This window comes from Kitasatospora sp. NPDC089913 (genome assembly GCF_044748625.1).
In the GTDB taxonomy this organism is placed as follows: domain Bacteria; phylum Actinomycetota; class Actinomycetes; order Streptomycetales; family Streptomycetaceae; genus Kitasatospora.
On sequence record NZ_JBIVGI010000009.1, the window covers coordinates 1 to 57671 of the forward strand.

Below are 57671 nucleotides of genomic sequence, written 5' to 3' on the forward strand. Positions count from 1 at the left end.
GAATGATTACCCGTAATCGGGTCAGCACTCGCGTCGAGCGGCACGGCAACCACCGGAATAGGGCGGCCCCGCGCACTGCGTCCTCGCTAGTGTTTTACTTCAAAAGGAATCTCCAACCCCGGAACAAGTCCGAGGCCGGGGATGTCAACATATCTGGCGTTGACTTTTGGCACGCTGTTGAGTTCTCAAGGAACAGCCACTTCCTTCGGGCGGCTTTCACACCGGCCCTCCGGGCGCTTCGTTCTTTCGTGTTCCCAGCCTATCAGACGTTTTCCACTCCGTTTTCCGGAGTTTCATTCGTTCCGACTTGCCGGTGTCTTCCGCGGCTTGGCGCCCCGTCCGACGTTCCAAACTGTAGCCGATCCCCGCTCCGAAAAGCGAATCCGGCCGCAATCCCCACAAATGGACACGTCAAATAAACCCGAAGCCGGGTGACGATGTTATTTCCAGAGGATTGGCCGCCCCGGGACCGTCCGCGCTGTTGCGTGTCCGGTGCTCCCTGCCAGGCGACTGGGCGACAGTACTCCTCCCGCACGCCCAGAACAAATCGCGTCCGCCCGGACCGGACCGTCGGCCGGCCGCGCCGGTCCGCTGTCACATTCCCGCACCGCCCCGGGTCAAGGCGGCAGGACCGACCGACCGTCCCGAGGAGCGCTCCATGAATCCGTTCGCCCGCGCCGCATCCGTCGCCGCGCTGACCGCCGCCCTGTCCGTCACCGCCACCTCCGTCCCCGTCCCCGCCTCCGCCTCGGCGGCCTCCGCCGCCGGAGCCGCGGCCTCGGCGTACTCGCAGCGCTGGTCGGCCGCGTGGTACGCGCCGATGATGCGGCCCTCCGCGGCGCCGTGGTTCCCGACCTGGGCGGTGCAGGGCTTCGACCACCAGTCGGTGCGGCAGGTGATACGACTCGGCGCGGGCGGCAAGGCCGTCCGGTTCCGGCTGTCCAATCTCTACGGGACGACCCCGCTGCGGCTGAGCGGGGCCACCGTCGGCCGGGCCGCCGACGGCGCGGCCGTCGTTCCCGGGACGGTACTGCCGTTGCGCTTCGGGCACCGGGGCTCCGTCGTCGTCCCCCCGGGCGGAGAAGCCCTCAGCGATCCGGTGCCGCTGCCGGTGGCGGCCCGCGACCGGGTGTCGCTGACCCTCTGGTTCGACGGACCGACCGGCCCGGCCGGCTACCACCAGCTCTCCATGACCACCACCTACCGGGCCGACGGCGACCACCGCGGGGACACCGGCCCGGAAGCGTTCACCGACGCCGTCCGCCCCGGGTTCGGCTCCTGGTACTACCTCGGCGGGGTCGAGGTCACCGGTGGGCGCCCCGTGGGCAGGGCGGTGGTGGCGTTCGGAGAGTCCACCACCGACGGGTTCGGTGCCACCGTCGACGGCGACGACCGCTACCCCGACCTGCTCGCCGAACGGCTCCTCGCCGCCGGCCGCCCGCGACCGGTGCTCAACGCCGGCATCGGCTCCAACAAGATGCTCGCCGATTCCGCCTGCGCCGGGGACAGCGCCCTGAAGCGCTTCCGCCGCGACGTGCTCGACCGTCCCGACGTCGGCACCGTCATCGTCTCCCACGGCATGAACGACATCCTCCGCAGCGGCGACCAGATCTGCGGCGTGGACCGCGACGACCCGCCGGTGACGCTCCAGCGGCTGATCGACGCCCACCGGTCCCTGATCCGGGCCGCCCACGCCCGGGGGGTCAAGGCCGTCGGCGCGACCCTGATGCCTTTCGGCGGCGCACCCTTCTGGACCGCGCAGACCGACCGGCTGCGCCGCGACCTGAACGAGTGGATCCGCACCTCCGGCGCGTACGACGCGGTGGCCGACTTCGACCGGGCCATCGACCCCGAGGGCACCGGAGCGATCCCGGACGGCTACCACGCCGGTGACCACCTCCACCCCGGACCGCTCGGGTACCGCGTCATGGCGGACAGCATCGACCTCGACAGCCTGCGCTGACCCGCCCCGGCCGCGGGGAGCGGGGGCGGCCCCCGCGACCGGAGCGCGTCAGCTCGGACGGAGGGCCTCGGTGAGACGGTCCGCGGCCTCGACGACGGTCTGCGAGAGAAGGGCGCCGGGGTGGCGGGTGAGCCGTTCGATCGGACCGGAGACCGTGACGGCAGCCACCACCCGGTTCCCCGGGCCCCGGACCGGCGCGGAGACGGACGCGACCCCGAGCTCGCGTTCCCCGATCGACTGGGCCCAGCCCCGGCGGCGGACGCCGCTCAGCGCCGTCGCCGTGAAGCGGGCCCCCTGGAGGCCCCGGTGGAGCCGCTCGGGCTCCTCCCAGGCCAGCAGGACCTGCGCGGCGGCGCCGACCTTCATCGGCAGGGTGACCCCCACCGGGACGGTGTCGCGCAGGCCGGAGAGGCGCTCGGCGGCGGCCACGCAGATCCGGACGCCGCCCTGACGGCGGTAGAGCTGTGCGCTCTCCCCGCTGACGTCGCGCAGCCTGGCGAGGACCGGCCCGGCGGCGGCCAGTAGCCGGTCCTCCCCGGCGGCGGCCGAGAGCTCGCCGAGCCGGGGGCCGAGGATGAACCGGCCCTCCACGTCCCGGGCGACCAGCCGGTGCTGTTCGAGTGCGACGGCGAGCCGGTGCGCCGTCGGCCGGGCCAGTCCGGTCACGGCCACGAGTCCGGCCAGGGTGGCCGGACCGGCCTCCAGGGTGCCGAGGATCGAGGTGACCTTGTCGAGCACGCCGACGCCGCTCGTGTTCTCCATGGATGTCTCCGTCTCAGGTCCCGCGAACCGCCGAGGGGCGCGCTCACGGAGGCCCCCCGCGGGGAGCCGGTGGGGGTGGTCAGCGAGGGCGGGCCGCAGAAGTCGGCCGATTGCCTGCGCCGGGCACGAGACGGGTACGCGAAAGGTCCGGGACGGGAAGCGCCCGGGGGAAGGACAGCACAGAGAGCACCGTGTCTCCTCATCTTTCCCGCGCCACATTGGCGACAGGCCGGAGTTGGCACTGATCCCGCCCGGCACGGCGCGTACTTCGGACGCCGGGTCGAACGGGGAGCTGCCGGGGCTTCGTAGGGCCGGTCCCTCCACCCCTCTGGATGATTCGCGAAGAACGATACAAGACTCCGGAGGCCGGCTGCCAAGCCCCCGGTGCCCGAGCTGCGCCCGGACCGGGCCTGCAGCGTCCCGGGGCCGTCGGCGCGGTGGCCTGCAGTCGGGCGAGGCCGGGTACCGGCCGGTGGAAACGTCAGGCCACGGGCCCCGGAACGTCCCCCGCCGGGCGGTACCGCGCCACGATTCCCCCGACCGCCCGCAGCAGCCGCTCCCCCGCCCGGTCGACGCTCCCGTTCTGGACGGCGACCTGGGCGCCCTCGAGCGCGAAGGTGATCTCGGCCGCCGCCTGCTCGGGGTCGGACAGCCCGGCCCGCGCGCAGATGCCGGTCAGCCGCCGGGCCTGCTGTTCCTTGTGCTCCTCGATCACCTGCCGCGCGGGGTCGGAGCGGTCGGGCAGCTCGGCCAGGGAGTTGATGAACGGACAGCCCCGGTACGAGACCGCCGGCAACCCGTCGGCGATGAACCGGGCCAGGCCCAGGATCTGCTCCTCGGGCCGGTCCGGGTGCTCCGCCTCGACCCGGTCGAACGCCGCCCGGTAGTCGGCGGCGACGATCCGCAGCCACTCCGCGACCAGGGCGTCCTTGGTCTCGAAATGACGGTAGATCGCCATTTTGGTGGTCCCGGCCTTCTCGGCGATCGCCTGGACGCCCACCCGCCGGATCCCCTCGCTCTGGAAGAGCTCCTCGGCGGCGTCGAGGATGCGCTCGCGCGGCGGGAGTTTCGCCACCCGGCTCGGCCTTCTGACGGGCGTTGTCATGGCTGTTCGTGGCCTCCGGTCGATTGCGGCCGCTGCGCGTCCCCAGGTTCCTGCTACGGTACCAGTCCGTTCCAGGCGATACCGATCGGTATCGCCAGGGACCAATCGGTACCGTCAAGGACCGAGCGGTACTGTCATCGATTCCGGGAGGGACCATGGACATCACCGAGTACGTCCGCCACGACGCGGTGGGGCTGGCCGAACTCGTCGCCCGGGGGGAGGTGACCCCCGCCGAACTGGAAACGGCCGCGCGGGCGGCCGAGCGGGCCGTCGGCCCGCGGATCAACGCCGTCGCGGAGACCTGGCCGGCCGACGACGCGCCCCGCCCCGGCAGCACCCCGCTGGCCGGGGTCCCGTTCCTGGTCAAGGACCTCGGGGTGACCGCGGCCGGACGCCGGACGGAGCTCGGCAGCCGCCTCGCCGCCGGCCAGGTCGCCGACGGGGACTCCACCCTGATGACGCGTCTGCGCCGGGCCGGCCTGGTGACCTTCGGGCGCACCACCACCCCGGAGATGGCCTACAGCACCACCACCGAACCCGTGCTGTACGGCGCGACCCGCAACCCCTGGGACCTCACCCGCAGCGCCGGCGGCTCCAGCGGCGGCGCGGGCGCGGCCGTCGCCGCCGGGATCGTGCCGGTCGCGCACGCCACCGACGCCGCCGGTTCGATCCGCATCCCCGCGGCCTACAACGGCCTGTTCGGGCTGAAGCCGACCCGCGGCCGGGTGCCGATGGGCCCGGCCGTCGACGAGATCTTCAACGGTCTGGCCGTGCACGGCAGCGTCAGCCGGACGGTGCGCGACAGCGCCGCCCTGCTCGACCTGGTCCGGGGCCCGGAGCCGGGCGACCCCTACGCCGCGCCGGAGCCGCCCCGCCCGTACGCGCAGGAGGTCACCCGGGAGCCGGGCCCGCTGCGGATCGGCGTCCTCACCCGGCCGTGGGGCGGGCGGCCGGTCGCGCCGCCGGTCGCCGGGGCGCTCGCGCGCACCGTGCTCCTGCTGGAGTCGCTCGGCCACCGGGTGACCGAGGCCGAGCCCGGACTCGGTGTCGACTGGGAGGAGTTCGTCCTGGCCAACGCCCGCCTCTGGACGGTGAACCTCACCGCCTGGATCGACGAACTGGCCGCCGCCCTCGGCCGGCCGGTCGACTCCTCGACCCTCGAACCGCCCACGCTCGCCGGCTACCACTACGGGCGGCGGGTGGGCGGCGCCGAGTTCGTGACCGCCCTGGCGGTCCGCAACCGGGTCTCCCGCAGCCTGGCCCGCACCTTCGAGGACCACGACGTCCTGCTCTCCCCGACCGTGCCGGACCTGCCGGTGCCGCTCGGCACCCACGGCCGGGGCGCCGAGGCGCTGGACGGCCTGGGCTGGCTCCGCCGGATCCTCGACCTCTCGCCGTTCACGGCGGCGTTCAACGTGGCGGGCACGCCCGCGATGTCCGTACCACTGACGGTCGACAGCGGCACGGGGCTCCCGATCGGCATGCAGTTCGCGGCCGGGTACGGGCACGAGGGCCGTCTGTTCCGCCTCGCCGGGCAGCTCGAACGGGCGGACCCGTGGTCGGAGCGGACGCCCGCGGTCTGGGCCGGACACCACCGGAGCCGCTGAGGCCCCGGCCGGGAGCCGCCGGGGCCGCCGGGGCGCACGGCGGCCCGGCGGTACCCCGCGGGCTCACTCCGCCAGAACGGTGGCGATGCGGCGGATCAGCTCGCGGCCGCGCGCCCGGTCGGCGACGTCCACGACCGTCAGCACCTCCGGGTTCGCGGCCGCCCACAGCATCGCGACATGGACGAGCAGGGCGAACAGGACCTCGGGCTCGAACCGGGTCGACACCCGGCCCTCGGCCTGCCCCCGGGCGACCTCGGCACTGCGCCTGCGCACCTCGGCGACCGCGAGCTCGTTGAAGGCGTCGCCGCGCTCCAGTCGCTGCCAGGTGATGATCCGGGGCATCTCCGGGTGCTCGGCGTAGAGGTCGCCCAGCCCGGCCGCGAACCCGGGCAGGTCGTCGACGTCGAGCGGCACGCCGACCACGATCTGCTCGACCATCTCGTTCCAGACCGCGTCGAACAGCCCGGCCTTGTTCCCGAAGTAGTGGTAGATCTGCGCCTTGTTGCTCCGCGCGGCAGCGGCGATGCGGTCGACGCGCGCGCCGTTCAGCCCGTGCGCGGCGAACTCTGCCCGGCCGGCCGCGATGAGTCTCCGCTTGGTGGCTTCGGCGTCGCGCTCCATGCACCCTGCTCCTAACTAACCGTTTACTTGACAGGCTCACCAGGACCACAGTGTAATCAACTAACCGTCCAGTTGAATACGGCCGCAGTCGCGCGCCTTCGGGGCAGGGGAGGGAACCGGGCGTGGAACCGGGCACGGTGATGGTCGGCCGGGACGACGAGCGGGCGCGGCTGTCCGCGTTCGTCCGGGCCCCCGACGGACAGACGCTGCTCCTCAGGGGCGAGGCGGGCGTCGGCAAGAGCACCCTGCTCGACCTGGCGGCGCGGCTCGCGGCCGAGGACGGGCACCTGGTCGTCCGCGCCACCGGGGTCGAGGCGGAGAGCGGGCTCCCGCACGCCGGGCTGCACCAGCTGCTCTACCCGCTGCTCCCGGAGGCCGACCACCACTCGACCGCCCGCACCGGGCAGCACCCCGAGGCCCCCCGGCTGGGCGCCACCGCCCGCGCCGCCCTCGACACGGCCTTCGGCCGGTCCGACGGTCCGCCGGTGCCGGTCATGGCGCTCGGCATCGCCGTGCTCGAGCTGCTCTCCTGGACGGCGGCGAAGGGCCGCCCGCTGCTGCTCGTCCTCGACGACGGCCAGTGGCTGGACGGGGCCAGCGCCGAGGTGTGCGGATTCGTCGGCCGTCGGCTGGCCGGCCGCCCCGGCGTCAAGCTCCTGGTCGCCGTCCGGGCCGACACCGCCTCCCCCTTCGACACCGCGGCACTGCCGGAGGTGCCGGTCGGCGCCCTCGCCGACGCCGACGCCACCCGCCTGCTGGACCTGCACCACCCGCAGCTCGGCCGGCAGGTCCGCGGGCTCGTCCTGGAGCAGGCCGGCGGCAACCCGCTCGCCCTGCTCGAGCTGCCCGCCCACCTCGCCGCCGGCCCCGGCGACCGGGCCGGCCAGGACCTCCTGGGCCTGCACGGCGTCCCGCTCCCCCGGCGGATCCAGGAGATCTACGCCGCCCGCCTCGCCCGCCTCGGCGACACCGTCCGCGCGGAACTGCTCCTGGGCGCCCTGGACGGAGCGGCGGCCCGGCCCGGCGACGGCCCGGCGCCGATCGCCCGCTACCGCATGCGCGAGGTCGACGAAGCCGTGGCCTGCGGCCTGTTGGTCGTCGAACCAATGACCGGCGAGCCCGCGTTCCGGCACCCGCTGGTGCGGTCGAGCGTCGTCCAGCTCGCCTCACCCGACCAGCGCCGCTCCGCCCACCGGGTCCTGGCGCAGCTGCACCGGGAGTACCCCGAACGGCGCGCCATCCACCTGGCGGCCGCCACCGTCGACCCCGAGGAGGGCGTGGCCGCCGACCTGGAGGCCGCCGCCCGGTCGGCCACCAGGCGCGGCGGCGCGCGGATGGCCGTCTCCTGGCTGACCCGCGCCGCGGAACTGAGCGAGACCCGGGTCGACCGCTCCAGGCGGCTCGGCGAGGCCGCGTACGTCGCCGGGCAGGCGGACCACCTCGGCCGGGCACGCAGCCTCGCGCTGGCCGCCGCCGCGCCCGGCACGGACGGGAGCCCCGCCGCCGTCCTCGCCGAGTGCTACCTGGCGCTGTACCGGGACGGCGAGGTGAGGGCCACCCACCGCCGGATCGTCGCCGCCGTCGAGCGGCTCCGGGACTCCCCCGACCGCGGCCGCCGCCCCGGCCACAGCACCGACCCCGGCACCGACCCCGGCGCCGGCGGCCCCCGTCCCGGCCCCGACCGCCCCGACGAGGTGCTCGACCGGCTCGTCAGCCTCCTGCTCGCCGTCAGCCAGTACGCGGGAGACCGCGCCACCTGGCGGCGCACCCACGAGGTCCTCACCACCCTCGGCGAGCGCGCCTCCGAACGCGCGTGGATGTACGGCAGCACCTGGAGCGACGTCGTCCGGCACGGCTCCGGCTGGTCCCGGCGGGTGGAGCGGGCCTCGGCCGACCTGGAGGACCAGGACCCCTGGGACGTCACCCGCCTCGCCGTGTCGGCCTACCACCTCGACGTCCTGAGCCCGCTGCGCCCCTACCTGGACCGCGTGGTCGACCGCGAACTCGACACCGGCGCCATGTCCAGCGGCATCGTCATGCTGCACCTGGTCCTGCTCGACCAACTGGCGCTCGGCCAGTGGGACGCCGCCGAACGCACCGGACACCGCGCCCTCGCCCTGGCCACCGAACGCGGCCACGGCCTGTTCGCCCACCAGACCCGGGCCTACCTCGCCCAACTCGCCGCCGTGCGCGGCCGGACGGCGGAGGCCCGCGAGCTGCAGACCGCCGTCGACGCCTGGGCCCGCCCGCGCGGCGTCGGATTCCTGACCCAGATCGCCGACGCCGTCGGCGCCACCACCGCGCTCAGCGCCGGCGACTACGAGACCGCGTTCCTCCACGCCATCGGCATCACGTCGCCGGGAGCGTTCCGGCCCTACGCCTACCAGGCCTCGCGGACCCTGCTCGACCTCGTCGAGGCCGCCCTGCACACCGGCCGCGCCGGGCAGGCCCGGGCCCACGCGCTGGCCGCGCGGGACGCGGGCCTGCCCGACCTGTCCCCCCGACTGGCCCTGATCACCCACGGCGCCCTGGCCATGACCGCCGAGGACGACACCGAGGCCGCGGCCCACTACGCCCGGGCGCAGTCCCACCCGGCCGCCGAGCGCTTCCCGTTCGAACTGGCCCGGATCCGGCTCGCCCACGGCATCGCCGTCCGCCGCCTGCACGGCGCCGCGGCCGCCCGCCTCCCGCTCACCCAGGCCGCCAACGCCTTCGACCGCCTCGACGCCCCCGCCTGGGCCGCCCGCGCCCACGCCGAACTCCGGGCCGCCGGCGTCGCACCCCACTCCCCCGCCCCCGCCCCGCTGCCGCTGACCTGGCAGGAACGCCGCGTCGCCGAACTCGCCGCCGGAGGCCTGACCAACAAGGAGATCGGCGAACAGATGCGCCTCTCCCCCCGCACCGTCAGCGCCCACCTCTACCGCGCCTTCCCCAAGCTGGGCATCACCACCCGCGCCGCCCTCCGCGACGCCCTCACCCGCATCTCCGAACCGGCCCCGGCGCCGTCTCCCTGAGGACAGCGGCGGCCGTCGGCCCGTTCAGCCGAGTTCCTCGGCGAGGCCGACGACGATGCCCTCAGGGCCGCGGACGTAGCAGAGCCGGTAGACGTTCTCGTGCTGGACGTTCTCGTACTGGACGATCTCGCCGACGAGTTCGCCGCCGCGGGTGCCCAGGCGGGTGACGACGTCCTCGATGTCGTCGACGGCGACGAGGACGTTGTCCATGCGCCGGATCGCCATGCGGGGGCCTCCTGGGTCCGGTGAGGTGCAGCCTCCGGCCACGGTAGCCGCCGGGCGGCCGTGACCCCGGTCCGGCCACCCGTTCGGATGCACCGCGCGCCCGGCCGGGGGCGCGGAAGTCCGGGGCAGACCCGAGGCTGGAGTGGGCTCCGGCCCCCACGGTTCCCGTCACGGCTCGACATCGACGCAGGAGGACATACATGACGACCAAGGCCAGCATCGTCTTCGCCCACGGACTCTGGGCCGACGGCTCGTGCTTCAACAAGCTCGTCCCCGCCCTCCAGGCCGAGGGCCACACGGTGTCGTGCTCGCAGCACGGCCTCGACTCGCTGGCGGGCGACGTCGCGTGCGTCACCCGCTCCATCGACCACGTACCGGGCCCGGTGGTGCTGGTGGGGCACTCCTACGGCGGCACCCTGATCACCAAGGCCGGCGTCCACGACCGCGTCGGCGCGCTGGTCTACATCGCCGCGCTCGCCCCCGACGAGGACGAGACCTCGCAGGACCAGCAGAACAAGTTCGACGTCACACCCGTGTTCGGGAAGCTCGACATCAGCCAGGGCCGCATCTGGCTCACCGAGGCCGGCGTCCCCGACTTCTGCGGCGACCTGCCGGAGGAGGAGCAGAAGCTCGTCCTGGCGACGGGCGCCGTGCCCGTCCCGGACCTGTTCGGCCAGCAGGTCCCCGGTACCGCCTGGCGCACGAAGCCCAGCTGGTACATCGTCGCCAACAACGACCGCACCGTGAACCCGGACCTGGAGCGGGCGGCCGCCGAACGCATGGGCGCGAAGACCTACGCCGTCGACAGCAGCCACGTGCCCATGCTGTCCCACCCGGACTTCGTGCTCGACGTCATCCGCGACGCGGCCCGGAGCCTCGCGGCGTAGGCGACGTGCCGAGCCCGGCGGCGCAGCACCCCGCCGCCCGGCCGGCGCGAGTCAGCCCGCCCGGACCCGGCGCTCCGGCCGACCCGCCCCCGGTCATGACGCCCCGCCGATCCGGCGGTCCCCGCCATGAGGCTGTCGGGCGGCGGCCGGTGGGCCCCGGGGTCAGTCGCGGTCGGGGGTGAACGGCCCCTCGTCGAGGAAGCGGCGCAGCAGGCGCGCGAAGGTCCGGGCGTCCTCCGGCGGCCAGCCCGCGAGGGAGGTCTCGATGTCGGCGGCCAGTCGGCGGCGGGTCACCGCGACGACGTCGTGGCCGCCGTCGGTGAGCGCCAGCAGGGTCGCGCGGCGGTCCGCCGGGTCGGGGCGGCGTTCCAGCAGGCCGGTCCGCTCCAGGCGGTCGGCGCGGCGGGTGACGGTGGTGCGGTCGAGGCCGATCTCGCGGCCGAGGTCGGCGGCGCTGAGGGGGCCGGTGCGGGCGAGGCCGCTGAGGACCGGGTAGGTGAGGTCGTCGACCTCCTCGCCGAGTCCCTCGGTCAGCCGGGCGTGGAGGTCGGTGCGGGTGCTGCGCCGGAGGAGCAGCCCGAGGGCCTCGGCGATGTCCTGTCCTGTCGTATCGGTCACCCCCGAAGATTAGCGTGCGCGAGGCACGCTTCTCCTGCTACAGTCATAAGCGTGCTCAAGGCACGCATTTCATCGGGGGTCGCAAGGCCGCCCGTCACCCCACCGGAGGACCTCATGAACGCCACCGCCGCCACCACCCGCACCGACATCCGCACCGCGCTCACCGACCTCCTCCTCACCCCGGGCCTCGACCTCGACGAGGCCGCCGACCGCCACTTCGCCCCCGACTACCGCCAGCGCACCGACGGCAGCTGGGCGGACCGCACCGAGTTCCTCGCCCACATCGCCCACCTGCGCACGGTCGTCGCCGGCGGATCGGTCGAGGTGCACGACGAGCTCGCCGACGGCGACCGCTACGCCGACCGGCACACCATGGAGGTCGTCAAGACCGACGGCTCCACCGTCCGGATGGAGGTCTACCTCTTCGGCGAGTTCGCCCCCGACGGCCGCTTCCTCCGGATCGAGGAGACCACCCTCATGCTGGCGGGCAGCGACGCCGATCGGAACCTCGGCAGCGCCCGCTGAACCCCCTGCCCGCCGAACCCCGCCGGACGAACCCCCCGCCCGCCGAACCCCGCCGGACGACCGGCGCCGCGTCAGCGCCCCCGATCCGCCGGAGGTCCGGACGGCTCGGAGGCCGCCGCTCCCGGCGCCGGTCCCCGCCGGTCGGCGTAGACCGCCCAGAGCACCGAGACCAGCGGCACCGCGACCACGGCACCGATCACCCCGGCCGCGATGCTGCCCGCGAGCACCGCGACGGCGACCACCACCGGGTGCAGGCTGACCGCCCTGCTCATCACCAGCGGGTGCAGCAGATGGCCCTCGATCTGGCCGATCACCACGATCAGCAGCAGCACGACGATCGCGATCACCGGCCCCCGGGCGGCCAGCGCCACCACCGAGGCGACCAGCATCGCGATCGGCGAACCGATCAGCGGCACGAAGGAGGCGAGGAACTCCAGCACCGTCAACGGCACGGCCAGCGGCACGCCGAGGAAGTAGAGCGCGATGCCGACCATCACCGCGTTGGTCGCGGCGACGACGAAGATGCCCCGGGTGTAACCGGCGAAGGTCCGCCAGGCCACCCGGCCGCCCCGGTCGAGGTGCTCCCCGGCCGCGGCCGGGAACTGGGCGGCGGTCCACCGCCACATCCGTCCCCCGGAGTGCAGGAAGAACACCGACATGAACACCGCGAGCGCGGCGCCGCTCCCCAGCTCGACCAGCCGCCGGCCACCGCTGACGGCCGTGCTGATCAGCGTCGAGCGGTGTGCGGAGACGAAGTCGGCGACCTTCCGCTGCAGGTCGTCGAAGGTCGAGGGCTCCAGGCGGAACGGCGCCCCCTCCAGCGCCTTCTCCAGGCGGTCCAGTCCGCCCTCGAACTCCCGGCTCAGGCGGTCCAGGTCGTTCGCCACGATCTCGCCGACCAGCGCGAGCAGGCCGGCCGGCACCAGGATCGCGACGGCCAGACCGATCAGCACCGCGAACGGGCGGGGGACGACCCGGCCGGCCAGATCCACCAGCGGCCGGACCACCGAGGTGATCACCAGGGCGAGGAACGCGGCCAGCGTGATCAGGTGGAACCGCCCCAGCACCGTCAGCACCAGGTACCCGGCCACCGCGACGGCGAGCAGCCGCCACGCGTAGTCGGAGAGCCGGCGCAGCACGGGGCCCGCGCCGGTGGCGGCCGGAACCGGGCCCGGGGAGCCCGGGCGGCGGGGGTCCCGGCGGCGGGGGCCGGGCCGCCTCAGCGGCATGCCGCACCGCCGCCCGGCGCGGGGCGCCGTCCGGGGAGTCCTCCGGTACTGCTGGGGTGCGAGAGCGGCATGAACCCTGGATAGCGGGTGGAGCGGCCCGCGGGGTGTTCCCGCGCCGACGGGCACCCGCCCGGCCGATCCTGCGGGCCCGGCGATCCCGTCCGGCCCGTGCGGCTCCCTCCGGCCCGTGCGGCCCGGTCCGGCTCCGTGCGGGCCCCTCCGGCTCCGGTAGCGTGGCGCCATGATCACCGGTCGTTCCCTGGCCACCCGTCTGAGCGCACTGGCGGCCCGGGTCCCGTTCGACCTCGCCGTACTTCCCGGCCTCGACGCCACCGCGGCCCCCGGCCCCGACACCACCGCGCTCCCCGCGCCGGTGCCGCCCGCCGAGCGTGAAGTCCTGCGCCACCTGGGCGGCTTCTCCGTACCGCCGGTGGAGGTCCGCCTGACCGGCCACCCTCGGCAGCGGAGCAACCCCGCGCTGCCCGACCTGCGGCAGGTGGTGGCGGACGACGGCGGTGGCGGGCTCACCTGGGTCGACATCGCGCCGGACGGGACCTGGGGCCAGGTGCTGATGCAGTACCGGGAGGGCGGTCTGTACGTCCAGGCCCCCTCGCTCGCCGTCTGGCTGGACCGGCTGGTCACCACCGCCGAGGACCTCGTCGACGAGATCGGCTTCGAGGACGGCGTCCAGCCCTACGCGGACGAGTTCTGGGACGCCCTCCACCCCGACGGCCCCTCGCTCCCCCTCCACCCCGCACCCTCACTGCGCACCGACGCCACCGACGCCGCCGACCCGACCCTCGCCGCCCTGGCCCGGCACGTCCCCGACAACGCCCTCGTCGCCGATCTCCGCGACGCCGCCCCGGGCAGCCACGCCCGCTTCGACCGCGCCTGCGGCCCGCACCGGCTCCTCCGCGCGGCCGACGCCCCGGTGTTCGCCGCCGTCCCCTGGGACTGGCAGCACGACCGGCCCCGGTGAACAACTCCGAACACCCGTACCCCCCGCAACACCCCGACTAGGCTTGCCCGGACAGGACAGTGTTCGAACAAGGGGGGACCACCGTGCCGTACGCGATCGGTGCCAAGGTGAAGCTGACCAGGGACGTTCCGGTCACCGCCGACGGCAGGGCCGCCGGGATCGGCTCCCCCGGCCCGCTCTCCCTCGCCACCGGCCTGACCGGCACCGTCACCGGCGCCGCCCAGGGCTCCGGCGGTGCCGCCGACGCCCTCCGCGCGAGCTTCGACGAACAACTCCGCGGCGCCCGCCTGGACAGCTTCGCGGCCGGCCTGGTCGACGACCTGCGCCAACGCGTCGTCGCCGCCGGAGCACCTACTACCGGCACCGGCACCCGGACCGACTACCGGGTGCGCTTCGACAACGGCTTCGTCCTCGACGGACTCGACGAATCCGCCCTGGCCCCGGCCTGATCCCGGCCCGCCACCCGGCCGCTGCACCCCGGCCCGCCACCCGGCCGCCGCGTCCCGGCCCGCCACCGACCCGCGACAGTCCGTCCGGCACCGACGGTGCGCCCGGGCCGTGATCCGGCCCGGGACGCAGCCGCCCTCGGCGCCGCGACCGCTCAGTGGACGCCGGGAGGGTTGGGGAAGTTGTTGAGCTGCAGCAGGTTCCAGCTCTGGTTCCCGGTGTTCCACGCCTCGTCGGTGGTGATGCAGTCCCACTGCTGGAGCCGGGCCTGCTGGACCGGTGTGCCGTTCGAGGCCGTCGCGTCCAGGCACCTGCCGGTGGCCCGGTTCTTCAGGATCATGGTCGTGGGGAAACACATACAGGTGTGCCCGACCCAGGCGGTGGTCCATTCGGCCGGCGCGTAACCGGCGTCGCAGTACGGGTACTGGAGGATGCCGGTGCCGTTGCCGTAGGTCCCCGAACGCCAGTCGAGCATCAGGCACTGGCCGGAGTGCCTGGCCTTGATCCGGAAATACCCGTTCCCGCTGTCGAGCAGCTCGTACTCCTGGGACGCACTGGCGTTGTTCGGCCACAGGAACACACCGGTGTACGGGTCGGCCGACGCCCACATGACGTCGGCACGGAGCCCGGTCCGGGCGTTCACGAGTTCGTAGCGGGTGGGTTCGGCCGCCTGCGCGGGCGTGGCGGCGAACGCCGCGAGGACGGCGAACGCCAGTGCCGCCACCAGGGCCGCCGGGGTGACCGGAGCGGGTCGGGCGGTCCTCCCGGAACCGCCGGTCCGCCGGGGACGGTGCATCCGCATGCTGTTCTCCTCCGTAGGTCTCGACCGGCAGGCGGACGAGGCTGGTCCGCCCGGTCCGCCCGGTCCGGCCGCGCCGGCCCGGACGGCCCCCACCCTGCCGCCACGGCCTGGGTACCGACCTTGCGCGCACCTTGTCGGGCACCTTGTCGACCACCTGGTCCGGCACCTGGTCGGGCACCTTGTCGCGCACCTGTCGGACACCTTGCGGGCACCTTGTCGGGCCCGCCAGCATGGACCGTGGGGATGTTTCGCACGGGCCGTCGACCGCACGGGGGGACATGTGGACATCCGGCTGCTGGGCGAGGTCGAGGTCCGGTCGGCGGGCCGGCCGCTCGGTGTGGGGACGCCGCAGCAGCAGGTGGTGCTCGCGGTACTGGTCGTCAACGCCCGAAGACCGGTCTCGATGGAGGCACTCGTCGACCGCGTCTGGGGCTACGACCCGCCCGCCGGCCCCCGGCCCGCGCTGTACGCCCACCTCAGCAGGATCCGCGGGCTGCTGAGACAGACCACCGCACCCGGTGGCGGGCCGGCCGCGCGGGTGGAGCGCCGCCACGCCGGCTACGTGCTGGAGATCGACCCCGAGCTGGTGGACCTGCACCGGTTCCGCCGGCTCGTCGAGCAGGGCGACGGCGCGCCGGACGACGACGCGACCGGGGCCTCGACACTCGCCGAAGCCCTGGCCCTGTGGCGGGGGGAACCCCTGGCCGGCCTCCCGGGCGCCTGGGCCGCACAGGTCCGGGCGAGCTGGCACCGGCGGCGGCTGGACGCCCTGGTCCGGTGGGCGCAGGCGGAGTTCCGGCTCGGCCGCCCCGCCGCGGTCATCTCCGCCGTACCGGATCTCACCGTCGAATATCCGCTGGCCGAACCCCTCGAATGCGTGCTGATCCGGTCGTTGCACGCGGCCGGGCGGGGTGCGGAGGCGCTGGAGCGGTACGGCGCGGTACGGCGACGGCTGGCCGAGGAACTCGGCACCGGGCCCGGTGCGGAGCTCCGCAGCCTGTACCGGACCGTCCTGACCGGGGACCGTCCTCCGCCCTGAACACCCGGGCGCCCGCGGCCCCGTCGACCCGGCACGGAGGCACGGAACGGGACCCCGGCGCGCGACACGCCGTGGTGGTGTCACTCGATGAGGTGACAGTGGAGGTCGGGACCTGGCCATCGCGGTGAGCGGATTCCTAGGCTTGGCATACCTGCTTCCTGACTGCTCGCCAGATCGACGCGTCCGGGAGGACGACCATGTCCGATCACGCACCCGAGCCCGCATCAATCATCGGCCACTCACCGTCCGCCGCTCCGACGGCGGGAGTCGGCGTCCCGGCACCGGGAGTCGGCGCCCCGGCGCCCGGAGTCGGCATCCCGGCCCCGGCCACTCCCCCGAGCGATCCCCCGCCCGTGCTGGCGCCCGCCTCGCGGCACATTCCCAAGGCCACCCTGGTAGCACTGGACATCGCGCCGCCGTCCGGCGGACAGGCGTTGCTCAAGCACAGCTTCGCCCACCAACTCGCCCTGCGGCCGGGCGAGGTGGAGGCCACCGCACGGGCCGCCGGCCAGCCGGGCGGGGCCGCGCTGGCCCGACTGCTCACCGGGTACGAGGAGGGTGCGGCGGATCCACCGGGGCCCGCGCCGTTCGCCCAGGTGCCGGTCGACGACCTCGTCGCGTTCGGCCTCGCGCTCGCGCAACTGCGCCGCACCACAAGCGGTTCGGCGACCGCGCACGCCGACCGCGCCGCCGTCGCCGTCCAGAGCCTGGTGTTCAACACCCGTTCCAGCCGCCTGAGCATGCTCAACCTGGAGCGCCTGGAGATGGCGCCGGCCGGCATCCAGCGCGGTGAGCTGATCGCCACCATTCCGCTGGCCCCGCTGGAGGAGACGGCCGTCACCCACAAGGAGTGGTCGGTCACCTCCCGGGAGTTCACCTCCATCGTGACGGACTCACTGGAGAGTTACAGCGAGACGGGAGTCACCGACAACACCGAGCTCTCCCAGTCCACCGCCAACCAGCAGCAGCACTCCAACCAGTTCAACATCACCGGTACGGTGTCCGGCGGCATTCCGGTGATCAACGGCTCGGCCTCGTCCGGGTTCACCGCCCAGGACAGTTCCTCCACCTCCGCGTCGGAGAGCCGCAAGCACGCCTCCGGACTGACCCAGAAGGCGTCCTCACGGGCCAAGCAGGAACACAAGGTCACCATCTCCACCCTGACCGTCACCGGCACCGAGGAGACCACCACCCGGACGGTGAAGAACCCGAGCCAGACGCAGGCGGTCCGGATCGACTACTTCAGCCTGCTGCGCACCTGGCGGGTCCGGCTGTACCGGTACGGGCTGCGGGCGGCCTACGACATCGTGGTCCCGGAGCCCTCCGCGGCGATCCGCAAGGACTACGTCGAACTGGCCGCGCTGCGGGCCGCACTCGGCCCGTTCGTCTTCAACCTGCCGCACGACGACATCACCGACGACGTCCGTCCGGCGGACCAGGCGCCCGGGTTCCCGCCGAACCGCAAGCACTACCGCTACCTCGGCGATCTGTACGGCGTGCAGGTTCCGGACCCGCCCGAGGCCACCAAGGAGCTCTTCCCCAACGACAACGTGCCGGCCGGCGGGGGCTGGCACTTCTACCCGATGCGCTTCCGGATCGAGGACGGCTACGCCGTCTCGGCCGTGACGGCGGAGTTCCACCTCGGCATGCTCAGCGACAATCCGCGGATGCACTACGGCGTGGAGGGCAGCGGCTTCGAGAGGGACTCCGGCGACCCCCTGCACGACGCCGTGGTGCTCAGCGATCCGCCGTACAACGCCTTCAAGGGCCGCACCGGCGAGCAGAACGTGCTGATCTTCCTCCACGACGTCGGGCCCGCCTGGGTGGGCCTGAAGATCACCACCGCCCGGACGCCCGAGCTGTTCTCCCGCTGGCAGTCCCAGGTGTGGAACATGCTGCACGACGCCGCGCAGACCAGGTACCTCGCCGAACAGCAGGACATCGCCAACCGGATCGCCGCACTGGAGGACCGCCTCGCCGGGGTGGACACCCTCACCCTGCGGCGCGAGGAGAACGACGAGATCATGAAGTGCGTGCTCCGCCATCTCCTGGGCACCGAGTACGAGTTCATGGCACCCGGCGCGGTGGACGCGCTCCGCGCGGCCGGCGTGGACACCGCGCACGGCGCCGGGTTCGCGCCTGGGGTGCTCAAGCCGCCGGACGGCGCCTGGGCGAGGCTGAGGCGTCACGAGGACCTGGTCCGTTTCGTCAACCAGGCCGTGGAGTGGGAGAACGTGGTGACCTTCCTCTACTCCTATTTCTGGGACGCCCCCGACTCCTGGGACTTCGTCCGGCACCTCCGCCATCCCGACCCCACCCGGCAGGCGTTCCTGCGGGCCGGCGGGGCGCGCATCGTCCTGACCATCCGCAAGGGCTGGGAGGACGCCTGGGTGCGCTTCTGCGAGGGCGGCTTCAAGGACGCCGACATCCCCGCCGACCACCCCTACCTGACCGTCGCCCAGGAGATCGCCGCCTACGACGACCGCTACTACCCCGGCATCCCGCCGGCCAATCCGGGCCGCGGCACCGTCCGGATCGAGGACACCGTGAGCACCGAGTGCTCGGCCGTCATCGGGCCCAACCCGGCCAATCCGGGGCTGCCGGTGACCATTGCGGTCACCTCCAGCCGGGGCTTCACCCCCGGCGCGCCGGTCGTGATCGACTCCACCCGCCACCGCGACCTCCAGGAGACCTGCACGGTCGTGGCGGTTCCCGACCCCGGCCGGCTGACCCTCGACCGGCTGCTGCACCGGCACGACGGCACCGTCACCCCGATCCCCGTCGTCCAGCCCGGGGAGAAGGGCGAGCTGATCGCCGAGTGGAACGAGTACACCCCCTCCTCCGGAACCGACATCCAACTCAACACCAATCTCCCGCAGATGAGCTGAGCCGGCGGAGGCCGCGCGCTGGAGGTCCTGATGGAGGTCGGGGTCAACTACCCCTGGATGCGCAACGACCCGATCACCATCGGGCCCAACATCCACGAGAAGGGCAGACCGCACCCGTGGCAGGCGCCGGGCTCCGACCTGGACCGCAACCTCGCCACCCTGCGCGGCCTCGGCGTCACCGTGGTGCGGATGTGGCTGATGGCGCACGGCGTCAACTACGACGGGACCGTCTTCTGCGTCAGCGCCCTCAACGGGGCTGCCCGCTGGCGGTTCGAACCGCCGAAACGGCTCCACCCGAAGTTCCTCGACGACGTGGAGGAACTTCTGGTGAAGTGCGAGAAGGCGGACCTGCGGATCATCCCGGTCCTCCTCGACTTCGGCTTCTTCGACGAGCCGGAAGCCTGGTCGCTGAAGTACTTCGGCCCCGGGCCACCCACCCCGACCGACCTCAACTACGGCCGCGGCCGGCGGGCCGTGGCCGAGGACCGCAACCTCCGGGCGACCTTCGTCGAGGGCACCGTCAAACCACTGGTCGCGGCGATCGCGAAGCACCGAAGGATCGTTCACGCCGTGGACGTCGTCAACGAGCCGTACTGGTGCGTCAGCCCGATCACGGGCGACCTCTTCGGCCAGTCCGTCAACCAGGACGCCCTCACCGCGCTCATGCGGGACTGCGTGGCGGCCGTGGAGGCGGCCGGGCTGCCGTCCACCGTCGGGCACCGCTTCCACCGGGACATCGCCAACGTCTTCGGCAGCGTCAAGGTGACCCGCCCGCAGTTCCACTACTACGCCTCGCTCCCGGGGGTGGACGCCCTGCCGGTGCTCTCCGGCCTGAGCGGCACGCGCCCGTTCCTCGGCGAGTTCGGCTGCATCACCGGCGGGGAGCTGGACGCCCTGCAGCGGGACGCCACCGCCCGGGGCGACAGGGTGGTGCTCGACCAGATCGGGCCGATGCGCCGGACCCAGAACCTCTGGCCGGTTCTCCAGCAGTCCCGCAAGACCCAGGCACCGGGCGCCGTTCTCACCGAACGCCTCGACTGGCTGGCCGACTTCGGCTACGAACTGGCCCTGGTCTGGCCGAACGCCGTCCTCCCCGACCCCAGTCGCGAGGACCTCAAGATCGATGCCCTCCGGCGCGCCCAGATCGCGGAGTTCACCCGTCGCCGCCCCGGCTGAGCCCTCCTCCGTCGTTGTGCGTACCGCACCCCGCCCCTGGACGGAGGGGCGGGGTGCGGACAACGAACGGGTCGCGGTCGCGGCTAACCGAGGCCGCGGGCGTCCTGCTTCAGCGCGGTGTCGACGGTCAGCGCGGTCGCCACGACGAGGCTGAGCAGCGGGTCCGACAGCGGTCGGTGGATCTGGAGCACGTAGTTGTCGGCCGTGGTGAACATCGTCTTCGCCAGGCCTTCCCAGGTCTTGGTGATCCGGGCGATCTCGGTGTCCGTCGCGTCGACGATGGAGAAGTTCCAGGCCCGCCAGTTCTCGGCCTTGACGGCGCCGACCTTCTGCCCGCCGACCTCCAGCGCGAAGTTGATCTTCCCGATCGCGTTCTGCTGGACGATCTGGCCGACCTCCTGACCGTTCGGAAGCTGCACGACCACCCGCGACTTGATGAACTTCGCCGGGCGGGTCAGCAGCAGCACCGGGGTGCCGTGCGCGTCCCGGATCTCGAGCTTGTGGGTCAGGTACTGGTCGAGCGAAGTGAGCAGCCGTATCACCTTGCGCAGCGCACTCTGTTCGACCTGGACCACCGAGCCCAGCGTGGCACCCTGCTGGTCGAAGACGGCGTACTCGTTAGTGAGTTCGATCAGCTTCGCCTTCTGGTTCACCACCAGGACGGGCTCGGAGAAGAGGGTGCCGCCGCCACCGGCGACCGGTCCGACACCGGCCTGCTGGTGCACCTGACGCTGCACCTTGGCGGAGTCGCCGACCGGAGCGGCCGGCTGCCCGGGGAAACCGGGAGTGTTCGTGTTCTGGGACATGGCGGGCAGGCTAGGGTCAAACCTCCCCGGCCCGCTATTTCGTTCGACCGCCCCCGGGTCGGCCGGGGCTGCGGTTCGCGCCGCCGACCTGCGGATTCGACCGCCACGGGGACCAGTTGACGGCCCCCCGAGGACGACGGTGTGTCCGATGTCACACCCGGGGCACTCCCGGTGCCGTTCATAGCTGCGGGCGTCGGCGGGAGCACCGCGGCTCCGTCGGCACCGGCCGGACGACCACAGCCGCCTCCGTCGACGGGGCGACCGACCGGGCCCGGCCTGCGGACGGCCCTGTGGTCGGATGCCGCGAATCCTGAAAGGCTTTCCATGGTGGGAAGTTGACATCACGGCTGCCCCACGTCCACCGTTCCGGCCCCGAACGACGAAACCGACCGGCTCCGCCCGACTCCGCCCGACACCGCCCCGCCGAGGTATCAGCATGCGTGTCCTGCACATCTCCGACCACGCCGACCCGATGGCCACCCCGGGAGGCGAGTTCTGCGGCGGACAGAACGTCTACGTCAGGGAACTCGCGAGACGACTGGCCGACGGCGGCTGCACTGTCGACGTCGTCACCCGCTGGGCGGACGGGCGGCTGGCCCGGCAGGAGGAGATAGCCCCCGGCGCGCGGACCGTCCGGGTACCGGCCGGACCGGTCGGACCACTGCCCCGCGAGCGGTTCGGCGACGTCCTCGACGAGTTCTGCGAGGGGGTGGTCCGGCTCCACCAGGAGGCGGGCGGGTACGACGTGGTGCACAGTCACTACTGGTACTCCGCCGCCGCCGCCCTGCGGCTGGGCGACCGCTACCCGGTGCCGCTGGTGCACACCCACCACTCCCTGGGAGCGGTGCGCCGGGCGGCGATCGGCCCGGGCACGGCGGACGGGGAGCACTTCGCGGCCAGGCACCGGACCGAACGCCGCATCGGCCTGCGCGCCGCCGCCGTCGTGGCCAGCAGCCCCGGCGAACTCGCCGACCTGCAAGAGCTCTTGGGAACGCCCCGGGACACCCTGCACATGGTGCCTCCCGGAGTGGACACCGCAGCCCCGACCCCGAGGGACCGGGCCCTTGCACGCGCCGAACTGGGCCTGCCGGTCGACGCACCGGTGATCCTGTTCGTCGGGCGGCTCGAACCGCGCAAGGGCTGGGAGGACCTCGTCCCCGCCTTCGCCCTCGTCCGGCGGGCGGTCCCCGCCGCGGTGCTGGTCGTCGTGGGCGGCGAGGAGCCGGGGCGGCGCACCGGCCCCGGACCGCTGGCGGAGCTGGTGGAACACCACGGGCTGACCGGGGGTGTGCACCTGCGCGGACCCGTCCCCCATTCGGCCACCGCCCGCTACTACGGTGCCGCCGACGTCACGGCCGTTCCCTCGCACTACGAGCCCTTCGGTCTGGTTGCCGTGGAGTCGATGGCTTGCGGCACACCGGTCGTCGCGGCGCGCGTCGGCGGCCTGCGCTGGAGCGTCGCCGACCCGCGCGTCGGGACACTGGTGCCTCCACGGAACCCGGCCGCGCTCGCGGCAGCGCTGGTCGACGTGCTGACCTCGGGCACGGCGGCGCGCCGACAGGCCTGCCTGGACCACGCCGGCAGCGTCTACGGCGCCCAACGGTGGGCCGACGACATCCGGGCGATCTACCACCGGGTCGCCGCCCCGCGCGACGGCCCGGCCGGGGAGGGCTGACCGCCCACCCGCCACCGCAGGCGACCGACCGTGTCCCCATGGGCCGCGCTTCAGCCGAGCACGGGCAGCCCGGAGTTCAACGCGGCCAGCAGCTCGTCGACCGAGTGCGCCACGGTGCGGCGCCGGGCAGCGGCCGCCCGCTCGGCGGGCGTCAGCCGGCCGAGCGCCGCCGCCCGGCGGATCGCCCGGCCCAGCGCGAGCGGGTCGTCGGGGCGGCACAGCACCAGCCCCCCGCAGTCGGACTCGGGCAGGCCGCCCAGGTCGCTCGCCACCACTCGGCATCCCGCGTGCTGCGCCTCGGCCGACAGAGTGCCGAACGGCTCCACCCACAGCGTGCTGTGGCTGGGCATCACGAGCACGTCCTGCGTCACCAGCAGCCGCGCCATCTCCCGTGGGGAGGTTCGTGGCGGCACGACCTCGATCATCGGATGGGCCCGCACCAGCGGCTCCACCAAGGCGTAGGCGGCGTCCTGGCTGCCCGCCAGCACCACCGTGAACGCGAAGTCCCGGTCCCCCGCGAAGGAGTGCAGGGCCTCGAACAGCGTGTAGACCCCCTTCTCCGGGCCGAGCCGCCCCGCGAACAGCACCCGCACCGGACCCGCACCGCGCTCCGGCTCCGGCTCGTTCGCGAACTCGGCGCCGGCGAACGGGTGGACGACCCCGATCCCGCCCGGGTCCAGACCCAGGAAGGCGGCCCACCCCCGGGCGGCGGCGGAGCTGGGCGCGAGCAACCGGTGCCCCGCGTACCCCTCCCGGTAGAACGCCCGGTCCCGGCCGACCAGCGGGAGGTTGTGCATCATCACGTGCGGCACCCGGACGGTCGGCAGCCGCAGCGGCTCGGTCGCCAGCACCACCTCGCCCTCCAGCAGGCCGACCTCGTCCGGAGTCGGGTAGCCGGTGAAGCGCACATCGGGCGCCCGTACCCGGCCGTCCTGCCCCCCGAGCCGGAACGTGACCACCTGGTTGTCGACGCCCCGGCGCGTCAACTCCCGGCACTGGCCCAGGGTGAAGGTCTCGGTCCCACCGCTTCCCGGCAGCAGCGGAAGCGGCGGGGTCCAGAACGAGGAAGGCGTCCAGACGTGGGAGATCACCCGACCACGATAGGCAGCCCGCCCCGGAGATGTCGGCGAAATGGCAAGCACGGAACCCGGGACCGCCCGCCCGCCGCGGCCTCGGTCCGGGGCCCCGGACCGAGGCCGACTACCCCGCGCGGAGCGCCCGGTGGGCGGCGATCAGCTCGCGGTACCAGGCGTAGGAGGCCCTCGGGGTGCGCTGCTGGGTGTCGAAGTCGACGTGGACGAGGCCGAAGCGCTGGTGGTAGCCCTCGGCCCATTCGAAGTTGTCGAGCAGGGACCAGGTGAAGTAGCCGCGGACGTCGACGCCCTCCGCCACGGCGTCGGCGAGGGCGTCGAGGTGGGTGGAGAGGTAGGAGACGCGGACGGGGTCGTCGGGGCCCTCGGTGGTGGAGCAGCCGTTCTCGGTGACGGTGACCGGTGGGAGGGCGGGGCCGTAGCGGTCGCGGAGGCCCACGAGGAGTGCGCGCAGGCCGTCGGGGACGATCGGCCAGCCGAAGGCGGTGTGCGGGACGTCGGGGATCTCGGCGAAGGCGAAGGGGAGGCCCGGGTCGGTGGGGGCGGCGATGCGGGTGGGGTTGTAGTAGTTGACGCCGAGGCCGGTGAGGGGGGTGGCGGTGATGAGGTCGAGGTCGCCGGGGCGGACGGCGCCGTGGAGGTCGGGGCCGGCGCCGAAGGCGGTGAGGTCGGGGTAGCGGCCGAGGAGCAGCGGGTCGGTGAACAGGCGGTTGTGGAGGGTGTCGTAGGCGTCGGCGGCGGCGAGGTCGGCGGTCGAGGCGGAGGCCGGTTCGACCGGGGTGAGGTTGTTGGAGACGAGGACGTCGAGGCCGCGCTCGTGGAGGAGGGAGGCGGCCAGGCCGTGGGCGAGGAGTTGGTGGTGGGCGACCGGGAGGGCGTCGAGCATCAGGGCGCGGCCGGGGGCGTGGATGCCGAGGGCGTAGCCGTAGACCATGTGCACGAAGGGCTCGTTGAGGGTGATCCAGGCGGGTACGCGGTCGCCGAGGCGGTCGGCGACGAGGGCGGTGTACTCGGCGAAGCGGTAAGCGGTGTCGCGGTTCAGCCAGCCGCCGGTGTCTTCGAGGGCCTGCGGGAGGTCCCAGTGGAAGAGGGTGGGGAGCGGGGTGATGCCCACTTCCAACAACGCGTCGACCAGGCGATCGTAGAAGGCGAGTCCGGCAGGGTTGACGGGCCCCGCGCCGGTGGGCCGGATCCGGGGCCAGGCGATGGAGAAGCGGTAGCCGTCGATTCCGAGGCCCTGCATCAGGGCGATGTCCTCGGCGTACCGGTGGTAGTGGTCGCACGCCACCGCACCCGTGTGCCCGTCCCGGACGGTACCGGGGCGGGCGGTGAAGGTGTCCCAGATCGAGGGGCCGCGGCCGTCCTCGTCGACCGCCCCCTCGATCTGGTGGGCGGCGGTGGCGACACCCCAGCGGAACCCCGCCGGCAGGTCGAAGCGATCCGGCATGGCAGCCTCCCGGGCGAAAATGTGAGGACTGCTCATGTTACCGACGTGGCGCCGTACCGCCAGAGGGCGGCGGTGGGCGGCGGTGGGCGCCGTGTCGGCCGTCAGACGGTGGCGGGGAGGTCCGCGGGTTCGAGCGTGGAGAGCTGGTCGGGGGTGGGGGTGACGGCCTCGGCCATCCGCTGGGCCTGGCGTTCGGTCATTTCCTGGAAGGTCTGGCGGGCCGAGCGGCCGTTGCCGAAGCCGGCGCCGCGCGGGAGCGTCTCGAAGTGGTGGAGCAGGCGCAGGCGCGCCGGGCCGGTCAGCTCGTAGCGGTGCTCGCGCGCCTGGTGCTCGACGATGGCCACCAGGTCGGCGGCGGAGTAGTCCTCGAACAGCAGGGTGCGGGTGAAGCGGGAGGAGAGTCCGGGGTTGGAGCCGACGAAGCGGGCCATGTCCGCCGGATAGCCGGCGGCGATCACCACCACGTCGTCGCGGTGGTCCTCCATCAGCTTGACCAGGGTCGCCACCGCCTCCAGACCGAAGTCGTGCCCACCGGACTCGGGGACCAGCGAGTAGGCCTCGTCGATGAACAGGACGCCGCCGAGCGCGCGGTTGAAGGCGGCCGCCGTGCGCGGGCCGGTGTGGCCGACGTACTCGCCGACCAGCGCGCTGCGGTCGACCTCGACCAGGTGGCCGCGGCGCAGCAGGCCGAGGGCCTTGAGCAGGCGGCCGTAGAGGCGGGCGACGGTGGTCTTGCCGGTGCCGGGGTTGCCGGCGAAGACGAGGTGGCGGCTGAGCGGCGGCGCGGGCAGGCCGGCCTCCTCGCGCAGCCGGACGGCCTGCATCAGCTTCACCATCGAGTGGACGTCGTGCTTGACCCGGTCCAGGCCGACCAGGGTGGCGAGTTCGGCCAGCAGGTCGTCCAGGTGCTCCTCCTCGGGCTCCGCCGTGGGGAGTTCGGCGGGCGCCGCGGCGGGCGGGAGGGGTACCGCCGGTACGGCGGGCAGGCCCGGCAGGACGGGTGCGGCGGGCGGCTGGGGTGCGCCGACGAAGGCGAGCGGGGCGCCGTCGACGTCGCACTGCTCCAGGACGGGGACCGCCGAGCCGTCGCCGCCGAACGCGGCCGGGCAGTCCAGCACCCGGCAGCGGCGCAGCCGCGGCGCGGCACCGGCCGCCAGGTGCAGGGCGGGCAGCCGGGTCCCGACCAGGTCGCAGGAGGTCAGCAGACCGCCCGCGCCCTCGGCGAAGTACACGCCGTTGCGGCCGGTGCCGTCGATCCGCAGGCGGCTGATCACCGGGCGGGCGCCGGTCCAGACGACCACGCCCGAGCCGCTGCCGCCCTCGACCGAACCGCCCTCCACCGTGGCCTCGGAACCGGAGTCGAGCAGGAGTCCGGCGGCGCCCGAGCCGGTGACCCGGTTGCCGGTCAGCACGGCGCGGCCGCCGGAGGAGACCTCGAGGCCGGCCCGGGCGGCTCCGACGACCGTGGTGCGGTCGATCCGGGAGCCGGCCGGGGAGGCGACGGCGACCCCGGTGTGCGCGGTGTCGATCCGGCAACCGGTGACGGTGGCCCGGGCCTCGTCGGTGACGGCGACGCCGGTCAGGACGATCTCGCCGACCGTGCTGTCGGTGAGGCCCAGCACGGCCGAGCCCGCCACGTGGAAGCCGTGCTCGGCGCCCCGGCGCACCCGGCAGTCGGTGAACGCGGCCTCGGCCCGGTCGGCGAGGTGGACGGCGCTGAACCCGGAGTCCTCCAGCCGGCAGTCGGTGAGCCGGGCGCGGGCCGTGCCGGTGGCGAGCAGCCCGTTGGCGCCCGGGGCGGTCACGGTGCAGCCGTCGGCGGTCAGCCGGGCCGCGTCCTGGAGCACCAGGGCACTGGCGGCGGGGCGCAGCACCCGGGTGTCGGTCAGGTCGGCGTGGGAGTCGCCGCCGAGGTGGAGGCCCGCGGTCCCGGGCGTCTCGATCCGGGTGTTGGTGACCAGGGCGTGCGCGGTGTCCTCCAGCAGCAGCCCGGCGCGGCCGGGCGAGGTCAGCCGGGATTCCGTCATCCGCAGCCGGGACCTCCCGCGCAGCCGGACCCCCGAGCCGGTGGTGGACTCCAGGCGCAGGCCGGTGACGTCCAGCCGGGCGGTGCCGGCGAGCACCGCGCCCACCCCGTCGACGTCGGCGACGGTGGTGGACTCGATCCGCACCCGGGCACCGCCGGACAGGCGCAGGGCGGCGTGCCGGGCGCCGGTCAGCCGGCAGTCGCGCAGCAGGACGGCGGAGGTCCCCTCCTCGCCCTCGCGGAAGTCCCCCGGCTCGGCGCCCTCGGGCCCGCGGACCTCGATCCGGCCGCCGGTCACGGTGCAGCGGTCGAGCACGAGGCCGGCCCCGGCGGTGACGGTGACGGCCGGGTCCCCGGGGTCGGCGCCCTCCAGGTCGAGGCCCCGGAGCAGGCAGTCGGGGCCGAGGACGCGGAGCGCCGGGGCGCCGCCCGGCGGGGCCGCGAGCACCACTGTCCCGGGGCCCTGCTCGGCGACCAGGACGACCCGGCGGGCCAGTTCGAGCGACTCCTGGTAGCGGCCGGGCGCGACGACCACGGTGTCACCGGGCTGCGCGGCCCGCAGGGCGTCGGCGACGAGGCGGTGGGCACCGCGGCCGCGCGGGCCGACGGCGTGGGTCCGGGTGGTCGTCCGGTGGGGCATCAGGGCTGCTGTCCTTGCTTCGGTGCGGGGCGGGCAGGCGGGAAGGCGGGAAGGCGGGCGGGGCTACGGGCACGGTCTCGGGGCCGGGCCGGGCCGGGTCACGGGCCGGGCTACCGGAACCGGCCGGAGCCACGGGGCGGGCGGGGTCACGGGGCGGGCGGCGGTGCGGGGGCGGGGGCGGGCAGGGGTGCGCGGTACCAGGCGGGGTTGATGCTCGCCCGGTAGGCGTTGGTCAGCCAGAGCGAGGTGACCGTCTTCTCGAAGATCTTGAACGGGAGCTGGAGCCAGAACTCGGCGAAGCCCTGGCGGTGGAAGAAGCGGCTGCCGCCGCCGGCGATGACGGCGTTCTTGGCGAGCGCCGCGCTGCTCGCGGTGGTGAGGCCGGCCAGACCGGCGATACCGCCGTCCAGGAAGGCGTCCATGCCGCTGAGCACGTGGGTCTTGCCGTCGGCGCCGGTGACGCCCCAGACGGAGGCGTTCATCGCGCCGTTGACCCAGCCGACGACGCCGCCGAGCGCCGCGTTGTAGAAGAAGTCGTAGGTGCCGCCGCGCCAGCGGGTCGGGGTCTCGTTGCCCGCCCACTCGTTGGCCCAGTGCTTGTCGTGGTTGTTCGGGTGGCGTCGTTCGTGCTTGCCGCCGTCGACGTTGCCGAACACCGACTTGGGGCCGCCGGCGGCACTGCCGCGCAGTTCGTGCATGCCGGTGGAGACCAGGCTCTTGACGCCCGCCCCGACCGCCGCGTTGGCGAAGGACTTGAGCACGTCCTTGCCGGTGAAGGGCTTGTTGTTGGCGGCGGCGACGATGCCGTTGACGGCCAGGTTGGCGCCGAACTCCAGCACGAACTCCTGGCCGAACTCCAGCGCGACCTTCTTCGCCAGCACCTTCCAGTAGGGCTGGTAGAGGGCCTCGCCGAGCGGGACCGCCCCGTTGCGCGCCGCCGGCAGCCCCGGCACGCCGGCGAGGGCGTTCTGCATCAGCGGCACCCGCACCTCGACCGAGTCGCCCCAGGGCAGCCGGTTGGCCTCGCGGACCCGCCGGCCGAAGCCGCGGATCTCGGTGAGCGGGCCGCGGAAGTCGTACTCGTTGCCGGTGACCCGCAGGTTGCCGCCGGGCCCGGTCTCCCAGACCAGACCGCTGTCGGTGCGCTGGGCGACGATCCGCTGGTGCTGGTCGTAGCGGCGCCACTGGCCGCGCCAGGCGTCCTTCTCCAGGAAGGTGCCGTCACCGAGCGGCTTGCGCTCGCGGACCACCGCGCCGTGGTCGAACTCCTTCCAGCTCCCGGCGGGGTGCGGGGCGTTGCCACCGGGCACGTACTGGCGCACCCGCAGCGGCCCCTCGCCGAGCGCGAGGTGCGGGGGCACTTCGCGCAGGGTGAGCGCGGGGCCGCCGGCGGCCGGGCGGAACTCGTCGCGGAAGTGCCGGGTCCCGGCCGTCCAGCCGTCCTGCCAGGCCCGGGTGTCGGCGTTCCACCAGCGGCGCACCTGCTGCCCGGCGCCGAAGTCGACGGCGGTGCCGTTCGCCTCGTACTTGGCGGTGTGCCAGCGCTGCCCGCCGCCGGGCGGGGCCGCACCCCGCCAGGAGTCGACCCAGCGGCCGCCGTCCAGCATGTTGCGCTCGCGGAGCAGCGCGCCGCCCGCGTCGAAGTCCCGGAAGGAGTCGTCCCAGGGCAGCCGGGGGTCGTCGGAGCCGCGGAAGAACTCGCGGCGGCCGGTGGTCCGGTTGCCGAGGTGGTCGGTGGCGGTCCAGGTCCACCGGCCGGAGTCCGGGCGGCCGGCGCCGGTGACCTCGATCCGGTTGGCCTGGGGATCCTGCCAGATGTCGTGGCTGCCGGTCAGGTTGCCGTGCGCGTCCCGCTGGACCCAGGCGTGGGTGCCCCGGCCCTGGACGTTGGCGGTCGCCGGGTCCACCTGGGGCGGCACCCGGTACTCGCGGACCGAGCCGTCGGCGAAGCCCTCCCGGGCGACCTGCCAGTTGGCGCCGCCGTCCGGGCTGAACCGGTCCTGCCACACGGGGTGGTCGCGGCCGGCCCCGGCGGGCGGGACCACCTCGGCCCGGTAGCCGCGGCGGCCGGGCTCCTCCCAGGGCAGGTGCGCCGCGTTGGTGGGCGGGTACGCGGGCGGGTTGGCGTGGTCGCCGACCTTGAGCGTGGTGCCGCCGTGCAGCTTCCCGGTGGAGCGGACGAAGCGGCCGTCGGCCCCGAGGTCGACGGCGGCCCCGTCCATGCCGACGTAGCGGACGCCTCCGCCCGGGTTGACGCCGCCCGCCTTGTCCCACAGGAAGACCTGGTAGCGGGTGTCGTCGGCGAGGTGCGCGGCGACGCCCTGCGGCCCGCCGGCGCCCACCAGGTGCCGGCGCACCCACACCGGCGGGCGCTGCTCGGACCAGCGGCTGGTGGTCAGCACCCCGTTGTCGGTGGCCAGGACCTCGCGCTTGCCGACCTCCTTGCCGTGCGGGGAGTGCCGCTCCCAGGTCTGCCGCACGCCGCCGCCCTGCCAGGTGTGCTCCAGGAACTGGCCGGCCTTGCCGGGGCCGTGGCCCATCCCCCACTGCTTCTGCACCAGGGTGCCGTCGGCCAGCCGGTCGGTCCAGCCGGCGTCGCGGTGCTGGGTGCGCGGGCCGTGGGCGAGCTCCTGGCCGGCGCCGTCGAAGCGGTGCCAGGTCCAGCTGCGGTCGGCGTTGCGGACGGCGAGGGTGTGGCCGGTGACCCCGCCGGTCTTCTGCAGCCCGTCCCGGTACTCGTGGACAGGGTTGCCGCGGTGGTCGAGGTCCCGCCAGCCGAAGCCTGAGGTGTCGTAGCGCCGGGTGCCGTGCGCGCCGAGGCCGCCGGCGGCGTCCCACTGCGTCCAGACCGTGCGGCGGTCGAGGTCGCCGAACAGCAGGGTGTCGGTGCGGCGGAAGGAGTCCAGCAGGCCGCCGCCGGGCAGCACCCGGCGTTCGAACACCTCGACCGGCGTGTAGGTGGAGGAGAGCAGCCGGATCCGGTCGCCGCCACCGGTGATCTCCACCCGGCCGTGGTGGAAGGCGCCGGTGCCGGCCGGCGGCGGCACGGCGGCGGCCGGGTGCGGCTGCCGGCTCCAGGTCGCGCCGGCCGCCGGGGTGCGGTCGACGACGTACTGGTGGTCGGTGCGCCGCCCGCCGTCGACGACGTTGAACCCCTGGTGGGTGATCCGTCCGTCACCCGGCGCGTGGGCGGTGAACTCGCCGTGCCGGGGGCCGTTCGGCCGGTCGACGGAGACCTGGAGGCCGCCGTCGGCGCGGACGGTGACGGCCCGTTCGGGGATCCGCGCGCCCGCCGCGTTCTCCAGGTGGCCCGGGAGGGCGGCGCCGCCGGGGCCGGGCGGCGGCAGCACGGCGAAGGTCCGGTCGGGATTGCCGTCGGGGCCGCGCAGCGCGGTGCCGGTCTCCAGCCGGCCGCCGTCGGCGCCGTAGCGGACGAAGCCGTTGTCGGCGGCGGCGTCGGTGACCTGGAAGCCGCCTCCGGGCCGGTCGGCGGCGGTGAGGTTGGGCACCGGCGTGCCGGTGGCGTCCAGGACCTCCAGGGTGCGCGGACCGCCGGGCGGGGTGTGGACCACCACCCATTGGTCGAGCGCGCCGCCGCCGGGCGCGTGCAGCCGGGCGGCGTCGTCGGTGAGGCGCCCGGCGTCGTCGAAGACCCGGTAGGAGCCCCCCGCGACGGTGACCCGCAGACCGGCGCCGTCGGCGGTGACCACCCGGGTGGCGTCCGGTTGGAAGGCGGCGTCCAGCCAGGCCGGCTGCCCGCCGGGCGCCGGGTGGCCGGGCGCGGGCACCGGGCGCTCCAGGTGGCCCACCACGGCACCGTTGCCATCGAGTAGTTGCCGCCCGCCGGCGGTCGGCGTGCCGTCGGCGGCGAACCGCTCGTACGGGACGCCGCCGCCCGGGACGGTGGGCGCGCCCTCGACCCGGAACCCGCCGCCGGGGTGCGCCACCACGCGCTCGGGCAGTGCGCCGCCGGCCGCGTCGGTGAGCGCGTGCCCGCCGCCCTGCGGCACGACGAACCGGCCGCCGCGCAGTCCGGCCCCGTCCGCGAGGGCCACGCCGCTCTCGACCACCGCGCCCTGCGGCGTGTACCGCGTCGACCCACCCGACACCGGATCGGTGACGCGCCAACCACCGCCCGCCAGACCCTCCCCGGACAGACCCGTCGGTCCGCCCGTCACGTCCGTGACCCTCGGCGGGTTCCCCTCCAGGAACCGGGCGCCCCGGACCCCGGCCCCGTCCGCCAGCGCGACCCCGCTCTCGACCACCGCGCCCTGCGGCGTGTACCGCGTCGAGGCACCGGACGCGGGATCCGTCACCCGCCAGCCGCCACCGGTCAGGCCCTCGCCCGACAGGCCCGGCACCGCCGCCCCCGACACGTCCGTCACCCGCGGCGGCGCACCCTCCAGGAACCGCGCACCCCGGACGCCGGCGCCGTCGGCCAGCGCCACACCGCTCTCCACCACCGCACCCTGCGGCGTGTACCGCGTCGACCCACCCGACACCGAGTCGGTGACACGCCAACCGCCACCCGCCAGACCCTCCCCGGACAGACCCGGCACCGCCGCACCCGACACATCCGTCACCCGCGGCGGAGCCCCCTCCAGGAAGCGCACGCCGCGCACCCCCGCCCCGTCCGCCAGCGCCACACCACGCTCCACCTGGAGACCGTCCGCGCCGAAGCGCACCGAACCGCCCGACACCGCCTCCGTGACCCGCACCCCGCCGCCCACGACACCTACCGCCGAGGAACCCGGTACCACTGCCCCCGCGACGTCCGTCACCACGAACCCGCCGCCCTGGCGCATCGCGAAGCGGTGGCCGCGCAGGCCCGCGCCGTCGCCCAGGGCCAGGCCCTCGGCGCGGAAGGCCCCGCCGTTGTCGAACAGCGCCGAGCGGCCGGAGACCGGGTCGGTGACCCGCAGGCCGGCGCCGCCGGGCAGTTCGGTGAGGGTGTGTCCGCCGCCGGACAGCGAGCGGGTGACCGTCCCGTTGTCGTGCCCGAGCAGCAGGACCGGGCCGAACGCCGTGCCGTCGCCGCGCAGCAGCGGACGGCCTTCCTCCACCAGCCGGCCGGCGTGGTCGAAGCCTCGGTGGCCGCCGGTGGCGGGGTCGCGCAGGTCGAAGCCGCCGCCGGGGCGCGGGGCGGCCTGGAGGCCGGTCGCGCCGTTGGGGTCGAGCACCCGGTGGGTGGCCGCGCCCTGGGCGTCGAAGTCGGTGTGCACGCGCAGGCCGGCCGGGCCGCCGTCGAGGCCGGTGAGCGGCAGGTCCTCGGCGATCAGGCGGCCGCCGCCGTCGTAGGACTGGGTGGTGCCGAGCCGGGTGTCGTGCAGGTCGAAGCCGCCGCCGGGACGGGGCGTCGGCTGCAGCATCGGGTCGGGCACGTCGTGGGCGTCGAGCACCCGGTGCACGGTTCCGTTCGGGGTGACGGTGGACTCGACCCGCAGGCCGTTGGGGCCCGCCGTGCCCTGGTCGGCGAGCGCGAGCACGACGGGCTGCGGCGCGGGCGGCTGCGGCTGGACGTGCTGCGGTGGGACGTGCTGCGGGCCCTGGCCGTGCGGGGCCGGACCGGGCTGGGGCACGAGCTGGGGCTGCTGTCCGATGTGCGGGGGCACCCCGCCGCCGCCGTCCGAGCCGCCGAGCAGCCGGGGACGCTCGCGCAGGCTGTCGGCCGTCAGCGCGGCCAGGTCGCGGTCCATCCGGGCGGGGTCGATGCCCAGGCCGGTGACCCGGTCCAGGGCCACGTCGACCTTGAACGCGGCCGCGTCCACCGACGCCTCGGCGTGGATCACCACCGGGCTGGGGCGGGAACCGCCGCCGGGGCGCGCCCGCAGGTCGGCCAGCAGGCGTTCGGCCCGGCCGAGGTCGTGCCGGGCGAGGGTGAGGTCGGCCCAGGCGTCCAGCCGGGCGCCGCGGCCGGGGTCGTCGCTCGCGCCGAACAGCCCGGCCACCCGGTCGGCCTGCTCGCGCCAGAGCCGGTCCAGCTGGGCGCCGGTCAGCCGCTCGGGGCCGCCGTGTCCGCCGGTACCGGGCACGGTCGGCAGGTCGTGCGCCGACCCGGCGGCCGGGTGCGCCGGGCCGACCGGCGGCAGCGGCGCCACCGGGCCCTGGGCCAGCGGCGTGACGGGCGGCAGCGGCGTCGAACCGAGCACGGCGGGCGGCAGCGGGGCGGGTGCCGCCGGGACCGGCCCGGCGAGCCCCTGGACCGGGCCGTGCCCGTGTCCGGGGCCGGGCTGGAGCAGTCCGAGCGCCTCGTCCACCCGGCCGAGGCCGCCGTGCGCCCCGGCCCCGCCGAGGTCCGTGACACCGCCGGGGCCGGGCACGCCGACCAGCGCGGTGGGCGGGGTGACGGCGTGCACCGGCGGCAGCGCCGGGGCCGGGCTCGCGGTGACCCGGGGCGCCGCGAACTCCCCCAGGTGCAGGTTGACCTGACTGGCCGCCAGGGCCCGGGTGCTGTGGTCGCCGAGGTTCCCGCCCGCGGTGAAGACCGGAGCGTCGGCCCGGTTCAGCGGGGAGCCGGTGGCCAGCAGGTCGAGGGCGCCGTTCAGGTGCGCGCCGGGGCCGGTCGTGCCGAGACCGGGGACGGTCACGGCACCCGTGACGGCCGAGGGCAGACCCGTGCCGCCGCCGTGCAGCGCGGCGGTCGGGAGCGTACCGGTGGTCAGGTGCGGTACGGCGGCGGCGGACGGGGTGAACAGGTCGGCCGTGTGCACGGCCGGGGCGGCCGGGGAGGCGGTGTGCAGCGCGCCGGTGCCGAGGGCGGCCGGCGCACCCCCGGCCTGGTGCAGGGCGAGCGCCTGGGTCTGGAGGTTCGGGGCGTGGGCGGTGGCGGGAGCACCGACGGTGAGGGTGTCGGCCAGGTGCACGGGGGCGGGGGTCGGGGCACCGGTGAGTCCGCCGATCCCGTGCAGGCCGCCGGGGGCGGCGCTGACGCCGAGTCCGGTCTCCACGTGCAGTCCGCCCGGGGTGACGACGGTGCCGCCGGCCCAGCTGCCGACCGGGCGCAGCTCGCGGATCGGGGTGTCGAGCAGCGCGTCCAGCCGGCGGACGGCGTCCGGGGCGATCGAGAGGCGGTCGGCCAGGTCGTTGTGCAGGCGGAAGTCGGACGGCCGGGTGTAGGAGAGGCCGGAGCCGGACGGTTCCAGGTGCGGGATCTCCAGCCGCCGCGGCCCGGCCCAGTCGCCGACCCTGACCTTCGCCAGATCGGTGCGGGAGAGGTCCACCAGGGCATCGACCTTGTGCACCGGCGGCGGCACCGGCACGGCGGCGGCGGTCCGCCCGGCGGTGCCGAGCAGCGGGGCGCCGTAGCGGAAGTTGCCGAGGACCCCGCGCTCCCAGAGGCCGATCCGCAGGGCGCCGCGCAGCCCGTACCGGCCGATCTCGGCCGCGTCGACGGGCAGCACCAGGCGCAGCCATTTGGCGCCGCCGAGCTGGGCGCGCGCGAAGTCCCAGGAGGCGGACCCGGCCAGCCGGAGGTTGGCCGGCAGTCCGCGGACCAGGGCGGGCAGGCCCTTGACGCCGTTGACCACGGCGATGCCGCTCGCCCGGAAGGTCACCCCGGCGAAGTGCGGCAGCCTGGTGACCCCGTTCAGCACCCAGAGGCCGCCCGCCTTCACCCAGCCGCCGGTCATCCGGGCGAGGTCGGCGAGGCCCGGCAGGAAGGCGAAGGCGTGCGAGCCGCCGCCGGTGAAGACGCCGCGGAAGAAGCCCCCGACGGCCTGGGCGACGCCCTTGATCCCGGTCCAGGTGAACTTGGCCCCGGCGCTGATGAGTTTGAGCAGCGGCAGGCCCTTGGTGGTGGGGGCGATCATGCCGAGGCCGGACAGGAAGAGGTCGAGCGCGCTGGCCTTGCCCTGGGAGAAGTCGACCGCGGTCTTCACGAAGATCGCCAGGTTGACGCCGATGGCGAGCAGCGCGATCGGCCCGCCGAAGATCAGCGCGGGCAGGATCAGCGCGATCGCCAGCCACTGGAAGGCCTCCCAGAACAGGTCGCAGTCGGAGACCGGCTGCTTGATCCCGCGGGCGGCGCTGCTGAGGGCCGATCCGGCGGTGCGGCCGGCCTCGTCCTGGGCGGTGCCGGCCTGACGGGCGGTGCTCGCCAGGTCGGTGCGCCGGGTGTCGTCCTCGGCCAGGCCGCGGCCCTGGGAGAGCGCGTTGTCGGCGCGCCACTGCTGGTCGCGGACCACTCCGGCGTAGGTGGTCAGGGCCCGCGCCGAGTTCTCGAAGCCGTCGGCCACCGACTGGACGAAGGCCCGCAGCGGCCCGCTGATCTTGTCCCGGAGGGCGTCCGCCGTCTGCCCGGTGAACGCGCCCTGGCCGGTCTTGTCGAGCACGGCGGCGAGGGCGTCGTCGATCTCCCGGGCGGTGCGGCCGAGGTCGGCCAGGGAGCGCTGCACCTCGTCGATCCGGTCCGGGTCCCCCGGTGTGGGGTCGGCGGACAGGCCGATCGCGTTCCAGTCGGTCGGACGCTGGGGCACCGTCGTCTCCTCCTCGTCCGTGGGCACGGCCCGGCCGCCGCGGCGCGCGGCACCTCTCGGGGGGACCACGTGCCGGGGTCCCGGACGGTTCACGACGGCCGGCCTCCGCTGTCCGGTGAACCGTGCGGGCCGCCGGCACGTGGTCGACCGGGAACCGCGCGCCGATCCGACCGGAGGGAAATCCCGTGCCCGACTTCTCGATGGACTACGGCGTCCTGCACGAGGCCCGCAAGGACCTCCACAACCTGGCCGACCGGATCTCCCCGACCCTGCACGACAGCCTGTTCTCCCAGTACGGCTCGGGGAAGCTCGGCGACGCCCAGGCGGTGTTCGGCGACCCGAACGTCACCAACGGCTTCCGCAGCCTCTACCGGCTCTCCAAGGACCCGATGAACCGGGCCGTGGACCACCTCAAGAAGCTCGGCGACGTGTTCGGCGCCGTCGCCGACGGTTTCTTCGACGTGGACGCCCAGATCGCCGACGGGCTGGGCGTGATGGGCGCCAACATGGGGCTCGACCAGTGGCGCGACCGGCAGGCCGCCTGGGAGTACCGCAACGCCCACGCCGACCAGTGCCACCCCGGCGCGGACGGCACCGTGCCGGAGTTCTGCCGGGCCACCGACCCCGGCGCACCGCCCGTCGACCAGACCATCGACACCGCGAACGGCTCGGTGCACACCCACCTCACCCTGGACTCCGACCACAACGTGATCAAGGAGGAGACCACCGTCACCCACGACGGGCAGAGCTACACCTCCACCACCAGCTACTCGGACCACGGCCGCTCGTTCACCACCGACACCGTGTACGCGGACGGCACCAAGAACCACGCCGAGACGCATCTGCACGAGGACGGCAGCGGCGACATGACCGTCACCGACAACGACGGCAAGGCCACCCAGTACCACCGCAACGGCCCCGGCCAGGAGTGGCAGCAGACCGGCGGCGGAAGCTCCCAGGACGACTGAGGGCGCCGCCCGAACCGGCCGGGACCCACGACCTCCCCGGCCGGCCATCCCCCCTTCGAAAGGACCGCGACATGCCCAACATCTCCCTCGACTTCGAGAAGATCGAGACCACCTCGGGCCAGCTCGACTCGGCGGCCGAGAACATCGTGCCGATGCTCAACGACCTGAAGAACAACGTGAACAACCTGCTCGGCGACGGCATGGTGTTCCAGCAGTCCAGCCCGGCGATGCAGGAGGCGTACGACAAGTTCAACACCAGCCTGCTGGCCGCGATGGAGGGCATCAAGGGCTTCGCGAAGCAGTTCCGCCAGATCAAGGACCAGATGCACCAGATGGACCAGGACATGGCGAGCAGCCTGCGCGAGAGCAGCTGACACCGCCACCGCACCGCCGGGGTGCGCGGCTCCGTGCCGCGCACCCCGGCGGTGCGCTCAGTCCTCGGTGCGCAGCACGGTCAGCGGCACCTGCACGGCCATCGCCTCGCCGCCGCGCCCGGTGGTCCAGCCGCGGCCCGCGACCGGGGTGGCCCGGATCAGGTGCACCGGCAGCCGGACCCCGATCATGTCGCCCTCCTGGAGGCTCTTCGGCCCCAGCAGCAGCCCCCGCCGGGCCCGCTTGGCCGCGCTGAGCCAACTGCCCATCGCCAGCTGGAGGGCGTCCGCCGACCCCGCGTAGAGCAGGCCGAGGCCGCGGTCCCGGCCGAAGGCGGCGACCTCCTTGAGCACCCGGTCGCAGGCGGGCGCCGCCAGCAGGTCCGCGTCGTCGACCACCACCACGCGGGGGCCGGCGAGTTCGTCCAGGGCGGCCTGCACGTCCTGCGCGGACGGGTCCGGATCGGTCAGCACCCGGACCCCGGCGTGCCGGGCCAGCGCCCGCAGCGGGGAGTGGCGCGGCGCGAGGACGACCAGCCCGGTGCCGCCGGCGAGCAGGGAGACGGCCAGCGAGGCGAGCGCCGTGCTGCGGCCGGATCCGGGCGGGCCGAGCACCGCGAAGGCCGCGGCGGCCCCGGCGAGGTCCACCCCGACCGGTCCGGCGTCGTCGCCGCCGAGGCCCAGCAGGCCCCACAGCGGGCGGCGGGACTCCTCCGGGACGGCCGCGTAGGCCTCCGCGAAGTCCACCGAGCGGGGCAGCGCGGCGACCGTGAAGGGCCGCAGTCCGGCCGGCACCGCGCTGTCGCGCCGGGTGCTCTCCGCACCGATCGCCGCCAGCGCCCTGGCCTGTTCCCGGCCGCCGGCGCCGGGGGCGAGCAGCGCGACCTGGGTCTCGGTGCCGCTCAGGGTGTGCCAGCCGCGGCCGGCCGGGATGCCGGCCGGCACCTTGCTCGGCGAGAGTCCGACCAACTGGTAGTCGTTGCGGTCGCCCTGGCGCAGCAGCAGCTTGTGGTCGTTGTGCGCGGCGAGCCGGCCGCCCAGCAGTGAGCGCTCGGAGGTGGCGACGACGTGGATGCCGGCCGCGGCGCCCTCCCGCAGCAGCCGGGTGACCAGGTCGGCGAGCCGGCCGTTGTCGTGGTCGTCCAGCAGCCCGGACAGCGCGTCCCAGCCGTCGATCAGCAGCAGTACGTGCGCGGGCCGCTCCGGCTTCGGAAGGGCGGCGCGCAGCTCGTTGAGCCCGGCCGCGTGCCGGTCGCTGCACAGTTCCTGACGTCGCGTCAGTTCGGCCGTGAGCCGGTGCAGCAGGCGTTCGAGCCGTTCGTGGTCGTGCCGGGAGACGACCGCCCCGCAGTGCGGCAGGGCGTTGAGGGCGGCCAGGCCGCCGCCAGCGGCGTCGATCCCGTACAGGTGGACGTCCGCGCAGGAGGCCGTCCTGGCCACCGATCCGGCCAGGGTGCGCAGGGCCTGGGTGCGGCCGGACCGGGGGGCGCCGATCACGTACAGGTGACCGAAGGAGGCCAGGTCGACGGTGGCGACCCGGCGCTGCTGGAGCTGGGGGACGTCCTCCAGCGCGTAGGGGATCACCGGGAGCGCCCCGTCCTCGGGGGGCGGCAGCAGCGCCGCCACCTCGTCGAGTTGCACCTCCTCGGGCAGGGCGGGGAGCCAGGGGCTGGGCTGCGGGACGAAGTCGTCGAGGGCGGCGGCGGCCTCGCGGACGGCGGCGACCAGGGCCTGGAGGTCGGTGGGGACGGGTGCGGCGGGTGCGGCGGGGTCGCCCGTCACCGGCGGCAGGGCGAGCGGGCGGCCGAGGCCGCTCCAGGACAGAGCGGCGGCGCGCACCGCCCCGCGGGGCCGCTCGGCGGCGGCCGCGCCGTCCGGGTCGGCCGGGTCGGGGCGGGCCGCACCGGCCCAGGCGCTCTGGAACGGCACCGTGGACCGGTGCCCCAGCCGGACCAGGGCGCGCCCGGGCGCGGAGGCCGGGATGTGCACCGCCTCGGAGGTGTCGATGATGTCCTGGCTCTCGGTGGAGTCGGTGACCCGCAGCGCGATCCGCAGATTGGTGTTGGCGCGGATGTCGCTGGTGACGGCGCCCGAGGGCCGCTGGGTGGCGAGCACCAGGTGGATGCCGAGCGAGCGGCCGCGCTGGGCGATCCCGATCAGCCCGGGGACGAAGTCGGGCACCTCCCGGACCAGGGTGGCGAACTCGTCGATCACCAGCAGCAGCCGCGGCAGCGGGGGCAGCGTCGGGTCCGCGACCCGCTTGGACCGGTACTCCGGGTGGTCCTTGGCCGCGACATCGGCCAGCAGCCTTTCGCGGCGCCGCAGTTCGGCGCCGAGCGACTCCAGCGCCCGCTCCACCAGATGGGCGTCCAGGTCGGTCACCATACCGAGGTTGTGCGGGAGTTCGGCGCACTCGCGGAACGCGGACCCGCCCTTGTAGTCGACCAGGACGAAGGTGAGCTCGTCCGGGCGGTTGGCGGCGGCCAGCGAGGCGACGAAGGACTGGAGCAGCTCCGACTTGCCGGAGCCGGTGGTCCCGGCGACCAGGGCGTGCGGTCCGTCGCGGACCAGGTCGAGGGTGAGCGGGCCGTCGTAGCCCGTCCCGAGGAGGAAGGAGGTGGTGGCCGGGCGGCGGCGCCAGCGGGCCAGCAGGGCGGCGGGGTCCGGCGGTTCGAGCCGCAGCAGGTCCAGCAGCCGGACCAGCTGGGGCAGTCCGGCGTCGTGCTCGGGGCTGACGTCGCGGACCGGCGCGAGCGCCCGGGCCACCCGCTCGCACCAGTCGGCGTCGACCAGGTCGGCGCGCACGTCGGTGAGGTCGGGTGCGCCGGTGCGGCGGACGGTGAGGCGGTGTCCGGCGGCGAGGACGACGGTGCCGCACTCCTCGGGCAGCAGCCGTTCCTGGGCGTCGAGGCAGACGCTGAACACCCGGACCCCCGGCCCGTCGGTGAGCACCTGCACCATGCCGGGCACGTCGCGCAACTGCCTCGCCCCGTCGGCGATCACCAGCACGTCCGGCTCGTTGAACATCGCCTTGCCCATGGAGGACCCGAGCACCCGCCGACGGGCCTGGATCTGCGCGACCAGTTCCGAGATCCGGTTGGCGGTGGACTCCGGGTCGTTGCCGACGGCCACCACCGGCCCGGCGCCGCCGCCCGGTCCGGATGCTCCGCCGGGCGGGCGCAGGTGGGGAAGCCAGCGCACCCAGGCCCAGCCGTCGTCGCGCGAGCGGTCGGAGAGGACGACGACGCGCAGGTCCCGCGGGCTGTGCAGGACGGCGGACTGGGCGACCAGCCAGCGGGCCAGCGCCTGCACCACGGGCCCGGTGCCGGCCACCCCCACCACGCCGAACTCCGCCACCTCGATGCCGATCGGCACGTCCGGGATGTTCCAGCGCACCAGGCGGTGGTTCTCGTCCCGTGCCGGGTCGTCGATCTCCTTGACCGAGGGCTGGTCGACCGTGCCGAGCCGCAGCACCAGGTGGTCGGGGTCGTGCCGGCGGCGCTCCCAGAGCCGGCCGCCGGGGCCGGTGGCGGTCAGCGCGACCGTCGCGGGGTCCGGCCCCGCCACTCCGCGCACCCGGCGCTCGCGGTCGGCGGCGGTCCGGACCTCCTGCTCCAGGACCCGGCGCCGCGCCTCGTAGCGGGCCACCGCCTCCTCGTGCTGCTTGCGGTTGCCGCGCCGGCCGACGATCCAGTTGGAGACGGCCATCAGCGGGCTGAAGAGGATGAAGACCAGGTAGAAGTACGACTGGAAGACCGCCACCATGACCATGCCGAGCACGATCGGGGCCAGCATCAGCAGCAGCGGGAAAGGCCGCCGGGAGGGGGCGGTCGGCGGCAGGGGCAGCCGGATCCGCTCGGCGTCCAGGTGCGGGACGATCCGCGGCGGGCGGTTGTAGTCGACGCCGATGCCGTCGGCGGACGCCACCACGGCGGCGTCCGGCTCGACCGGCTCGACCAGGCGCAGCAGCGCGGCACCGACGGTGAGGTCGGCGCCCAGCGGCCAGGCGGTGCCGCCGTCGGCGCGGTGGGCGGCCGGGCGCGGGGCGCCGCGGCGGGCGGAGCGGGCGGGGGCGGGGGCGCGCTCACCGGTGGCGGTACGACGGGTGCGGTCGCTGTGGACGTCGCGGTCCGTGGCGGGCGGGCTCGGTGTGCGGAGGGCGACCGCCTCGTCGCCCTCACCCTCGCCCCGGGACGGGCCGCCGCCCTCGGGGGCGCCCGCGCCGTCGCCGTCCCGGTCGCCGTAGCCGTGGCCGTAGCCGTCGAAGTCACTGCCGCGGTCGGGGTCGTCGTCCGGGGAGCCCCCGGGACCGTCCGGCCGGCCGGGACCGACCGGAGCGCGGTGCCAACCCGCCGAGCCGTCCGGGCCGACGGTCAGCCAGAGGCCGCCCGCCGGAGCGCCGGAGCCACGGAGCCGGACTGTGCAGGACGGATCGGTGCCGATCTCGTGGCTGCCGGGCCCGAGCCGCCAGACCCGCCCCGCCCCCGGACCGGACACGAGGTGCAGTTCCAGCTGGACGGGGTCGCCCGGGCGCCGGTCCGGCGCGCTGCTCCGGACCGGGTCGGGCTCGTCGGCGGGGACCCCGAGACCGAGCACGGCACCCTCCCGTACCCCCGTCCCGGCGACGGCCGTCGCCGGGTCCAACCGCCGCGGTCCGAGGTGGAGTCCGCGCGGGGCGACGGTTCCCGTTCCGGCCAGGAAGGCTTCCATGTCGCCGCCGGACGGACCGGGGCCGTAGCCCGGTCCGGCGGTCGCGACGGCCTCCACCGGGTCGGGGTCCCGTCGGTCCAGGGCCGCCGCCAGTTCGCCGACGGTCGCGCCGGGAGGCAGGTCGAGGACGTGGTCGCGACGGTCGGTGCCGTCGGCGACAGTGACGGTCAGCTTCACCGGGAGGTCTCCAGGGGGTCGGGCGGGCTGGACTGGGGGTCGGGGCGGGTCGTCGGCCGGGACGGCTCCGGGGCGGGTCGTCGGCCGGGACGGCTCCGGGGCGGGTCGTCGGCCGGGACGGCTCCGGGGCGCGGCCCGGCCGCAGGGTCAGCCGACGTGCCGGGTCGCGGACAGGAGCGCGGTCCCGGAGCGGCGCGCGGAGACGCCGGCCGTGGGGCCGGCCGGTCCTGGCTCGGGCTCGGCGAAGTCGTCCTCGACATCCGGCTCGGGGTCCGGTTCCGGCTCGGGCTCGGGCTCGGGCACCGGCTCGGGCTCCGGTTCCGGCTCCGGTTCCGGCTCCGGTTTCGGCGGGGGCCAGGACTCGGCCTCCGGCGGGAGCCAGGACTCGGACTCCGCTTCCGGCCCGACCGGCTCCGGCTCCGGCACCGGTTCAGGTCCGCGCAGCAGCAGCCGAAGGGCCGTCGGGTCCGGCACCACCGGCCCGACCCGGAACGACGGCGGTTCCGATCCGGATCCGCTCCCCTCGCCCGGCTCCGGATACACCGGCCCGACCCGGAACGGCTGCGCCGAGGACGCCACCGACGCTCCGGTGTCCGGCAGTTCGCCGCCAGGGGCGGACTCCTCCGACAGGTCCGACGGCTCCGACAGGTCCGACGGACCGGACGCGGTCCCGGACGGTTCCTCGGACTCCCCCGGATCCGCCGACCCCGGCGCCGCCGGCAGCTCCTCCGGCTCCGACGGCTCCGACGGCTCCGACGGCTCCTCCGAACCGACCGCCGCCGGCAGCAGCTCCGGCTCCGACGGCTCCTCCGCACCGACCGGCGCACCGCCCGGCTCCACCAGGTCGGAGTCGTCCAACTCCACCGGTGCGAAGGCCGGGTAGGGCGGCAGGGTCCGAAGGATCCGGGCCGTGGCCCGGGCCAGTGCGACCGCCTCGACCCGCAGCGTCGTCCCGCGCAGCCGCAGGCCGTCGCGGTCGACCGTGACCAGCCGGGCCGAGCCCCGCGCACCACCGAGCACCAGCAACCGGGCGCCCGCCGCGGGGCGGAACCCCGCGGGGGCGAGGGGACAGACGGCGAAGGCCGGCTCCCCGTCCGCCGCGACCCGGTCCGCCGCGGCAAGCGCCTCGGCCGGCTCCGGACCCGCGTGGCGCACGTGCACACCGTCGGCGACCACGACCGCGCCCACCGGCAGGCGGGCGTCCAACTGCGCCGCCACCGCCTGGAGCACGGCGTGGGCGCGCACCCGGTCGCCTCCGAACTCGGTCACGGCGGGTCCGGTCGCGAGGTCGAGCAGCACCGCGGTGGGACCGTCGGTCCCGACCAGCGCCAGCAGCGGTGCCGGGCCGCCGCCCGCGACCGTCGGCCGCAGCTCGTCCCGGGCGGCCCACCAGAGCCGCGGGTCCGCCGCGTCCACCACCCACGGCCCGGGCGGGCCCGGCGGCCGGCCCGGACCGCAGGACACCAGCACGCCGACGGTGTGTGCGCCGAGCAGCACGGCGTACGGGCGCGCCCCCGCCACCCGTCCGGCGTCGAGGACGGCCCGCTCGGCGTCGGCCCAGCCCTCGCGACCGGCCAGCAGCCGCCGGACGGTGCCCAGTTGACGCCCGTACCGCAGTCGCGCCGCGAACGGGGCGGCGAACGCGGCCGCTGTCGCGCGGAGTTCGCGGCGCAGCCGGCGCCGGAACGCCCGCCAGCCGCCCGCCCGGCGGGCGGTGAGGTGGGCCAGCACGGCGAACAGCACCAGTACCCCGCCGATCCCGATCAGCGTGGTGGTGCCGGGCATCGCCGGCAGGAGGCCGGACGGCGGGAACGACGCGAGGGCGGCGCCCGCGGGCCGGACGGCCGGGACGGAGGGCGCTTCGGCCGCGGCGCGGCCGACGGTACCGGTCACGAGGCGACCACACCCCGGTCGGCCAGGTGCCGGCGCAGCGACCGGACGCCGTGGTGGGTGCGCGACTTGAGGGTCCCGCCGGGTATCCCGACAGCGCGGGCGACCTCCGCGCCGGGGCGCCCGAGGAGATGGACGTGCACCACGGCCTCCTGGTGGATGCGGTCGAGCGAGCGGAGCGCGTCGACCAGCACCAGCCGGTCGAGGATCCGGTCGGACGGGTCGGCGGCGTCCGCCGCGACGGGGGCCGGGAAGCCCTCGACCGCGATGCCGACCGGCACCGCGCGGTTCTTGCGCCACTCGTCGATCAGCAGGCGGCGGGCGACCGTGAACAGCCACATCCGGATCGGCCGGCTGTCCCAGTCCAGCGCCTCGGCGGCCTGCCAGGCCCGTAACATCGCCTCCTGGACGATGTCCTCCGCCCGGTGCGGGTCGTTGTCGCCGAGTCCGCTGATGAAGCGGTACAGGACCTCGCGTTCGGCCACCAGGAGTTCCGCCCACGGTGCGGCGGTCGGCCCCGACCGGGCCTCGTCGGCTGTGTGCGCCATGTTGCTGCCTTGCTCTCCTCGCGGGACCGTCCGGACGCTGCCGCGCCCTCGGTTCGGGTCATTCGGATCATGGGTCCGTCCCCGGACGGCCGTCACCGTAACGCCGCGGGGGAACGGGCACCCCACCCGCCGGTGAACTCCGGGCCACTCCGACCTTGCATGAGATGGACACGCCAGGAATGTCGGGTCGCCGCCACTGGAACGACACCTCGGGTTCACACCGCGGCCGGACGGCCGGAGGAGCATGCCAGCGCCCGCCCTCGCCCTGGAGGCCACGTTGTCCGGACCGTCCGACCCGCCGTCAGCCGCCGTGCCCGACGGGGACTTCCCGCCCGTCCCGGCGCCCCGGCCGGACCGGGAGGGCGGCACGACCGCGGTGGGCCGGCACCCCGCGCCCGCGCGCTTCTCCGACAGCTACCTGCGCCACACCCCGAACCCGCCGCGCGGTCTCCTGCCGCAGGCCCGGGTCTGGACCACCACGGCCGCCGCGGCCGCGCTGGTCGGCGCCGTCGCCCTCGGCTCCGCCCTGCTGCCCGCCGGGAACGGCGGCGCACCGCATGCCGCGCCGAACGCCGCCACCGGCCCCGCCACCACGGCGACGGCCGTCGCCCCCGGGGCCGCCGACCCGGCCGACGGCACGCCGAGCCCCCCTGCCGGCCCCGAGCCGTCGACCGCACCGCCCGCCGAGCCGCCCCCGGCGACCGACCCGGCCGCGGCCGCCGCCGATCCGGTGGCGGCCGGGCCGGAGCCGGACCGGCCGAACACCGCCGACCGGGGCGCCGACCGCCCGCCCGCCGCCGTGCCGCCGTCCACCGCCCGACCGCAGACCCGCGCACCGGCGCCGGCCGGCGCGCCGGACCGACCGGCGTCCGCCACCCAGGCCCCCGCCGCCCAGCCACCGGCGGCCCAGCCCCCCGCCGCGCAGCCCCCCGCCGCCCAACCGCCCGCGGCCCAGCCGGCCGCCCCGGCGGCCCAGCCCGCCGTCACCACCCAGGCCCCGGCACCGCCGCCCGCCGCGCCCGCGCCACCGGCGCCCACCACCCAGGCGCCCGCGCCCGCTCCGCCGCCCCCCGGCCGCCCCCTCGCGGGGCGCGGCTCGCAGCGCTGCATCGGCACCGTCGGCCGCCGGCTCGGCGACGGCGTCGGACTGGAGCTCCAGGACTGCACCGGCGGCGCCTGGCAGACCTGGGACTTCCGCGCGGACGGCACCGTCCGGGCCGGCGACCTCTGCATGGACGTGGCCTGGGGCTCGGTCCTCAACGGCACCCGGATCCAGGTGGCGGTCTGCAACGGCAGCCCCGCCCAGCGGTTCGTCCTCGCGGGTCCGGAGGACCTCGTCAACCCCCAGGCGAACAAGTGCGTGGACGCCAAGGACAAGGGCACCGCCGCCGGCACCCCGCTCCAGCTGTGGGACTGCTCCGGCACCCCCAACCAGAAGTGGTACCGCCGCTGACCCGCCCGCCCGGGCCGTGCGCGAGTGCGAGGCCGCCCGCGCGGGCACCGGCACGGACAGGGCCCGTCGGGCCGGGCCGCCGAACGCGAAGGGGGTGGGACTCCCTCCTCGGGAGCCCCACCCCGGTCGTGCGACCGTCGGCCGGGAACTACGGCCGGCGGCGCCTGCGGCGGGCGACGGACAGGGCGATCCCTCCGCCCGCCGTCAGGGCCAGGGCCGCCCCGGCCAGCCCCTCGCTCACACCCGCCCCGGTGTGCGGGAGGACGCCCGGGTGCCAGGGGGCGGGGTGCGGTGCCGGGCGCGGGGTGGGCGCGGCGGCGGGGTGGGTGGTGACGGTGGTCCGGGCGGGGGGCGAGGTGACGGGGTGGTTGCTGCCGAACGGGGTGCCGGTCGCGGTGGCGGTGTTGGTGAGGGTGCCGCGGGCGGCGTCCTCGGTGGTGACCCGGTAGGTGGCGGTGCAGACCAGCTGCTGACCGACGCCCAGGGCCGACTCGGGGCAGGAGATCGCGGACACGGTGCCGGTCCCGCTGAACTCGCCTTCCCTCACCGCGATGTGCTCGATCGTCACATTGCCGGTGTTGGTGAGGGTGAAGCGGTAGGTCACGGTCGCGCCCGCCGCGGCACTCGCCGGGTCCGCGGTTTTGACCAGGTCGAGGGCGGGGTGGTGGGGTGCGGTGACGGTGACGGTGTCGGGCGGGCTGGTGACGGGGGTGCCGCCGCCGGGCGGGGTGCCCGTCGCGGTCGCGGTGTTGCTGATCGAACCGGCGTCGATGTCGGCCTGGGTGGCGGTGTAGGAGGTGCTGCAGACCAGCTGCTGACCGGGCCGCAGTTCGCCGGAGCCGGGCGGGCAGGCGATCGGCGGGCGCTTGCCGGTGCCGGTGAACCTGGACTCGACGGGGTGGACGCCGGTGAGGGTGATGTTGCCGGTGTTGGTGACGGTGAAGGTGTAGGTGATCCGCTCGCCGGCCTTGGTGACGGTGGCGGGCTCGGCCTTCTTCTCCAGGACCATGGCCGGGCGGGACTCGTGCGGCACGGTCACGGAGGACGGCGGGCCGGTGACGGGGGTGCCGCCGCCGGGCGGGGTGCCCGTCGCGGTCGCGGTGTTGCGGACGGTGCCGCGGTCGGCGTCGTCCTGGGTGACGGTGTGGGTGGCGGTGCACAGCACCTGGGCGCCGGGAGCCAGTGACTTCGCGGCGTCCGGGCAGGTGACCCGCGGGGCCGGCCCGGAGCCGGTCCACTCGGTCTCGCTCACACCGACGCCGGTCAGGGTGACGTTGCCGGTGTTGGTGACGGTGTAGGTGTACGTGATGGTCTCGCCGACGACGAGCTGCTGCTTGTCGGAGGACTTGACGACGGTCAGCGCCGGCCTCGGGTCGGTGGGGACGGTGGTGGTGCCGGGGGGCGAGGCGACGGGGGTGCCACCGGGCGGGGTGCCGGTCGCGGTGGCCGCGTTGTCGATCCTCCCGGCGTCCACGTCGGCCTGGGTGACGGTGTACTCGGCGGTGCAGGTGACGATGCGTCCGGGTTCGAGCGACACGGCGTCCTCGGGGCAGCTGACCGGGGACAGGGTCCCGGTGCCGCTGAAGGCGCCCTCGTCCACACGGACGTCGGAGAGGGTGACGTTGCCGGTGTTGGTGACGAGGTACGAGTAGGTGATCCGCTCGCCCGCCACCAGCCGCTGCTTGTCCGCGCTCTTCTCGACCACCAGCGAGGGCCGGGGCGTGAAGGGGACGACGGTGCTGGACGGCGGCGAGGTGACCGGGGTGCCGCCGCCGGGCGGGGTGCCGGTCGCGGTGGCGGTGTTCTCGATCGTCCCCGCGTCCACGTCCGCCTGGACGACGGTGTACTCGGCGGTGCAGGTCACGGTCGCGCCGGGGGCGAGGGACTTCGCGGCGTCGGGGCAGACCGTCGTCGGCGCGGTGCCGCGACCGGTGAACGCCGTCTCACCGACGCCCGCATCGGTCATGGTGACGTTGCCGGTGTTGGTGACCTCGAAGGAGTAGTGCAGGATCTCGCCGACCTGCAGCGCAGTGGTCTCGGCGACGGTCTTGCGCAGCGTCAGGTGCGGTCGCGGGGGCACGGTGACGGTGGTCCCGGCCTCCGGGGAGACCGGCGGGGTGAGGCCGGCCGGCGGGGTGCCGGTCGCGGTGGCGGCGTTGTCGATCCTCCCGGCGTCCACGTCGGCCTGGGTGACGACGTAGCGGGCGGTGCAGGTGAGGACGGCGCCGGGGGTCAGCGGACCGCCGGGGCAGTCGACTTCGGGCGCGCCGCCGCTGCCGCTGAACGAGGTCTCGGTGACCTTGAGATCGGTCAGGGTGACGTTGCCGGTGTTGGTGAGGACGAAGGTGTAGACGACCTGCTCACCGGCCTTGGCGACGGTGGCCGGTTCGGCCTTCTTCGCCACGGTCAGGGCGGGTCGGGAGTCGTGCGGCACCAGGACCGAGTCGGGCGGGCTGGTGACGGGGGGCAGGCCGCCGGGCGGGGTGCCGGTCGCGGTGGCGGAGTTGCGCAGGGTGCCGCGGTCGGCGTCCTGCTGGGTGATGGTGTAGGTGGCGGTGCACCGCACCTGGCCGCCGGGGGCGAGCGGACCCGCCGGGCAGGTCGCCTTCGGCGCGGGGCCGGAACCCGTCCACTCGGTCTCGGTGACGCCGACCTCGGTGAGGGTGGTGTTGCCGGTGTTGGTGACGGTGAAGGTGTAGGTGATGTCCTCACCGGCGACGAGCTGCTGCTTGTCGGAGGACTTGGCGATCGTCAGCGCCGGAGTGCGGTCGGCGGTGACGGTGGTGGTGGCGGGGGGCGAGGTGACGGGGGTGCCGCCGCCGGGCGGGGTGCCCGTCGCGGTGGCCGCGTTGTCGATCTTCCCGGCGTCCACGTCCGCCTGCGTCACCGTGTACGTCGCCGTACAGGTCCGGGAGGCGCCGGGGGCCAGCTCACCGGCCGGGCAGTTCACCTTCGGCGCTCCCCCGCTGCCGGTGAAGGAGGTCTCCGTGACCGAGATGTCCGTCAGGGTGACGTTGCCGGTGTTGGTCGCCGTGTAGGTGTAGGTCAGGGTCTCGCCGGCGACGAGGCGCTGCTTGTCGGCGACCTTGTCGACGTCCAGCGAGGGCCTGGGGGTGAAGGGGACGACGGTGCTGGAGGGGTCGGAGGTGACAGGGGTGCCGCCGCCGGGCGGGGTGCCGGTCGCGGTGGCGGTGTTCTCGATCGTCCCCGCGTCCACGTCCGCCTGGACGACGGTGTACTCGGCGGTGCAGGTGACGACCGCACCGGGGGCGAGCGAGTCCGCCGCGGCCGGGCAGGTGATCTGCGGGGCTGTGCCGCGGCCGGTGAACGCGGTCTCGCCGACGCTCACCGGGGCGAGCGTGACGTTGCCGGTGTTGGTGATCTCGAAGGCGTAGTGGACGACCTCGCCCACCTGCAGGGCGCCGGTCTCGGCGGCGCTCTTGCGCAGCGCGAGGTCGGGCCCGGGAGGCGCGGTGACGGTGACGGTGGACTCGTTGGAGACCGGCGGGTTCGTCCCGGCCGGCGGGGTCGCGGTCGCGGTGGCGGCGTTCTCGATCCGCCCGGCGTCCACGTCGGCCTGGGTGACGGTGTAGGTGCCGGTGCAGGTGACGGAGGCCCCGGGGGCGACGCTGCCGGGCGGGCAGCTGACCTGCGGACGCGTGCCGGTGCCGGAGAAGGACGTCTCGTTCACCACCGGGTCGGTGATCGGGAGGGTGCCGCTGTTGGTGACCGTGAAGCTGTAGCGGACCTGGTCGCCGGCCTTGCCGACGGTGGCCGGGTCGGCCTTCTTCTCCAGCGTCAGCGCGGGGGCCGCGCCGATGGTCAGCGGCCAGTCCTCCACCTCGCCGGAGTCCGCCATGCCGGTCGGCGCCTCCACCTGGGCCTGGTCGTACCCGAGCCGGAACCGGCTCCAGGTCGGACCGGCGACGACTCCCGCGGGCACCGTCCAGGTGAACGTCACCGAGGTCTGCCCGGGGGCGACCGTCGCGGTGGCCCGCTCGGCGGTGCCGAAGCCCCCGCTGCCGTCGAAGTCGATCCACGCCGCCGCGTACGCGGGCGCGGCGGAGCCGGCGGCGGGGCCGTTCACGGGGACGGTCAGCGAGTACGTCCGCCCGGCCGACCCCGCGCTCAGGGTGCCGAAGTCCGGGTTGAGGTCCCGGTCGTCGTCCTCCTGGCGGCAGGCCTGGGTGATCATCGAGGTCTGGACGTTCTCGGAGACCTCCTGACCGAGCGTCAGGTCGCCGATCACGTGCGAGGCGTTGCCGTAGGAGACCGGCGCATTGGAGCAGTCGTCGCGCACCAGCGCGGACAGCGCCCAGTCGTCCTGGCCGTTGCTGTCGTTCGCGCCCACGGCGACGCGCTGGGTGACGAAGTCGACCGCGAAGGTCAGGGTCGACACCGTGCCGACGACCGGCACGCTGCCGCAGCCGGCCCGCAGACCGGCGTTGGCGTCCTGGCAGTTGGCCTGGGCGGTGCCGCTGCGCGGCCGGATCGTGCGCCCGGCCACGAACAGCGTGGCACCGTCGTTGGACTGGGTCAGCTCGGCCGGCTGGTCCGAGCCGGTGAGCGTCAGCTGGGAGTGGGTGCCGGTGACGAAGCCGGAACCGTTGGCGCCCGCACCCAGACCCGCCAGGCTGAGGATCGGGTTGCGCACCGGGTGCTTGAAGGTCACGGTGAGCGTGCCCGCCGGGCAGGTGGAGTTCGCCGGGCAGTCCTGCTGCGGCCGGGTGCGGACGCGGATCGCGTACGCCTGGGTCGGGTCCAGCTGCGGCTGGTAGTGGGAGGCGGCCGGGCTGCCGATGGAGCTCAGCGTCAGGCCCTCCTGGACCTGGATGTTGCCGACGACGGACGCCTTCATCGACATGCCCGACGGGAAGGGGATGTCCCGGTACCCGTTGAAACCGGTGACACCGGTGCCCGCGCCGCTCGGGGCCTCGTAGGCGAGAGCGGGCGCGGCGCCGAGGACGACGGCGAGTGCGGCGAGCACGGCGACCAGGCCCCGGGCCGGCCCGCGGAGCAGGGCGGCGGGGAGGAACGAGGACCCGGGTCGCACCGGGGGATTCGAACGAAGAGGGGGCCTGCCGGGCCGGAACATGGAGATCAACCACCTGTCGGACGGACGCGCCATGAGGGACAGGTGACGGCCGCCGTCACATCCCGCGCGGATTCCCGGTCCGGTCACCAGCAGTGACATTCACATGGCGCTTATGTGACAGGTCGTAGCAACACGGGAGAAATCCCCTGAACGGACGCAACACCCCTGCGCGAAGGGAGGCGGATCCGGCATGGCGGGATCTTGGCGAACGGCGGCGATCACGACACTCGTGGGCGGCACCGGCCCTGCGACAGGATCGGTGCACCAGCCCGTACCGCTCGATCCCAGGAGTGCCCGATGACCAGCGCCGTTCTCTCCGTTCCGCCCGCCGAGCCGGCCGTCGCCGAGGCGCACTTCCTCTCCCGGCTCAGCTTCGAGGCCGATGTCTCGGACGTGCGCGCCGACCTCACGGCGGGTGTGCCCGGGCTGGTCCTCGTCGACTCGCGGAGCGAGGTCGCGTGGGCGCAGGGGCACATCCCGGGTGCGCTGCACCTGCCCACCGTCCGGATCCCGGAGCTGGCCGGGGAACTGGTCGACCGCGGGGCCACCGTCGTCACCTACTGCTGGGGGCCCGGCTGCAACGGTGCCACCCGGGCCGCGCTCGCCTTCGCCCGGCTCGGCTACCGGGTGAAGGAGATGCTCGGCGGCTTCGAGTACTGGGTCCGCGAGGGCTTCGCGTTCGAGACGGCCGAGGGCACCGAGCGGCGGCCGATCGACGACCTGACGGCCCCGCGCTCGGGCATCTCCTGCGCCTGCTGAGGCGGTGGGTCCGCGCCGGGCCCACGGTGGGCCCGCGCCGGGCTCACAGTTCGCGGATCTCGGGGCGGGTGAGGGCGTAGCCGAAGGCGCCGAGCAGGCAGAGGCCGGTGGTCGCGAGGACGCCGCCGCTCCCGAAGGTCTCGACCGCCGCGCCGGCCGCGATCACGGAGACCGGGAAGACGCCCAGCCCGCAGAAGGTGATGGCCGCCATCACCCGGGCCAGCAGGGCGGGCGGCGTGCTCTTCTGAACGCCGGTGACGACCAGGACGTTGGTCACCGTGCTGGCGCCGCCGGCGACGAGGAGCAGCAGCACGGCGCCGACCAGGCCGGTGAACGGCACCAGGCCGATCGCCGCGCCCATCACCAGCCCGGAGAGCATGGCCGTGCGGCCGCGCGAGCGCACCGCCGTGAGACCGGCCGCGAACAGGCCGCCGACCAGTGCCCCGCCGGTGAACGCGGCCAGCAGCAGGCCGAGGCCGACGGCGCCGGCGGCGAAGCCGTCGGTGGCCAGGGTCGGCAGGGCGACCCTGGTGGCGCCGCCGACCGTCAGATTGGCGACCACCGTCACTGTCAGCACCGCGCGCAGCAGCGGCGACTCCCGCAGCAGGGCGCGGAAGTTCCTCGGTACGGAGGCCCGTTCGGAGATCGGCCGGGGTGGTGCGACCGTGCTGCCGCGGCCGATCAGCAGCAGGGTCGCCGCCGACACGGCGAAGGTCGCGGCGTCCAGGCCCAGGGCGACGGCCGGGTTCAGCCAGGCGACCAGGGGTCCGGCGACGGCCGGGCCGAGCAGGCCGGCGCCGAAGGTCACGGTGCTGTTGAGCGCGTTGCCGGCGTGCAGGTCCTCGGCGGGCAGCAGGGTCGGGGTGATCGCCCAGGCGGCCGGCAGGAACACCCCCGCCCCGAGGCCGACCAGCAGCGCGAGCGCGCCGATCAGCCAGTAGTTCGCCGATCCTCCGGCGGCGGTCGCGCACAGTCCGGCGGTGGCGAGCAGCCGGCCGAGGTCGGCGGTCATCATCACCCGCCAGGCGCCGAACCGGTCGGCGAACATCCCGCCGAGCGGGGTGGCGACCAGCCGTCCCGCACCGTAGGCGGCGACGACCAGGCTCAGCTGACGGGCGCCGCCGCCGAGGGACTGGACCAGCAGCGGCAGGGCGACCACCTGGAACGCGTTGCCGAACTCGGAGGTGCCCTGGCCGATCACCAGCAGCCGGTAGCCGCGCGAGCGCAGCGGCGCGAGGCCGATCCGGGGGCGGAAGCGCAGCGGTCCGCCCGGCACGGCGCCGCGGTCGGTGCCCGCGCCGCCGCCCGTGCCCGTGCCCGTGCCGCTAGCCATCGAGCGAGACCGGGAGCGACTCCAGACCGCGCAGCATGATCGTGTTGCGCCAGGGCAGGGTCTCCTCGGCGGCGGCCAGCTCGATCCGGCTGAAGCGCTCCAGCAGACCGGTCAGCGCCACCTCGCTCTCCAGTTTGCCGAGGAAGGAGCCGAGGCACCGGTGCAGGCCCTGTCCGAAGGCCAGGTGGCCCGGGTCGTTCCGGTCCAGGACCAGCCGGTCCGGGTCGGTGAAACGGGCCGGGTCCCGGTTGGCCGCGCCGAGCGAGAGCAGCACCAGCTCGTCCGCCGGGATCTCCACGTCGTCGACCGTCACCTCGGCGTTGGTGAAGCGCATCGTGGCCATGCTCACCGGGGACTCGTAGCGCAGGAACTCGTCGATCGCGACCGGCATCATCGTCGGGTCGGCGCGCAGCCGGGCCAGTTCGTCCGGGTGGTGGAGCAGGGCGAGGGTGGCGGTGCCGAGCAGGTTGACGGTGGTCTCGTGGCCGCCGATCAGCAGCAGGAAGACCATCGAGAACACCTCCTTCTCGGTGAGTTCGCCCGCGTCGCAGGCCCGCACCAGGTCGGTGAGGATGTCGGTGCGCGGGGACGAGCGTCGGGCGATCATCAACTCCCGCAGGTAGTCGTTCAGTTCGCCGGTGGCCTGGTCGAAGGTCATGTCGCCGCCCTGGGTCAGGATCGCCGTCGACCAGGTGCGGAAGTCCCGCATGTCCTCCGGGGGGAAGCCCAGCAGCTCGCAGATGACCATGATCGGCAGCGGGAAGGCGAAGTCCGTCACCAGGTCGGCCGTCCCCCGCCCGCGCAGACCGTCCAGCAGGCCGCCGGCGATGCGCTCGACCATCGGCCGCATCAGGTCCACCCGGCGACGGGTGAAGACGCCCTGGATCAGACGGCGCAGCCTGGTGTGGTCCGGCGGGTCGCTGTTGAGCATGTGGACGACGTCCGAGCCGAGGGTCAGACCGGCGCCGCGGCCGCTGGCGATGGCCTGGCTGCGGCGGACGTCCTGCCCGAACCGCGGGTCCATCAGCGCGGTCCGGACGTCCTCGTACCGCGTCACCAGGTAGACCGGCAGGCCCTCGCCGAACTCCACCACGGAGACCGCGCCGGCCTCGCGAATCCGGGCGAGCGTGGGGTAGGGGTCGCGGATGAACGCGGACATCCGCGCGGCGGCGTCGTCGACCGCGGTGCTCATGGTTCTCTCCTCGGACGGGTGGGGCAGGTCGGGTCAGACGGTCAGCGACGGGAAGGGCCAGCGGCGCACCCGCATGGGCAGGAACCAGGCCCGGCCCGCCTGTTCGGCGATCAGACCGGCCTCGGCGAAGTCCCGGTGCACGGCCTCCGGCAGCAGACCGACCTCGACGCCCTCGGCCAGGGCGTCCAGTCGGGCCAGATGGCCGGGCTCGTCGACGGTGAACAGCTCCAGCGTCCCGAAGCGGCGGTCACGCACCTCCACGAAACCGGGGCCGCGCCGGTAGACGCACTTGCTCGGGAAGTAGCTCGCCCGCCAGTCGGCGGCGACCCCGGCCGCCGCACCGGTCAGCTCCGCGGGCGGGTAGAGGTGGTGGAACCTCCGCTGCTCGACGCAGCCGTCGGTGCAGACCGCGTGCCAGAGCACGGCCAGCCCCTGCCCGGTCGCGTCGCGCAGCAGCATCAGGGCCCGCGCCGAGGCCGCCGGCGCGTCGGCGCACAGCCGCACCGGTTCGGTCAGTCTCAGACAGCGGACGCCGGCCCGGTGCAGCTCGGTGATCTCCTCCCCCGCCGGTCCGGCCAGGGTCCGGCGGCCGAGCCCGATGCCCGGCAACTCCCGGACGGCGGGGTCGTAGTCGAGCCAGAGCTCGGCCTCCGGCCCGGCCGCCGACCAGGCTCCGGCGTCGGTCCGCTCAGCCGATCGGGACGGCATCCAGCACCTCCTCGGTCTCGGTGCGGGGACGGACGGCGGCGGGGCCGTGCCGGTGCCGCATCCGCATCAGCACCTGGTTGTCGGACTCGACGGCGACCTGGAGGTAGCTGTCCCCGTCGTGGAACAGCAGGCCCAGCGCGGTGAAGCGCGCCAGGACCGGTTCGGCCGCCGCCGCGCCGCCGGGGAGCTTCGCGGCCAGCGCGGCGGGCGAGCGGGGCTGGCCGAGCAGCCGGAAGGCAGCGATCTCCACCGGGTCGGTCAGCTCGGCCACCCGCCAGTCGTACCCGGGCCGGGTGTTGACCAGCACGATCCGCCCGCCCGCCTCCCGGTAGGTGAGCCGGCTGTCGGGGAAGCGGGCGAGCCAGGTGTCCACCGCCTCGCCCAGGCGCTCCGCGACCGGGCCGCCGATCCCCCGCGGCGGTGCGGTGAACACATAGGCCAGTTCGGCGAGTTCGCTCTCCGGCAGCCGGTAGGTCGCACGGTACTGGAAGGCCGGCCGGGTGATCTGGAAGCCCAGCTCCGGGCGGTCGAAGTACGGGCTGAACCGCTCGATCGCGATCCGTCCCGCACCGGTCGGCGGGTCCAGGTGGTGCAGTACGGGCAGTTGCCGGATCACCGACTCGTAGTCCTCCGGCTGCTCGCCCGGGAAGCCGTAGAGGTAGTTCCAGGTGACCGAGACGCCGGCGCTCTGCGCGTCCCGCAGCGCCCGCACGTTCTGGCAGCCCGTCACCCCCTTGTCCATGATCCTCAGGACCCGGGTGCTCAGGTTCTCGATGCCGGGCTGCACCTGGGCCGCGCCCGAGTCGCCGAGCAGCTGGAACTGGTGGCGGCGCAGATTGGCCTTGATCTCGAAGTGCAGCCGCAGGTCGACGGGGAGTTCGGCCAGGGACTTGAGGACGGTGTCGAAGTAGCCCATGTCCAGGATGTTGTCGACGACGTAGACGTCCAGCAGCTGGTGGCGCTCGGCGAGGGTGAGCACCTCGGCGAGGAAATCCGCCGGCGGCTTGGAGCGGAACTCCATCGAGGAGCCGTTGAGGCCGCAGAAGGTGCAGTGGTGCTTCTCCCCCCACCAGCAGCCCCGGGAGCCTTCCAGGACGAGCTTGGGGTCGACCCAGCCCGCCGCGACGGAGGCGTCCAGCCGCTCGTAGAAGCCGTCGTAGCGGGGTGTCAGGATCGCCGCGGGCGGCAGCGGGCGGCGCGACATCTCGTTGACGGTCGACTTCCCGGACGCGTCGCGCCAGCACAGCCCGGGGACGGCCGCGAGGTCGCCGCCCGCCAGCAGCGCCGGGAAGGCCGCCTCGCCCTCGCCGCGCACCACGTAGTCCAGGAAGGGGAAGTTGCGGTGCAGCGCGGCGCCCTGCGGGCCGTCGCAGTTGGCGCCGCCGAACACCGTGCGCACCTGCGGGCAGCGCTGCTTGAGCAGGCGGGCGGCGGCGAGGCTGGCCGTGTTCTGCTGGAAGGTGGTGGTGAAGCCGACCAGGTCCGGCGGGTCGGCGGCGAGTTCGTCCACCAGTCGCGCGATGAACTCGGGGGCGATCGCCCGGGTGGCCCGGGTGAGCGCCATCTCCTGCTCGCTCGCGCCGTTGGTGGCCAGGTACTCGAAGTACCGCTCGGGGTCGGCGGATTCGGCGAAGCCCGGAGCGGGCTCGTCGTCGCCGTACAGCGCGCCCGCGAACGCCCAGTCCCCCGCGCCCTGGAAGTAGGACTTCTCGGAGAAGTACTCGTAGTCGTCCACGCCGAATCCGGTGGTCCCGGCCGCCCAGTCCACGAAGTCCAGGTTGGCGTACCGTACTTCGACCTCGTGGCCGGCGCGGGCGGCGGCGGTGTGCAGGATCCCGAGCGCCAGCGACGGCACGTCGATCGCACCCCAGGGCATGTGCAGCAGGACGATACGCATGATGGCCACTTCTGTCGTGCGCGGACGGTGGACCCGGGCGGTGGGCGGGGACGGCAGGCGGAGTGCCGCTCCGGAGCGCCGGGGCGCCCCGGAGCGACCCGGAATCACTTCTTGGACTCCGGCTTCGGCTTCGGCTGCCCCTTGAGGGCGGGCGCGACCGGTGCGGCCTTGGTGATGTCGAGCGCGAAGTTCTGGACGATCACCGCGCCACGGTCACGCTCCGGGGTACCGATCGGGTCGTTCTGGATGCTGCGACGCTTCATGGCTGTTCACCTCCTTCCATCGGCTGGGCGGATCCCCCGGAGCGGTCGCCCCGGGGAGGTCGGTGGGGTGGTGCCGGCCAGGCCCGTCCGGCGAACCGGACCATCGCGGCCAGCACCGACCGGTGGTCGGCGGTCCGGCGGCTGTAGTGGCCGCCGTCCACCCTGAGCAGCTCGTGCGGCACCGCCAGCCGGCGCAGGTCCGCGGCGTAGCGGGCCACCTGCTCGGGCGGGCACCGCTCGTCGTCCCGCGAGACGACCAGC

Annotated in this window: 37 protein-coding genes and 1 riboswitch (1 of these 38 running past the window's edge); of the genes, 15 read left to right on the forward strand and 22 right to left on the reverse strand. The window is 74.9% G+C overall.

Features of this window, described 5'->3' with window-relative positions; all coding sequences use genetic code 11:
• Window positions 1-658 precede the first annotated feature (658 nt).
• On the forward strand, window positions 659-1963 hold the full coding sequence (locus ACIPYS_RS16185; protein ID WP_400746669.1) for an SGNH/GDSL hydrolase family protein: 1305 nt from the start codon (window positions 659-661) through the stop codon (window positions 1961-1963).
• Between the two features lie 48 nt (window positions 1964-2011).
• Here ACIPYS_RS16185 and ACIPYS_RS16190 read toward each other — a convergent pair whose 3' ends face one another.
• Together ACIPYS_RS16190 and ACIPYS_RS16195 are read right to left on the reverse strand one after the other, a co-directional pair.
• Window positions 2012-2725 (reverse strand): IclR family transcriptional regulator, encoded by a 714-nt coding sequence (locus ACIPYS_RS16190; protein WP_093859172.1) that lies wholly within the window; start codon window positions 2723-2725, stop codon window positions 2012-2014.
• 196 nt (window positions 2726-2921) lie between these two features.
• Window positions 2922-3064, reverse strand: a riboswitch (SAM riboswitch).
• 142 nt (window positions 3065-3206) lie between these two features.
• Window positions 3207-3830: a TetR/AcrR family transcriptional regulator gene (locus ACIPYS_RS16195; RefSeq protein WP_093859173.1), complete on the reverse strand. Its 624-nt coding sequence runs from the start codon at window positions 3828-3830 to the stop codon at window positions 3207-3209.
• Window positions 3831-3985: 155 nt separating this feature from the next.
• Between ACIPYS_RS16195 and ACIPYS_RS16200 the strand changes: the two genes are divergently transcribed.
• Window positions 3986-5437, forward strand: a complete 1452-nt coding sequence (locus tag ACIPYS_RS16200; RefSeq protein WP_400746672.1) for an amidase — start codon at window positions 3986-3988, stop codon at window positions 5435-5437.
• Between the two features lie 63 nt (window positions 5438-5500).
• Here ACIPYS_RS16200 and ACIPYS_RS16205 read toward each other — a convergent pair whose 3' ends face one another.
• A complete protein-coding gene (locus ACIPYS_RS16205) occupies window positions 5501-6058 on the reverse strand; it encodes a TetR family transcriptional regulator (RefSeq protein ID WP_093859175.1) in 558 nt (185 codons plus the stop codon).
• Window positions 6059-6180: 122 nt separating this feature from the next.
• Between ACIPYS_RS16205 and ACIPYS_RS16210 the strand changes: the two genes are divergently transcribed.
• The gene (locus ACIPYS_RS16210; RefSeq protein ID WP_400746675.1) at window positions 6181-9072 is read left to right on the forward strand and encodes an AAA family ATPase; all 2892 of its coding nucleotides are present in this window, start codon (window positions 6181-6183) and stop codon (window positions 9070-9072) included.
• 24 nt (window positions 9073-9096) lie between these two features.
• On the opposite strand, the gene ACIPYS_RS16215 is transcribed toward ACIPYS_RS16210, so the two are convergent.
• Window positions 9097-9297 carry a hypothetical protein gene (locus ACIPYS_RS16215; RefSeq protein WP_400746677.1) on the reverse strand — a complete coding sequence of 67 codons (201 nt, stop codon included), beginning with the start codon at window positions 9295-9297 and terminating at the stop codon, window positions 9097-9099.
• A gap of 200 nt (window positions 9298-9497) precedes the next feature.
• Between ACIPYS_RS16215 and ACIPYS_RS16220 the strand changes: the two genes are divergently transcribed.
• Entirely contained in the window at window positions 9498-10184 is a 687-nt protein-coding gene (locus ACIPYS_RS16220; RefSeq protein ID WP_400746680.1) for an alpha/beta fold hydrolase, read from the forward strand.
• 162 nt (window positions 10185-10346) lie between these two features.
• Here ACIPYS_RS16220 and ACIPYS_RS16225 read toward each other — a convergent pair whose 3' ends face one another.
• Window positions 10347-10802 carry a MarR family winged helix-turn-helix transcriptional regulator gene (locus ACIPYS_RS16225; RefSeq protein ID WP_093859177.1) on the reverse strand — a complete coding sequence of 152 codons (456 nt, stop codon included), beginning with the start codon at window positions 10800-10802 and terminating at the stop codon, window positions 10347-10349.
• A 114-nt stretch (window positions 10803-10916) separates the two neighbouring features.
• Between ACIPYS_RS16225 and ACIPYS_RS16230 the strand changes: the two genes are divergently transcribed.
• Window positions 10917-11327, forward strand: a complete 411-nt coding sequence (locus tag ACIPYS_RS16230; RefSeq protein WP_400746682.1) for a nuclear transport factor 2 family protein — start codon at window positions 10917-10919, stop codon at window positions 11325-11327.
• A gap of 71 nt (window positions 11328-11398) precedes the next feature.
• Here ACIPYS_RS16230 and ACIPYS_RS16235 read toward each other — a convergent pair whose 3' ends face one another.
• Window positions 11399-12556 carry an AI-2E family transporter gene (locus tag ACIPYS_RS16235; protein ID WP_400746685.1) on the reverse strand — a complete coding sequence of 386 codons (1158 nt, stop codon included), beginning with the start codon at window positions 12554-12556 and terminating at the stop codon, window positions 11399-11401.
• Window positions 12557-12797: 241 nt separating this feature from the next.
• On the opposite strand from ACIPYS_RS16235, the gene ACIPYS_RS16240 reads away from it, so the two are divergent.
• On the forward strand, window positions 12798-13535 hold the full coding sequence (locus ACIPYS_RS16240) for an SMI1/KNR4 family protein (protein WP_093859180.1): 738 nt from the start codon (window positions 12798-12800) through the stop codon (window positions 13533-13535).
• Between the two features lie 83 nt (window positions 13536-13618).
• Window positions 13619-13984, forward strand: coding sequence for a hypothetical protein (locus tag ACIPYS_RS16245; protein WP_093859181.1), 366 nt, complete (start codon window positions 13619-13621; stop codon window positions 13982-13984).
• 152 nt (window positions 13985-14136) lie between these two features.
• Here the strand turns inward: ACIPYS_RS16245 and ACIPYS_RS16250 are convergent, their stop codons facing one another.
• Window positions 14137-14784: an RICIN domain-containing protein gene (locus ACIPYS_RS16250; protein ID WP_093859182.1), complete on the reverse strand. Its 648-nt coding sequence runs from the start codon at window positions 14782-14784 to the stop codon at window positions 14137-14139.
• A gap of 280 nt (window positions 14785-15064) precedes the next feature.
• Between ACIPYS_RS16250 and ACIPYS_RS16255 the strand changes: the two genes are divergently transcribed.
• The 3 genes from ACIPYS_RS16255 (at window position 15065) to ACIPYS_RS16265 (ending at window position 19887) form a co-directional block, all read left to right on the forward strand.
• Entirely contained in the window at window positions 15065-15823 is a 759-nt protein-coding gene (locus ACIPYS_RS16255) for a BTAD domain-containing putative transcriptional regulator (protein ID WP_093859183.1), read from the forward strand.
• Between the two features lie 353 nt (window positions 15824-16176).
• Window positions 16177-18711: a hypothetical protein gene (locus tag ACIPYS_RS16260; RefSeq protein ID WP_400746692.1), complete on the forward strand. Its 2535-nt coding sequence runs from the start codon at window positions 16177-16179 to the stop codon at window positions 18709-18711.
• A 30-nt stretch (window positions 18712-18741) separates the two neighbouring features.
• Entirely contained in the window at window positions 18742-19887 is a 1146-nt protein-coding gene (locus ACIPYS_RS16265; RefSeq protein WP_400746694.1) for a hypothetical protein, read from the forward strand.
• A gap of 83 nt (window positions 19888-19970) precedes the next feature.
• Here ACIPYS_RS16265 and ACIPYS_RS16270 read toward each other — a convergent pair whose 3' ends face one another.
• Window positions 19971-20789: a phospholipid scramblase-related protein gene (locus ACIPYS_RS16270; protein ID WP_400746940.1), complete on the reverse strand. Its 819-nt coding sequence runs from the start codon at window positions 20787-20789 to the stop codon at window positions 19971-19973.
• Window positions 20790-21129: 340 nt separating this feature from the next.
• On the opposite strand from ACIPYS_RS16270, the gene ACIPYS_RS16275 reads away from it, so the two are divergent.
• Entirely contained in the window at window positions 21130-22368 is a 1239-nt protein-coding gene (locus tag ACIPYS_RS16275) for a glycosyltransferase (protein WP_400746697.1), read from the forward strand.
• Between the two features lie 50 nt (window positions 22369-22418).
• On the opposite strand, the gene ACIPYS_RS16280 is transcribed toward ACIPYS_RS16275, so the two are convergent.
• The 4 genes from ACIPYS_RS16280 to ACIPYS_RS16295 form a co-directional block, all read right to left on the reverse strand.
• Window positions 22419-23459 carry a glycosyltransferase family 4 protein gene (locus ACIPYS_RS16280; protein WP_400746700.1) on the reverse strand — a complete coding sequence of 347 codons (1041 nt, stop codon included), beginning with the start codon at window positions 23457-23459 and terminating at the stop codon, window positions 22419-22421.
• 109 nt (window positions 23460-23568) lie between these two features.
• Complete coding sequence (locus ACIPYS_RS16285; protein WP_400746703.1) at window positions 23569-24906, reverse strand: GH1 family beta-glucosidase; 1338 nt, start codon at window positions 24904-24906, stop codon at window positions 23569-23571.
• A 101-nt stretch (window positions 24907-25007) separates the two neighbouring features.
• Window positions 25008-27572: a right-handed parallel beta-helix repeat-containing protein gene (locus tag ACIPYS_RS16290; RefSeq protein WP_400746705.1), complete on the reverse strand. Its 2565-nt coding sequence runs from the start codon at window positions 27570-27572 to the stop codon at window positions 25008-25010.
• Window positions 27573-27718: 146 nt separating this feature from the next.
• Window positions 27719-36046, reverse strand: coding sequence for a putative T7SS-secreted protein (locus ACIPYS_RS16295; protein WP_400746708.1), 8328 nt, complete (start codon window positions 36044-36046; stop codon window positions 27719-27721).
• A gap of 185 nt (window positions 36047-36231) precedes the next feature.
• Between ACIPYS_RS16295 and ACIPYS_RS16300 the strand changes: the two genes are divergently transcribed.
• On the forward strand, window positions 36232-37014 hold the full coding sequence (locus ACIPYS_RS16300) for a hypothetical protein (RefSeq protein WP_093859200.1): 783 nt from the start codon (window positions 36232-36234) through the stop codon (window positions 37012-37014).
• A 71-nt stretch (window positions 37015-37085) separates the two neighbouring features.
• The gene (locus ACIPYS_RS16305; RefSeq protein WP_030396211.1) at window positions 37086-37388 is read left to right on the forward strand and encodes a WXG100 family type VII secretion target; all 303 of its coding nucleotides are present in this window, start codon (window positions 37086-37088) and stop codon (window positions 37386-37388) included.
• 57 nt (window positions 37389-37445) lie between these two features.
• Here ACIPYS_RS16305 and ACIPYS_RS16310 read toward each other — a convergent pair whose 3' ends face one another.
• From ACIPYS_RS16310 to ACIPYS_RS16320, 3 genes are all read right to left on the reverse strand, one after another.
• Window positions 37446-42272, reverse strand: a complete 4827-nt coding sequence (locus ACIPYS_RS16310; protein WP_400746711.1) for an FtsK/SpoIIIE domain-containing protein — start codon at window positions 42270-42272, stop codon at window positions 37446-37448.
• A gap of 147 nt (window positions 42273-42419) precedes the next feature.
• Window positions 42420-44165, reverse strand: coding sequence for a hypothetical protein (locus ACIPYS_RS16315; protein ID WP_400746713.1), 1746 nt, complete (start codon window positions 44163-44165; stop codon window positions 42420-42422).
• Window positions 44162-44710 (reverse strand): sigma-70 family RNA polymerase sigma factor, encoded by a 549-nt coding sequence (locus ACIPYS_RS16320; protein WP_093859201.1) that lies wholly within the window; start codon window positions 44708-44710, stop codon window positions 44162-44164. Before ACIPYS_RS16320 ends, ACIPYS_RS16315 begins: the two co-directional genes overlap by 4 nt.
• A gap of 244 nt (window positions 44711-44954) precedes the next feature.
• Here ACIPYS_RS16320 and ACIPYS_RS16325 point away from each other — a divergent pair, with 244 nt between their 5' ends.
• Entirely contained in the window at window positions 44955-46163 is a 1209-nt protein-coding gene (locus ACIPYS_RS16325) for a ricin-type beta-trefoil lectin domain protein (RefSeq protein WP_400746715.1), read from the forward strand.
• Window positions 46164-46311: 148 nt separating this feature from the next.
• Here the strand turns inward: ACIPYS_RS16325 and ACIPYS_RS16330 are convergent, their stop codons facing one another.
• The gene (locus ACIPYS_RS16330; protein WP_400746717.1) at window positions 46312-51216 is read right to left on the reverse strand and encodes a GEVED domain-containing protein; all 4905 of its coding nucleotides are present in this window, start codon (window positions 51214-51216) and stop codon (window positions 46312-46314) included.
• 339 nt (window positions 51217-51555) lie between these two features.
• Here ACIPYS_RS16330 and ACIPYS_RS16335 point away from each other — a divergent pair, with 339 nt between their 5' ends.
• Window positions 51556-52017: a rhodanese-like domain-containing protein gene (locus ACIPYS_RS16335; protein WP_093859204.1), complete on the forward strand. Its 462-nt coding sequence runs from the start codon at window positions 51556-51558 to the stop codon at window positions 52015-52017.
• 43 nt (window positions 52018-52060) lie between these two features.
• Here ACIPYS_RS16335 and ACIPYS_RS16340 read toward each other — a convergent pair whose 3' ends face one another.
• The 6 genes from ACIPYS_RS16340 to ACIPYS_RS16365 all read right to left on the reverse strand — a co-directional run.
• On the reverse strand, window positions 52061-53350 hold the full coding sequence (locus tag ACIPYS_RS16340; protein ID WP_400746721.1) for an MFS transporter: 1290 nt from the start codon (window positions 53348-53350) through the stop codon (window positions 52061-52063).
• On the reverse strand, window positions 53343-54542 hold the full coding sequence (locus ACIPYS_RS16345) for a cytochrome P450 (RefSeq protein WP_093859206.1): 1200 nt from the start codon (window positions 54540-54542) through the stop codon (window positions 53343-53345). Before ACIPYS_RS16345 ends, ACIPYS_RS16340 begins: the two co-directional genes overlap by 8 nt.
• A 33-nt stretch (window positions 54543-54575) precedes the next feature.
• A complete protein-coding gene (locus ACIPYS_RS16350) occupies window positions 54576-55250 on the reverse strand; it encodes a DUF5825 family protein (protein ID WP_093859207.1) in 675 nt (224 codons plus the stop codon).
• Window positions 55231-57147 carry a RiPP maturation radical SAM C-methyltransferase gene (locus tag ACIPYS_RS16355; protein WP_400746725.1) on the reverse strand — a complete coding sequence of 639 codons (1917 nt, stop codon included), beginning with the start codon at window positions 57145-57147 and terminating at the stop codon, window positions 55231-55233. The genes ACIPYS_RS16350 and ACIPYS_RS16355 overlap by 20 nt, the downstream gene beginning before the upstream one ends.
• Before the next feature lie 104 nt (window positions 57148-57251).
• Entirely contained in the window at window positions 57252-57410 is a 159-nt protein-coding gene (locus ACIPYS_RS16360; RefSeq protein WP_167349777.1) for a hypothetical protein, read from the reverse strand.
• Window positions 57407-57671: the 3' portion of a prolyl oligopeptidase family serine peptidase gene (locus tag ACIPYS_RS16365; protein ID WP_400746728.1), read on the reverse strand. It continues 1616 nt past the right edge of the window; 265 of the gene's 1881 nt are visible here — the last part of the coding sequence; its start codon lies beyond the right edge, outside the window; its stop codon occupies window positions 57407-57409. The genes ACIPYS_RS16360 and ACIPYS_RS16365 overlap by 4 nt, the downstream gene beginning before the upstream one ends.

Coding starts and splice junctions, on each gene's coding strand:
- ACIPYS_RS16185 (WP_400746669.1), top strand. CDS start 659: ATGAATCCGTTCGCCCGCGCCGCATCCGTCGCCGCGCTGACCGCCGCC.
- ACIPYS_RS16190 (WP_093859172.1), bottom strand. CDS start 2,725: ATGGAGAACACGAGCGGCGTCGGCGTGCTCGACAAGGTCACCTCGATC.
- ACIPYS_RS16195 (WP_093859173.1), bottom strand. CDS start 3,830: ATGACAACGCCCGTCAGAAGGCCGAGCCGGGTGGCGAAACTCCCGCCG.
- ACIPYS_RS16200 (WP_400746672.1), top strand. CDS start 3,986: ATGGACATCACCGAGTACGTCCGCCACGACGCGGTGGGGCTGGCCGAA.
- ACIPYS_RS16205 (WP_093859175.1), bottom strand. CDS start 6,058: ATGGAGCGCGACGCCGAAGCCACCAAGCGGAGACTCATCGCGGCCGGC.
- ACIPYS_RS16215 (WP_400746677.1), bottom strand. CDS start 9,297: ATGGCGATCCGGCGCATGGACAACGTCCTCGTCGCCGTCGACGACATC.
- ACIPYS_RS16220 (WP_400746680.1), top strand. CDS start 9,498: ATGACGACCAAGGCCAGCATCGTCTTCGCCCACGGACTCTGGGCCGAC.
- ACIPYS_RS16230 (WP_400746682.1), top strand. CDS start 10,917: ATGAACGCCACCGCCGCCACCACCCGCACCGACATCCGCACCGCGCTC.
- ACIPYS_RS16235 (WP_400746685.1), bottom strand. CDS start 12,556: ATGCCGCTGAGGCGGCCCGGCCCCCGCCGCCGGGACCCCCGCCGCCCG.
- ACIPYS_RS16240 (WP_093859180.1), top strand. CDS start 12,798: ATGATCACCGGTCGTTCCCTGGCCACCCGTCTGAGCGCACTGGCGGCC.
- ACIPYS_RS16250 (WP_093859182.1), bottom strand. CDS start 14,784: ATGCGGATGCACCGTCCCCGGCGGACCGGCGGTTCCGGGAGGACCGCC.
- ACIPYS_RS16265 (WP_400746694.1), top strand. CDS start 18,742: ATGGAGGTCGGGGTCAACTACCCCTGGATGCGCAACGACCCGATCACC.
- ACIPYS_RS16275 (WP_400746697.1), top strand. CDS start 21,130: ATGCGTGTCCTGCACATCTCCGACCACGCCGACCCGATGGCCACCCCG.
- ACIPYS_RS16285 (WP_400746703.1), bottom strand. CDS start 24,906: ATGCCGGATCGCTTCGACCTGCCGGCGGGGTTCCGCTGGGGTGTCGCC.
- ACIPYS_RS16290 (WP_400746705.1), bottom strand. CDS start 27,572: ATGCCCCACCGGACGACCACCCGGACCCACGCCGTCGGCCCGCGCGGC.
- ACIPYS_RS16305 (WP_030396211.1), top strand. CDS start 37,086: ATGCCCAACATCTCCCTCGACTTCGAGAAGATCGAGACCACCTCGGGC.
- ACIPYS_RS16320 (WP_093859201.1), bottom strand. CDS start 44,710: ATGGCGCACACAGCCGACGAGGCCCGGTCGGGGCCGACCGCCGCACCG.
- ACIPYS_RS16325 (WP_400746715.1), top strand. CDS start 44,955: ATGCCAGCGCCCGCCCTCGCCCTGGAGGCCACGTTGTCCGGACCGTCC.
- ACIPYS_RS16335 (WP_093859204.1), top strand. CDS start 51,556: ATGACCAGCGCCGTTCTCTCCGTTCCGCCCGCCGAGCCGGCCGTCGCC.
- ACIPYS_RS16340 (WP_400746721.1), bottom strand. CDS start 53,350: ATGGCTAGCGGCACGGGCACGGGCACGGGCGGCGGCGCGGGCACCGAC.
- ACIPYS_RS16345 (WP_093859206.1), bottom strand. CDS start 54,542: ATGAGCACCGCGGTCGACGACGCCGCCGCGCGGATGTCCGCGTTCATC.
- ACIPYS_RS16350 (WP_093859207.1), bottom strand. CDS start 55,250: ATGCCGTCCCGATCGGCTGAGCGGACCGACGCCGGAGCCTGGTCGGCG.
- ACIPYS_RS16355 (WP_400746725.1), bottom strand. CDS start 57,147: ATGCGTATCGTCCTGCTGCACATGCCCTGGGGTGCGATCGACGTGCCG.
- ACIPYS_RS16360 (WP_167349777.1), bottom strand. CDS start 57,410: ATGAAGCGTCGCAGCATCCAGAACGACCCGATCGGTACCCCGGAGCGT.